Consider the following 57,671-nt stretch of genomic DNA (forward strand, 5'->3'; position numbering starts at 1 on the left):
CTTCGGGAGCGGCGGCGGGGCGCTACGCGGTGAAGCGCGGGAAGGCGCTGCGGCCGGCGTAGACGGCGGCCTCGCCGAGCTCTTCCTCGATGCGGAGGAGCTGGTTGTACTTGGCGACGCGCTCGGAGCGGGCGGGGGCGCCCGTCTTGATCTGACCGGCGTCGGTGGCGACGGCGAGGTCGGCGATCGTCGTGTCCTCTGTCTCGCCGGAGCGGTGCGAGAGCACGGCGGTCATGCCGTTGCGCTGGGCGAGGGAGACTGCATCCAGGGTCTCGGTCAGGGTGCCGATCTGGTTGACCTTGACCAGGATGCTGTTCGCGGCCTTGACCTCGATCCCCTTGGCGAGACGCTTCGGGTTGGTGACGAACAGGTCGTCGCCGACGAGCTGCAGCTTGCTGCCGAGCTCGGCGTTGAGGTGGGCCCAGCCCTCCCAGTCGTCCTCGGCCAGTGGGTCCTCGATGGAGACCAGCGGGTAGTTCGCCGCGAGCTCCGCGTAGTACGCGGACATCTCGGCCGCGCTGCGGTCCTGGCCCTCGAAGCGGTAGACGCCGTTCTCGAAGAACTCGGTGGATGCGACGTCGAGGCCGAGCGCGATGTCGCGGCCGACGGTGAAGCCCGCGTTCTGGATGGCCTCGGAGATGAGGTCGAGCGCCGCACGGTTGTGCTCCAGCTCCGGAGCGAAGCCGCCCTCGTCGCCGAGGCCGGTGTTGAGGCCCTTCTGCTTGAGCAGCGACTTGAGCGAGTGGTAGGTCTCGACACCCCAGCGCAGGGCCTCGGAGAACGTCTCAGCGCCGATCGGCAGGACCATGAACTCCTGGATGTCCACGCCGGTGTCCGCGTGCGCGCCACCGTTGATGATGTTCATCATCGGCACGGGCAGGGTGTGCGCGTTCGGGCCGCCCACGTAGCGGAACAGCGGAAGGTCGGCCGAGTCGGCGGCGGCCTTGGCGACGGCCAGCGAGACGCCGAGGATGGCGTTCGCGCCGAGACGCTTCTTGTTGTCGGTGCCGTCGAGCTCGATCATGGCGGAGTCGACGAGGCGCTGGTCTGCTGCCTCGAAGCCCTCGATGGCCGGGCCGATCTCGTCGAGCACGGCGTCGACGGCCTTCTGCACGCCCTTGCCGAGGTAGCGGTCCTTGTCGCCGTCGCGAAGCTCGTACGCCTCGAACGCGCCGGTCGACGCGCCGGACGGGACGGCGGCACGGCTGACCGTGCCGTCTTCGAGAAGCACCTCGACCTCGACGGTCGGGTTTCCGCGCGAGTCGAGAATCTCGCGAGCGCCTACAGCTTCGATCTGAGCCACAACAGTCTCCTTGTTTCACATGTGTGTGGGGGTGGTTAAATCAGCGGTGATCCGCTCGCCAGTCTACTGAGGTCGGGAGAACGCATCCGACCGGGGTGGATGCGCCAAGCCCCGGCCTGTGGATGCGCGGCTCAGTCCCGCACGCCGCCGCGCAGCGCGTCGAACAGCGCCTCCAGCCGCGCCCGGTGCTCCCGCAGCACCGTCGCCTCCGCCTCTCCCCCGATCAGTCGCCGCGCCGTGTCCACCAGCACCGTGCCGTATCCGGCGATGAAGAACGCCGCGAACAACCCGGCGTCGCCCGTGTACGCCTCGTCCGCGTCGAGTTCGTCGGCGAGAGTGCGCTGCAGTTCGGAGGAGATCTCGCGTGCGCGGGCGATCAGCGCCGGCGACCCCGCGACCGTGCGGAAGAACGGGATCGATCTGCCGTCCACCCCGGAGAGCGGGCTGCGCTCGTCGACCAGCCGGAGCGTCGCGTCCCGCAGCGACCCGAGCACGTCCGTGCCGTCCGCCCTGTCGCGCACGGCCGTCCTGAGCAGGTCCACGGCGTCGGCCGCCCTGTCGAGGAAGAGGTCTTCCTTTCGCGGGAAGTGATTGAACACCGTCACGCTCGACACGCCGGCTGCGCGAGCGACCTCGGCGACCGTCACGGCATCGAACCCGCGTTCGAGGAAGAGTCCGGACGCGATCTCCGCGATCCTGGCGCGCGTCTGCGGCCCGCCGCGCTCGCTGTTCCTGGGCATTCACCCTCACTCTCTTGTGTGACTAAGTTTAGTGACATAACCTAGTGGCATGTCCTCCACTCCGGCTCCTGTCATTATCCGCGAGGCGTCCCGCTCGCCCCGCTCGCCCCGCTCGCCCCGTTCGCTCCGCGAGGCGTGGCTCGCCCTCACCGGGCTGTCCGCCGTCTTCCTGTTCGAGATGCTCGACAACTCGATTCTCAACGTCGCGCTGCCGACCATCGGGCGCGAGCTCCACGCATCCACCACCGGGCTGCAGTGGGTGACGGGCGCGTACGCGGTCGTGTTCGGCGGGCTGATGCTGGCGTTCGGCGCCGTCTCCGACCGGTTCGGGAGACGACGCGTGATGCTCGTCGGCCTCGTCCTGCTCGGGCTGGCGAGCCTCGCCACCGCGTTCGTCACCACGCCGGAGCAGCTGATCGCCGTGCGCGTCGCGATGGGCGTCGCCGCCGCGATGACCACCCCGGGCTCGATGGCACTCGCGTTCCGTCTGTTCGCGGACGACGGGCTCCGCGTGCGCGCGATCACCCTGATCTCCACGGTGGGGCTCGTCGGGCTCGCGATCGGGCCGACGGTCGGCGGGCTCGTCCTCGCCATCGCGCCCTGGCAGGTGCTGCTGCTGGTCAATGTGCCGATCGCCGCCCTCGCGTTCCTGAGCATCCGGTTCGGGGTGGCGAAGGATGCCGCCGCCGACCTGCACCGCGACCCTCTGGACATCGCGGGCGCCGTCGTCGGCACGCTCACGATCGTGCTCGCCCTCGTCGCTCCGACACTGTTCGTCGATCTGGGCGCCGGGGCGTGGCAGCCGTGGACGGTGACCGCCGCCGCTGTCGTCGGCGCGATCCTGTTCGTGCTGCGCGAACGTTCCGCGGCGCACCCGCTGCTCGACCTGAAGCTGGTCGCGCATCCCCTGGTGTCGAGCGGGCTGGCGTTCAAGGCGGCGACCGGCATCGCGACCGCCGGCCTCGGCTACCTGGTGACGCTGCAGCTGCAGCTCGCCTGGGGCTGGCCGCCCGCCCTCGCCGCCATCGGGATGCTGCCGCAGGTCGTCGTGCTCATCGCCGGCGGCGCCGTCATCACGCCCCTCGTGCGGAGGATCGGCCTCGAGCGCGCAGGATGGATGGGCGCGGTCACGGTCGTCGCCGGCCTCGCGGTCTACGCCGCGCTGAGCCGGTACGGCTACGTCTGGGTGGCGGTCGCGCTCGTGCTTGTGGCCGCCGGGATGCGCGTGGTCGGCGTCGTCGCCGGAACCAACGTGATGCGCGGTCTGCCGGAGAACCGCACCACCATCGGCGCCGCCCTCACCGACACGTCCACCGAAGTGGCCTCCGGCGTGGGCATCGCGATCACCGGAACCATCCTGGCGTCCCTGTTCACCGGCACCATCGCCTCCGTGCACTGGACGGCGGCCCAGGCAGCGGAGTTCGGCGACGCAGTGACCATCGCGGGCGTGACGCTCACGGTGCTCGCCGGCGCGCTCGTCGGCTGGGGCATCGCCCGCTCCCGCCGCGGCGCCGAGCCGGCGCCTGCCAGGGTGGACGCCTAGGCCGCTCCCCTCACGACGGTGGGCCCGCAGTGCGTCATGGTCTCCGTCCAGACGGAGAACTCGCCCGACACGCCTGCGTCTCCGTACCGAAGGAGTTCCCGCGCCCAAACGCCGCCCTTCTCCGTCCGAACGGAGAACCCGCGTTCACGGCCGATGTCCGTCCGAACGGAGAACCCGCGTTCACGGCCGATGTCCGTCCGGACGGAGAAAGCGTCGCTCCGGCCCCTCGCTCTCCGTCCGAACGGAACGACACGCCGGGGCTCTGAGCGGAACTCCGTCGGAACGGAAGCGCAGCGGTCAGCGAGGCGGTCAGCCCAGCGGCTTGATCTCGAGCGAGGCCGCATCCGTCGTGTCGGCGGTCACGAAGGCGAACGACCGGAAGCCGGAGGCCTCCGCGCGGTCGAGCACAGCCTTCAGGTTCTTGGCCCTGCGGTCGAGGCGCACCCTGCGTCCGGAGGCGATCAGCTCCGACTTCACCGCGAGCAGCCTGTCCAGCGCCACGGCGGGGTCGTAGACCAGCACGATCGCATCGGCGGACGCGTCCGTCGGCACCTCGATGAGGTCCACGACCCGCTCGAAGCCGATCGAGAAACCGCAGGCGGGGACGTCGGTGCCGAGGAAGCGGCCGATCATCCCGTCGTAGCGACCGCCGCCGCCCACCGAGCTGCCGGAGCCGGGGTGGGCGATCTCGAAGATCGTGCCGGTGTAGTAGCCCATGCCGCGCACCAGGGTCGGGTCGAAGCGAAGCGTCACACCGGTCGGCAACGTATCGAGCGCGTGCGCCAGCGACTCCAGCGCGGCGATCGCGTCGGTGTCCACACCGTCTGGCAGGATGCCGGTGATCGCCTCGACGGTCAGCGCGACGCCGCCGTCGGCGAGGTGCGGCTCCAGGTTCTCCAGGATGCCGCCGAGCACGGCGGCCGAGTCTGCGCCGTCCGCGCTCAGCTCCTTCACCACGCCCTCCGCGCCGATCTTGTCGAGCTTGTCGATCGAGATCAGCACCTGCGGCCAGCGCGACTCCGCGAAACCGCAGAACTCGAGCAGCCCGTTCAGGATGCGCCTGTCGTTGATGCGGATCGTGCAGTTCTGCAGGCCAAGCGCATCCAGTGCGGCCGCCGTCGCCGTGATCAGCTCCACCTCGGCGAGCTGACCCGCCTCGCCGATGATGTCGATGTCGCACTGCACGAACTGGCGGTACCTGCCCTTCTGCGGGCGCTCAGCGCGCCACACCGGGGCGATCTGGATGGAGCGGAACACCGGAGGCAGCTCAGCGCGGTGGGTGGCGTAGAACCGGGCGAGCGGCACGGTCAGGTCGAAGCGCAGACCGAGGTCGGTGAGGCTGAGGACGTCTCCGGAGTCGATGGCCGCGCGCAGGTCGTCGGCGTCGAGGCCGCGCTTGAGCACGCTGAACGCCAGCTTCTCGTTGTCGCCGCCGAGCCCGGAGTGCAGGCGCGCGACGTCCTCGACCACCGGCGTCTCGATCTCGTCGAACCCGTGCGAGGCGAAACTGCGCCTGATCACCCCGAGCGCGTGCTCCCTGCGCGCCTTGTCTGCCGGGAGGAAGTCGCGCATACCGCGGGGCGGGGTGATCGGAGAAGCCATGCGAACGATTCTTCCATGCCGGCGCATCCGCCACAGCGCGCGAGTAGCGTGGCAGCGGTGAGCATCGAACCGTTCCGCATCCACCTGTCAGACGACACCATCGACGACCTGCTGGCACGGCTCTCCGCCACCCGCTACGTGCAGCCGATCGGCCGGGCGCCCTGGGAGGGCGGCGCGGGAGAGCCCGTGCTGCGCGACCTGGTCGACTCCTGGCTGCGGTTCGACTGGCGGGCACAGGAGGAACGGCTGAACTCCTACGACCAGTACCTCGCGGATGTGGGCGGTCACCGCATCCACTTCGTGCGGGTGCCTGCTGCCGGGTCGGCGGAGACGCGCATCCCGTTGCTGCTGCTGCACGGCTGGCCGAGCGCGTACACCGAGTACCTTCCGCTCGCCGAGCGGCTGGCCAACCCGGCAGGCTCAGGGTCGGATGCGCGGATCGCGTTCGACGTGATCGTGCCGTCGCTGCCCGGCTTCGTGTTCTCCGAGCTGCCCGACCGGCCGCTGACCAGGCAGGCCATCGCCGACGACCTGCACGAACTGATGACGACCGTGCTCGGCTACGACCGCTACGCGGCGTTCGGCGGCGACATCGGCGGAGGGGCGGCGACCTGGCTCGGCGTCGACCACGCCGACCGGGTGATCGGAGTGCAGCTCCTGCACGCCCCCTTCCCCGCGGACGACGAACCGCACAGCGAGGAGGAGCGCGCGTATCTCGCCGCGGTCAACGCGTACGACGCCTCGGACGGCGGCTACAGCGAGATCATGTGCACCAGACCGGACACCATCTCCGCGGCGCTCGGCGACTCTCCCGCCGGGCTGCTCTCCTGGATCGCTGACAAGTGGCACGACTGGGTCGACGGCGAGCTCGACACGGTGGTGCCACGGGATGCACTCCTCACCATCGCGACGCTGTACTGGGCCACAGGGAGCATCGGAACGTCGTTCCAGCAGTACTTCGACTACGACGCGAACCCTCCGCGGCCGCCGATCGTGGCGCCGGTGGGCGTGCTGCTCAGCAGGGAGCCGGTGATGGACGGATTCCCGCAGTCGCTCGCCGAACGCGCGGCGGCCGACCTCCGCGTGTTCGAGCGTGCACCCCGTGGCGGGCACTTCCTCGGGCTGGAGCAGCCCGACCTCGCCGCCGACCGCATCCGCGCGTTTTTCGCCTCGCTCGCCTGAGCCGCCGCGGCGTAAGATGAGGGCGTTGCCACCCTCATGGTCGTGCCCTGCGGCTTCGGTGGTGTCCCGATGGACCTGACATGAGTCGCATCCGTCCGACCACGGGTAGATGCTCGCTGTCAGACACAAGGCCGACAACGTGCCCGTCAGCCATCCAGGAGAGTCGCGCAACCGCGCCTCTCACCCGAATGGCGGGCTGACAACGCCTAGCGGGCGCGCTGCCGGTCGTCGGGACGGCCGTGACGCTGCCGCCCCGCTCGGCCCCCGCCCCGCCCGGACTCCGATTCAGCCGCTAGTCGCCCAGCCGGTGGTGGCGGCCGAGCGGAACCACCAGCGGCGTCGCCGTCACAGGGTCGGACGCGATCACCGACTCCACGCCGAACACGTCGCGCACCAGCTCCGCCGTGACCACGTCGCCTGGCGCACCGGCCGCGACGATCGCCCCCGCGCGCATCGCGATGAGGTGGTCGGCGTAGCGCGCGGCCAGGTTGAGGTCGTGCAGCACCATCACCACCGTCGTCCCGCGGGCGGCGTTGAGGTCGAGCAGCAGGTCGAGCACGTCGATCTGGTGGCTGATGTCGAGGAACGTCGTCGGCTCGTCGAGCAGCAGGATGTCCGTCTGCTGGGCGAGCGCCATCGCGATCCACACCCGCTGCCGCTGACCGCCGGACAGCTCGTCGATCGCGCGGTCGGCGAGGTCGGCCACGCCAGTCGACACCATCGCGGACGCGACCGCCTCGTCGTCCTCCGCCGTCCAGCGGCGGAACCAGCCCTGATGCGGGTAGCGGCCGCGCCCGACCAGGTCGGCCACCGTGATGCCGTCCGGCGCCGTGGGAGTCTGCGGCAGCAACCCGAGTTTCGTCGCCACCTGCTTGGTCGGCAGCGAGTGGATGTCCGCGCCGTCCAGCAGCACCGTGCCGGATTCGGGGGCGAGCAGCCTGGACAGCCCGCGCAGCAGCGTGGACTTGCCGCACGCGTTCGGGCCGACGATGGCCGTGACCGTGCCGGGCGGCACCTCCAGGTCGAGGCCGTCGACGACGACCCTGCCCTCGTAGGAGAGGGTCAGGTCGCGCGCGGCGAGTTCGTGGGTGGTGGTCATGGTCAGCCTCCCCGGCCGATTCGATTGGTCCTGGTCAGCAACCAGAGCAGGTAGGGCGCGCCGACGACGCCGGTGACGACTCCGACGGGGAACGCCACGTCAGGCACCGCGAACTGAGCAACGATGTCGGAGACGACGAGCACCAGCGCGCCCACCAGCGCGGACGGGACGAGCGCGAGCGAGCCGCGGCCGACCAGCCTCCTGGCGATCGGTGCGGAGAGGAACGCGACGAACGCGATCGGCCCCGCAACGGACACCGCGACCGCAGCGAGAGCGACGGCGACGAGCACCACGAGCAGACGGGTCCGCTCGACCTGCACACCCACCGCCGCCGCCGTGTCGTCGCCGAGGCCGAGCGCCGAGAGCGGCCTGCCGAGCAGCAGCGCGCACGGCACGAGCACCACGGCGCTCACCGCCAGCACGGTCAGCGCGACGGGGTCGACGCTGTTGATGCTCCCGGTCAGCCAGACGAGCGCCTGCTGCACGTCGGTGAGGGCCGCCGTCGTGAGCACGTACGACACGATCGCCCCTGCGATGGCGGCGAAGCCGATGCCGATCAGCACGAACCGGTAGCCGCTGATGCCGCCGCGCCAGGCCAGCAGGTAGATGACGATGGCGGCGACCAGCGTCCCCGCCACGACGACGCCGGACAGCGCCAGGCCGGTCAGCCCGAACCAGACCAGCGCGATCGCGCCGGTCGCGCTCGCGCTCGCCGTGATGCCGATGATGTCCGGGCTCGCCAGCGGGTTGCGCGCGATCGACTGGATGAGGGCGCCGGAGAGCCCCAGGCAGCCGCCGACCAGCACGGCCGCGAGCAGCCGCGGCAGCCGCAGTTCCAGGATCACGAACTGGGTGAGCCGATCCGCCCTGCCGACCAGCGCAGCGAGGATGTCGCCGGGCGCGACCGCCGCGGCGCCGAGACTCAGCGACACGGCGGAGACGAGCACGATGAGCACGGCGAGCACCACGGACACCCGGATCACCCGGGATGCGCGTGAACGTCGATCGGCGGTGGATGCGCGCGAAGCGGCGACCGCAGCGGCCCCCGCCGGTTCCTGTGCGGCCCCTGCCCGCGCATCCGTCGTCACAGGCTCACCAGCTTGCGACGGCGCACGAGCGCGATGAACACGGGAGCGCCGACCACCGCGGTGACGACGCCGACCTGCAGTTCGCCCGGCCAGGCCACCAGGCGGCCGATCACGTCGCAGGCGATCAGCATGGTCGGCGCGATCACGGCCGAGAACGCGAGGATCCAGCGATAGTCGGCGCCCACCACCCAGCGCGCGACGTGCGGGATGACGAGCCCGACGAACGCGATCGGGCCGACGGCGGCGGTCGCCGACCCGCAGAGCAGCACGATGGCGACGGCCGCGAACACCCTGGACACCCCGACCTTCTGGCCGAGCCCGCGCGCCACATCGTCGCCGAGCGCCAGCCCGTTGAGCGCCCTGCCGAGCGCGAGGGCGACGATCGCGCCGATCACGATGGTGGGGAGCACCTGCCAGAACACGCCGAGGTTGCGTCCGGCGAGTGAGCCGACCTGCCAGAACCGCAGCGAGTCGAGCGACACGCGGCTGGTCAGCAGCACGGCCGTGATGAGCGAGCCGAGCGCGGCAGAGACCGCTGCCCCCGCGAGCGCGAGCTTGATCGGCGTCGCGCCCTCGCGGCCGGCGGACGCCACCGCGTACACGATCACCGATGCGACGGCGGCTCCCGCGAACGCGAACCAGACGTACCCGCCCGCGGTGGTGATGCCGAACACCGCGATGGCGATCACCACGGCGAGAGACGCCCCGAAGTTCACGCCAAGGATGCCGGGGTCGGCGAGCGGGTTGCGGGACAGCCCCTGCATGACCGTGCCGGCGAGGCCGAGCGCGAGCCCGGCGCTCAGCCCGAGCAGGGTGCGCGGCAGGCGGCTGTCGACGACGATCAGCGATGCCTCGCTGCTCCTGTCGTAGTGGAACAGCGCGTGGAACACGGTCGCGGGATCGAGCGGGTTGGAGCCCAGCATCAGGCTCAGGATGCACACCACCAGCAGCGCGACGATCGCAATGCCGAACCCGTACGACAGCCGACGCCGACGGCGGCCAGTGGATGCGCTGCCTGCGCCACTGCGCTGGCCGCCCCTTCCGTGGCCGTCGTTCGCCGCCGCGCTCGTCGGCGGCACCGCACTGGTGGTCATCCGGCCCGCTACTTGACCTTGTCGGCCGCGGCCGCGAGCTCCGGCACGTAGCGGTCGAGCATCCACGGGATGCTCAGCACGCTGGGCGCGCTCGACGCCATGACGAACGCCTCGCCGACGATCGGTGCGAAGCGGCCCTCCTTGATGGTGGGCATCGCGGCGACCAGGGGGTCCGCCGTGAAGGTGTCGACGGCGGACTGCTTGTCGAAGTACATCACCAGGAGGTCGGTGTCGATCTTGGAGAGGTTCTCGTAGCTGACCTGGAAGAAGAAGCTGTCCGCATCCTTCTTGGCGTCGAGCGTGTCGATGCTGGGCGAGTTCTTCAGGCCGAGCTCATTGAGCAGGAGCACGCGGGAGTCCGTGGCCTTGTAGACGTTGATCATGCCCGGCTCGTTGGCGGCGGCGTAGACGAACGTCTTGTCTTTCAGCACGGGGTACTTCGCGGCGAGCGCAGCCACGTTGTCTTCTGTCTTCTTCTTGAGCGCGGTGGCCTCCGCGGAGAGCCCGAGAGCCTTGCCGACGATGTCCGTCTGGTCCTGCCAGCTCGTGCCCCACGGCACCTTCGGGTATGCGACGACCGGCGCGATCTTGCTGAGCTTGTCGTACTCGGCCTGGGTGAGGCCGGAGAGCGGAGCGAGGATGACGTCCGGCTTGGCCTTCACGTACTCCTCGAACGGCACCTCGCCGGTGTCGACGCCGGCGATGAGCTGCGGGGTCTTCGCCTTCAGCTCGGTGAGCTTGTCCGCCACCCAGGGCAGGACGCCGTCTGCGTTGCCGCCGTATGTCATCTTCGGCATGGCGACGGGCACGACGCCGAGCGCGAGGGCGACATCGGCCGCACCCCAGCCCCAGACCGCGACGCGCTCCGGCTTCTTGTCGATCGTCACCGGGCCGAGGGCGCTCTTGATCGTGACGGGGAACGCCCCGGATCCGCTGCTCGAACTGCTCTCGTCGCCAGGCGTACCGGCGCTGCAGCCGGTGAGGATGAGGGCGGCGGTCGCGACGATCGCCGACGCGATCACGGCGACGCGCGACCGGCGGCGCGAAACGGACTCGAACATGCTTCTCCTTCGAGACGGTGAGGGGGTTTAGGCAAGCCTAACCTAACCGTCTCCGCCCTGCCAATCCCGAGTCAGTCGGACGAGACGGACGGAAGCCCGATGATTCCGGCGTCGGAGGCGTCCGCCTCGTACTCGCGGATCTCCGACTGCAGGTCGCGCAGCGTCGAGCGCAGCGCCCGCTCCGCATCCAGTCCCTTGGCCTTCGCCGACGCGACGATCGCCAGCAGCAGCGGGCCGAGCTCGTCCTCCGAGCCCACCTGCACTCCCCCGGCCTCGTGCAGGTCGAGCAGCCCCACCTTCTCCGCACGGCCGAGCAGCTTGTCGGCGAGCGCCAGCGACGGCATGGCCTGCGGGATGCCGTCGAGCACGCTCGTCCGCGACGGCTTCTCGCGCTTCTTGAGGTCGTCCCAGAACTCGACGACGTCGTCGGCGGTCTCCGCCGTCCTGTCTCCGCCGAACACGTGCGGGTGGCGGCCGACCATCTTGGCGGTCATCTGCGCTGCCACATCCTGGATGTCGAAGTCCTCGCCGGGAGTGTGCGCCGCGATGTCGGCGTGGAACAGCACCTGATAGAGCACGTCTCCGAGCTCCTCGATCAGGTCGTCCCTGTTGCCGGTCTCGATCGCCTCGACCAGCTCGTAGGTCTCCTCGATGAGGTACTGCACCAGCGACTCGTGCGTCTGGTCCGCATCCCACGGGCACCCACCAGGGCCGCGCAGCCGTTCCATCACGGCCACCAGCTCGTCCAGCTTGGTCGGCTGCTCCGACGCGGGAGCGGATGAGAAGCTCAGCTCGGTCATCGTGGACGCCTTCCTCGATCGTGGGCAGCGCACCGGCCGCCCTTCCTCCATCCTCCCTCATCCTCCGCCGCCTGACGCCTGCCTCCCCGGTAGAGTGGGTGACTGGTGTGCCGGGAAGTCTGGTCGGCGGGTGACGCGAACGCGTCGCTCCCGCATCCGGCCGCGCGTTCGACGAGAAACTCGAAGCGTGAGATAGGCGAGACCGCATGAGCATCATCCGATCCGAGCGCACAGCCGCAGGACTCCTCCTCGGGGCGGCCGCGCTCGGCCTCCTCCTCGCGAACACGGCAGCGGGGCCCGCCCTGCTCGACCTGCAGCACACGTACGTCGGCGTCGGCGGGCTGCGGATGAGCGTCGGGCACTGGATCAGCGACGGCCTGCTCGCGATCTTCTTCTTCATCGTCGCCGTCGAGCTCAAGCACGAGCTGGTGGCCGGCGAGCTGAACAGCGTGAAGAAGGCCGTGCATCCCGCCATCGCGGCGGTGGCCGGGGTGGTCGTGCCCGCCCTGATCTACCTCGCGTTCACCGCCGGCAGCGGGATGGAGCAGGGCTGGCCCATCCCGACCGCCACCGACATCGCCTTCGCGCTCGGCGTGCTCGCAGTGTTCGGCCGCGGGCTGCCCAACCGGCTGCGCGTGTTCCTGCTGGCGCTCGCGGTGCTGGACGACCTGATTGCGATCCTCATCATCGCGGTCTTCTTCACCACGGACCCCAACCTCGGCGAACTCGCGCTCGCCGGAGTCGCCGTCGCCGCCTTCGGGCTGCTGAGCCGACTGTCGAAGGGCAGGATGCGCGTGCCGATCGGTGTGCTGATGGTCCTGGTCGCCTGCCTGGCCTGGTGGCTGGTCTGGGACTCCGGGGTGCACGCGACGATCGCCGGCGTGGCCCTCGGGCTCGTGATGGCCCGCCGCCCGGCCGGACGGGTCACGCACGCGTTGGAGCCGTGGTCGAACGGCGTCATCCTGCCGCTGTTCGCGTTCTCGGCGGCGCTGGTCGCCATCCCGCAGGTGTCGCCTGCTCAGCTGCAGCCGGCATTCTGGGGCATTCTGGTTGCCCTGCCGGTCGGCAAGGTGATCGGCATCACACTCGGCGGCTGGCTCGGGTCGTTCACCCGCAGCAAGGCGGAACGCGGGAAGATCTCGCTGTTCGGCCTGGTGACCATCGGCATCCTGGGTGGCATCGGCTTCACCGTGTCGCTTCTGATGAACGAGCTGGCGTTCGCGACGAATGAGCTCGTGCGCGCCGAGGGGACGCTCGCCGTCCTCCTCGGCTCCGCCGTCTCGATCGTCGGCGCCGGCGTCTGCGTCACCCTCCTCGCGCGCCGCTATCGCGCGCAGCACCCGCACCCGCGCCCGTGACCGCCTGCTAGGACGCGGCCTCTGCGACGGGCTCCGGCACCGGGAACAGCGCGCCGAGCAGCGTCGAGACCCAGTCGATCAGGTCGGCGTCGTCGAGCGGCTCGCCGTTGATGCGCGGCATCGGCACCGTGACCACCTTGGGAGCAGCGTGGTACTTCGAGCCTGGGTACATGCGCTGCAACCGCACCTGGAGCGAGTCCGGCAGGATGGCAGGCGCCAGACGCAGGTTCGAGCCCATCGCCACCACCTCGCCGAGTCCGGCCCGCTGGGCGGCCCTGCGCAGCCGGGACACCGCGATGAGGTTGCTGACCGCGAGCGGCGGCTCGCCGTAGCGGTCGGTCAGCTCCTCGATCACGAGGTCGATCTGGTCGTCCTTCGCGGCGGGCGAGCTCGCCGTCGACAGCTTCTGATACGCCTCCAGGCGCAGCCTCTCGCTGTCCACGTAGTCCTCGGGGATGTGCGCGTCCACCGGGAGCTCCAGCCGCAGCTCCGTCTGCCCCTCGGCGACCTCGCCGCGGAAGGTGCTCACCGCCTCGCCGATCATCCGCAGATAGAGGTCGAAGCCGACGCCCGCGATGTGCCCGGACTGCTCGCCGCCGAGCAGGTTGCCCGCTCCGCGGATCTCCAGGTCCTTCAGCGCCACCTGCATCCCGCTGCCGAGGTCGTTGTTGGCCGCGATGGTCGACAGCCGGTCGTGCGCCGTCTCGCTGAGCGGCTTGTTCTCGTCCCAGAGGAAGTACGCGTAAGCCCGCTCACGGCCACGACCGACGCGCCCGCGCAGCTGGTGCAACTGGCTCAGGCCGTACTTGTCCGCCCTGTCGATGATGATCGTGTTCGCGTTGGCGATGTCGAGCCCGGTCTCGATGATCGTTGTCGACACCAGCACATCGAACTTCCGCTCCCAGAAGTCCACGACCACCTGCTCCAGCGCGCGCTCGTTCATCTTGCCGTGGGCGACGGCGATGCGCGCCTCCGGCACCAGCTCGGCCAGCTTCGCCGCCTGGCTGGTGATGCTGCCGACGCGGTTGTGCACGAAGAACACCTGGCCCTCGCGCAGCAGCTCGCGCCGGATGGCCGCCGCCACCTGCTTGTCGGAGTACGGCCCGACGAACGTCAGGATCGGGTGTCTGTCCTCCGGCGGGGTGGCGAGCGTCGACATCTCCCTGATGCCCGTCACCGCCATCTCCAGCGTGCGCGGGATGGGCGTGGCGCTCATCGCGAGGATGTCGACGTTGGTCTTCAGCTTCTTCAGCGCGTCCTTGTGCTCGACGCCGAACCGCTGCTCCTCGTCGATGATGACGAGGCCGAGGTCTTTGAGCGTGATGTTGTCGGCGAGGAGCCTGTGGGTGCCGATGACCACATCCACGGTGCCGTCGGCCATGCCGTCGATCGTCTCCTTCGCCTCCTTGTCGGTCTGGAACCGGCTGAGCGCCCTCAGGTGGATGGGGAACCCCGCGAAGCGCTCCTGGAACGTCTCGAAGTGCTGCTTCACCAGCAGCGTCGTCGGCACGAGCATGACCACCTGCTTGCCGTCCTGCACTGCCTTGAAGGCCGCGCGGACGGCGATCTCGGTCTTGCCGAAGCCGACGTCGCCGGAGATGAGCCTGTCCATCGGGATCGGCCGCTCCATGTCGGCCTTCACTTCGTCGATGGTCTGCAGCTGGTCGTGCGTCTCCGCGAACGGGAACGCCTCCTCCAGCTCGCGCTGCCACGGCGTGTCCGGCCCGAACGCGTGACCCTTGCTCGCCATGCGCGCCGAGTAGAGCTTGACCAGCTCCACCGCGATGTCGCGCACCGCTTTGCGTGCACGTCCCTTCGCCGCCGACCAGTCGCTGCCGCCCATCTTGCTGAGCGCAGGGGCCTCCCCGCCCACATACCTGGTCAGCAGGTCGAGCTGGTCGGTGGGCACGAAGAGCTTGTCGCCGGGGTAGCCGCGCTTCGACGGCGCGTACTCGAGCACGAGGTACTCGCGCTTGGACTTGACCGCGTTGCGGCCGCCGCTCGACACTTCGCGCTGGGTCAGCTCCACGAACTTGCCGATGCCGTGGGTCTGGTGCACCACGAAGTCTCCCGGCTTCAGCGCCAGCGGGTCGACGACGTTCTTGCGCCTGGTGGCGAGCTTCTTGACCTGGCGGGAGTCGTAGCCGACCGTGCGCCCGTAGAACTCGCTCTCGCTGATCAGCGCCAGCTTGGTCTCACCGAGCTCGAACCCGTGCTCGACCGTCGCACGCAGCAGGTAGGCGATGCCAGGCTCCGGCTCCGCCGGGTACTCCTCGACCAGGCGTGCAGGAAGCTCGGCCTCGGAGAGGACGTCTGCCGCGCGCTCCACGAGTCCTGCGCCCTCCGCGACGATGGCGACGCTCCAGCCGTCCTTCAACCGGGATGCGACGTGCTCGATCGCCCCGGTGACGTTGCCCTGGAAACTGGGCACGGCCTCCGCGGCGATGCGGAGCTGCAGGTGCTCCTCGATCTCGCGCTCCTCCGGCAGCACCTCGTCGGCCTGGAAGCCGCTCATCGTCCACCACGGGTGATTCGGCGCTTTCTCGCCCGGCTTGCTGAACGTCACGGAGTCGCGCAGCTTCTGCAGGGTGAGGAAGTCGCCGGCCGCGAGGTCGATGGGGGCCGCGGCGCCGACCGTCGCCGCGCTCCACGCGGCGGACAGGAACTCGCGGTTCGTCTCGGCCAGGCTCACGGCACGGCTCGCGACGCGCTCCGGAGAGAGCACGGCGACGGCGGCGCCGTCCGGAAGGTAATGGGTGAGCGGCACGAGCCTGTCGACCAGCGCCGGGGCGAGCGACTCCATGCCCTCCACGGGGATCCCCTCGCCGATCTTGGCGAGCATCGCCGACATGCTCGGGAACTCGTGCTCCATCTCCCGCGCCCGCTGCCGCACAGACTCGCTGAGCAGCAGCTCGCGGCTCGGCGGAAGCGACACCGACGGGATGGGGTCGGGCAGCGACCGCTGATCGGCGACGGAGAACGCGCGGATCTGGTCCACCTCGTCGCCGAAGAAGTCGACGCGGTACGGGTGGTCCCCGTTCGGCGGGAACACGTCGAGGATGCCGCCGCGCACCGCGAACTCGCCGCGGCGGGTGACCATGTCGACGCGCGAGTACGCCAGGTCGACCAGCTGCATGGACAGGCCGGAGAGATCGAACCCTCTCCCGCCCGTTGCGAGCTCGACGGCGGCGTAGTCGGTGAGGTTGTCTGCGAGCGGCTGCAGGGCGGCCCGGACGGACGCGACCAGGATGATCGGTGTCGACCGGTCCCCCGCCTCCCAGTCGGCGAGGCGGCGCAGTGCGGTGAGGCGCTTGCCGACGATCTCCGCGCTGGGGCTGAGCCGCTCGTGCGGCAGCGTCTCCCAGGCGGGGAACTCGATGATCTCGGCGTTCGGGATGACGCAGCCGAGGGCGCCGCGGATCGACTCGGACTCGCGTCCCGTGGCGGTGATCACGAGGATGGCCTGGGAGGCGCCTGCCGCGGCTCTGCGCTGCAGCAGTCCGGCGATCAGCGGGGCGCGCAGGCCGTCGGTGAGCGAGAAGTCGGCGTCACGGGCCGCGGAGGCCAGGGCGTCATCGAACGTGGAGGCGCGCGAAAGCGCTGCGATCAAGCCCTGCAGTATCACTCGCGTTAGTCTACGGACTCCCACCGACACTCGCAGGCGGGATGGCCGGATCGCGCCGCCGAGGGCGGTGGGGGGGGTCAGAGCCACCCGTCGAGCGCCCGCATGAAGCCCGCGTAGTCGTCGCGGTGCACGGTGTGCCCTGCCCCAGGCACCGTCCGCACCACGAAGCCGGCCTCGCCCAGCCGCTCCGCTGCCCGCGGGCTCACGAGCTGCGAACGTCCAGCGAGGACCACCAGCGACGGCACCTGCATGGTCACCGGCGCGCGCAGCGAGCCGCGCCCGACCAGCACCGGCACGACGCCGTGGTCGAACGCCCGCATCGTCTCGAGCTCGATGGCGACGTCGAGCGGGTCCCAGCGCGGATTGCGCTTGGCGATGCGCTCCGCGTTCGCACTCGCGATGGCGCGGAAGAAGGCGGGAGCGAGCTTGCGCTGCCACCATGGCACGTTCGGCCCGAACGCCGGGTCGACATAGACGACACGTTGCGGTTGCAGTTCCTCGACGGCGAGGCTGACGGCGAGGCCGCCCAGCGAGTGGCCGATCACCAGCTCCGGATGCGCCGGGACGGTCTCGACCACATCCCGTGCCAGCAGCTCTGCGGTGTACTCGATCGCGCGCGGGCTCCTGCCGTGCCCGCGGAGGTCGACCGCGATCACGTGGTAGCCGAGCTCGGCGAGGCCCGGGCCGACCCTGCGCCAGTTGCGCGAGTCCGACATCGCCCCGTGCACGAGGATCGCGTAGCGGTCGCCTGTGCCCCACTCGCGCGTGAAGAGTTTCATGCCGGAACCATACGAGCCCAGCCTGCGGATGGCATCGGGATGCGCTGGACGCCCGTCCAGTGGATGCTGGACGTCAGCCGTGCGCGGTCTCAGCGAGCGGTGTGGAAGCGCAGCTGAGCAGCGGTGATGCCGTCCGACGCGATCTGCTCGACCGCATCCGCCGCATCGGAGACGAGGATCGGGAGGGTCTTCCGCTCTGTACTGCTGAAGCCCTTGAGCACGTGATCGGCCGCTGCCTGCGCACCGGGGGGCCGCCCGACGCCGACGCGCACACGGGTGAAGTCGCCCGTGCCGATCGCGGAGATCACGTCGCGGACGCCGTTGTGCCCTCCGTGACCTCCGCCGAACTTGAGCTTGAGGGTGTCGAACGGGATGTCGAGCTCGTCCTGGACGACGATGAGCTGCGATGGTTCGAGCGAGTAGAAGCGCAGCAACTGCGCGACCGGCCCGCCTGAGACGTTCATGAACGTGTTCGGCTTGGCCAGGATGTACCGCGGTCCACCGGGGGCGATGCGCCCCTCGGCGACCGTGGCGTTCGTCTTGTGGGTCTTGAAGGTGAGACGGCCGCGCTCCGCGAGCTCGTCGAGCACCATCTGCCCCACGTTGTGACGCGTGGCGGCGTAGCCGGGCCCGGGGTTGCCGAGCCCGACTACGAGCCAGGGTGAATCCATCGAGCTGGTTACTCGGCGTCCGACTCGGCGGCAGCGGCAGCCGACGCGGCGGAAGCAGCCTCGGCGACAGCGGCGTCGGCCTCTTCGTCCGCACGCGAGGAAGCGGGGACGATGACGTTGAGGATGAGCAGCTCCGGGTCTTCTGCGAGTGCGGCGCCGGCCGGGAGGACGAAGTCCTTGGCGTGGAACTGGGTGCCCTCCTCGGCGTCGGTGACGTCGAGCACGATGCGCTCGGGGATGTGGGTCGCTTCGACCTCGAGGCGCAGGGTCGGGACGTCGAGCATCGCGATGGTGCCGGGGTAGGTCTCGCCCTCGACGTGCACGGGGACCTCGACGGAGACCTTCTCGCCGCTGCGGATCACGATGAGGTCGAGGTGCTCGATGATCTGCAGCACCGGGTCCTTCTGGACGTCCTTGACGAGGACGAGCTGGCTCTTGCCTGCGATGTCGAGGTCGAGGACCGCGTTCGCCTTGCGGAGCAGGAGGCCGACCTGGTGGGCGGGAACCGTCACGTGGATGGGGTCGGTGCCGTGACCGTAGACGACGGCGGGGATCTTGCCTGCTGCGCGGATCTTGCGCGCTGCGCCCTTGCCGAAGCTCTCGCGTGCCTCGGTAACGACCTTGTTGGACTCGTCAGCCATGATTGTCTCCTTGCCGGGCGCTCCCGGCTGTCGGGCGAGCGTTGCTCGCAGTGTCTGGTTGTGTTCGACTCGAACGCATCGTTCTGATGAAAGACGTGTGAGGAAAGACTGCGAAGCCCTGCTCCACCGCGTCGATTACGGACTGCGCGCGTGACCGCGTGCATCCCTCGCCGAAGTTCAATCAGCAAGTCTAACCGATCGCGACGGCGCTGGCGGCACACGGGCTTCGCATGCGATATTGATGCTTTATCCGAACGAGGGGGATGTGGATGCGCGCGACAGGACTCAGCATGGCGGCAGCCGCTGCCGCCCTCGTCCTCGCCTCGCTCACCGGATGCACCCACTCCTCCGACACCGCGAAGACCTCCGCCCCTGCCTCACCGACCCGGCCGGCCCCGCAGAAGACCGCGAGCGCCGTTCCCGTCGACCCGGCGAACGTGTCGGCCTGGCTCGTGACCTGGGCAGGGATGGGGCCGCTCACCATCGGAGGAGACGTCACGGCCCAGACGGCTGCGATTCCCGGATTCGCGAAGACCATCGACGAGGACGGCTGCGTCGGCTACGAACTCGAGCCGAAGCAGACCGGCGCCACCCCGAACGGCGCACAGCCGACGGTGACCACCGTCGCACGCGACGGCAGCGCGACGACCGCGGTGCGCATCCGTGTGGCAGACGCCTCAGGTCTCGACCAGGCCGTGTCTCCGACGCCGAAGACCAGTGCGGGGATCGGCCTCGGTTCGACCCTGGATGCGCTGCAGAAGGCGTACCCGGACCTCGAACGCAGCAACAGCGTCTCCGGAGGGCAGCGGGCGTACGCCCTCGGTGACGGGAACGGCCGCTTCGTCGACTTCGTGGTCAACGGCGACGATGTCGTCACGGCCATCGTGGTCGGCGGAGACGATCGGGTCTCCTCCGACCTCTGCGACTGACTCCCCCTCCACCGCGGCTTGGTAGGCTGATGGAGTCTGCTCGACGCACGCCAACAGCGAGGGTCGGAGCGCGAACGATGGTCTCCGGTCCGGATCTGGACGTTTCGGCCCGCACGCGATCTCGCGTCCCCACTTCATCTCTACGCAGGCGGATCGTCCGCCGCATCCGAAGGAGCGTTCTGTGTCCAACGAAGCAACAGCCAACATCGGGGTCGTCGGCCTCGCGGTGATGGGCTCGAATCTGGCCCGCAACCTGGCGTCGCGCGAGGGGAACACGGTCGCCGTGTTCAACCGCACGTACGCCCGCACCGACGAGCTGATCTCCGCGCATCCCGAGGCCGGGTTCGTGGCGTCCGAGGGCATCGACGAGTTCGTCGCGTCGCTGGCGAAGCCGCGCACGGCGATCATCATGGTCCAGGCCGGGAAGGGCACGGACGCCGTGATCGACCAGCTCGTCGAGCGGTTCGAGCCAGGCGACATCATCGTCGACGGCGGCAACGCGAACTTCCAGGACACCATCGAGCGGGAGAAGCGGATCTCCCCCACCGGCATCCACTTCGTCGGCACCGGCATCTCCGGCGGCGAGGAGGGCGCGTTGAAGGGCCCGTCGATCATGCCGGGCGGCTCCGAGGAGTCGTACAAGACGCTCGGGCCGATCCTCGCCTCCATCGCCGCCGTCGCCGAGGGCGAGCCGTGCGTGACCCACGTCGGCACCGACGGCGCCGGCCACTTCGTGAAGATGATCCACAACGGCATCGAGTACGCCGACATGCAGCTCATCGCCGAGGCGTACGACCTGCTGCGCACGGTCGGCGGCCTGGAGCCCGCCGCGATCGCCGACGTGTTCTCCGAGTGGAACACGGGCTACCTCGAGTCCTACCTGATCGAGATCACCGCCGAGGTGCTGCGCCAGGTGGATGCGGAGACAGGCAAGCCGTTCGTCGACATCGTCCTCGACCAGGCCGGCAGCAAGGGCACCGGCGTCTGGACCGTGCAGAACGCCCTCGACCTCGGCGTGCCCGTCGGCGGGATCGCCGAGGCCGTGTTCGCCCGCGCCGTGTCGTCCAAGCCCGCCCAGCGCGAGGCCGTGCAGGCGGTCGTGAAAAGCCGCCCGGACGTGCAGCAGGTGGACTCCTCGTTCGCCGACGACGTCTCCAAGGCGCTGTACGCCTCCAAGGTCGTCGCGTACGCGCAGGGCTTCGACGCGATCATCGCCGGTGCGGAGAAGTACGGCTGGAACATCAACAAGGACAAGATCGCGAAGATCTGGCGCGGCGGCTGCATCATCCGCGCCCAGTTCCTCAACCGCATCGCGGACGCATACGACGAGAACCCGGACATCGCCACCCTGCTGGAGGCGCCGTACTTCGCCGACGCCGTCGCGGAGGGCGAAGCCGCCTGGCGCCGCGTCGTGGCGACCGCCGCGCTCTCCGGCGTCCCGATCCCCGGCTTCGGCGCCGCGCTGTCGTACTACGACTCGCTCGCCGTGAAGCGCCTCCCCGCCGCGCTCGTCCAGGGCCAGCGCGACTTCTTCGGAGCGCACACCTACAAGCGCGTCGACAAGGACGGCACCTTCCACACCCTCTGGTCCGGCGACCGCACCGAGATCGAGACCGAGGGCTCCAGCCACTGACCCCCAGGCAATCGGGCCGGGACTTGTGTACGGGTGCGTCCGGCGTGTCGCGTGCATAACTCCCGGCTCGATTGCTGGGAGGCGGGAGGGACGAGCGAGGCGAGGTTGCGGATGGGGAGCAATCGGCTGAGACTCAGAGGGTGAGTTTTGACGAGCATCCGGAGCTGGTGGGATACGAGCCGGGCGACGAGCGACCGCTGCGCGGGCGTCGCACGATGATCGCCACGCGCATCGTGGTGATCGTCGGCCTCGTGGCGCTCGTGCTGCCTGGCGTGCTCGTGACGATCAGCATCGCGTCGACCACGGCGACGCAGACCTGCTCGGTGTACGTGACCCGCTACGCACCGGATGCGCAGGGCTCGTCGGCGCGCTTCGAACTGTTCGCGCCCGCAGGGCCGGGCTGGCAGTGCTACGCACTCAACACCGAGGGTGACGCCACGTTCGTGGCGCCCCTCGGCCTGATCCCGTCGACCCCGCACGCGCTCCCCTAGGAAACGCTCGCGGAGGGCGGAGAACTACTGCTACGCCGCCCCGTCGAACATCGAGGTGACGGAGCCGTCTGTGAAGACCTGCTGGATCGCGTTAGCGAGCAGCGGGGCGATCGGCAGGATGGTCAGCTTGTCCCAGCGCTTGTGCTCGGGCAGAGGAAGCGTGTCGGTGACGACGACCGAGTCGATCGCGTCGCTCTGCAGCAGCTCGACGGCCGGGTCGCTGAACACGGCGTGCGTCGCGGCGACGACGACGCCGATCGCGCCGTTCGCCTTCAGCGCCTCCGCCGCCTTGACGATGGTGCGGCCGGTGTCGATCAGGTCGTCGACCAGCAGGCAGACGCGGCCGTTGACCTCGCCGACGATCTCGTGCACCGAGACCTGGTTGGGCACCAGCGGGTCGCGGCGCTTGTGGATGATCGCGAGCGGCACGCCGAGCTTGTCACTCCAGATGTCGGCGACGCGCACGCGGCCCATGTCCGGCGAGACGACGGTCGTGACCGCCGGGTCGAGCTCGCGCTTCATGTGCTCCAGCAGCACCGGCATGGCAAAGAGGTGGTCGACGGGACCGTCGAAGAAGCCCTGGATCTGCGCGGCGTGCAGGTCGACCGACATGATGCGGTCGGCTCCCGCCGCCTTGAACAGGTCGGCGACGAGGCGGGCGGAGATCGGCTCGCGGCCGCGGCCCTTCTTGTCCTGGCGGGCGTACGGGTAGAACGGGGCGACGACGGTGATGCGCTTCGCAGAGGCCCGCTTCAGCGCATCCACCATGATGAGCTGCTCCATGAGCCACTCGTTGATCGGCGAGGTGTGCGACTGGATGACGAACGCATCCGATCCGCGGACGCTCTCATCGAAGCGCGCGTAGATCTCGCCGTTGGCGAAGGTGCGCGCATCCGTGGGGATGAGGTCGCTGCCCAGGCACTCTGCGATCTCTTCTGCCAGTCGGGGATGCGCCCGCCCAGAAATCAGAACAAGTCGCTTCTGGCCGGTGGTGGTGATCCCTGACACTTACTCTCCGCTCTCTTCCGCAGCTGTGGCGGCGTCGGTGCCCGGCCGCTTCTGCGCGACCCAACCTTCGATGTTGCGTTGCGGAGCGACCGTGAGGGCGAGCGCTCCCGCAGGGACGTCCTTGCGGACGATGGTTCCCGCTCCCGTGTACGCTCCGTCACCCATCCTAACCGGCGCGACGAACACGGTGTTCGTGCTGGCACGAACGTGCGACCCGATCTCGGTGCGGTGCTTGTTCACTCCGTCGTAGTTGGCGGTGATGACGCCGGCGCCGAGGTTCGACTTCTCGCCGACCTGCGCATCCCCCACGTAGTTGAAGTGCGCGAGCTTGGTGCCGGCGCCGATCACCGCGTTCTTGGTCTCGACGAAGGTGCCGATCTTGCCGTCAGCGCCGAGGATGGTGCCAGGCCGGAGGTAGGCGAACGGACCGACGGTGGCGCCTGCGCCGATCACGGCGAGCGTGCCGTCCGTGCGCTTGACCGTCGCGTTCTCGCCGACCTCGCAGTCGAGGAGCGTCGTGTCAGGGCCGATCACAGCGCCGGTCTCGACCACGGTCGCGCCGCGCAGCTGCGTGCCGGGGAGGAGGGTGACATCCGGCGCGAGCCTCGTCTTCACGTCGATCCACGTGGTCGCCGGGTCCTGGATGGTCACCCCGGCGAGCTGCCAGGTGCGCACGATCAGGGCGTTCAGCTTGGCGGCGGCCTCGCTGAGCTGGGCGCGGTCGTTGATGCCCTCGACCAGCCACGACTCGGAGACGGGCAGCGCATCCACGTCGAAGCCCGCGGTGCGCAGCAGGCCGATCACGTCGGTGAGGTACTTTTCGCCCTGCGCGTTGTCGGTGGTGAGCGCCGCGAGCTGGTCGCGGAGCTGCGACAGCCCGAACAGGTAGATGCCCGCGTTGATCTCGCCGATCTCGCGCTCGGCGTCCGTTGCGTCCTTGTGCTCCACGATGCGGTCGAGGTGGCCGCTCTCCGTGCGCACGATGCGGCCGTAGCCCGTGGCGTCCGCGGGGAACGACGACAGGATGGTCGCGGCCGCTCCCCCTGCACGGTGCTTCTCGATCAGCTCGCGCAGCGTGCCTGCGTCGAGCAGCGGAACGTCGCCGTTGACCACGAGCACGTCCCCACTGAAGTCGGCGGGCAGCGCCGCGACGGCCAGCTCGACGGCGCGGCCGGTGCCCGGCACCTCGTCCTGGTCCACGATCACGCTCTCCGGCAGGTCGACCGAAATGACTTCGACCAGCCGGTCGCGCTCGTGCCGGACGACGGAGACGACGTGGGCGGCGTCGAGCTGCTTGGCCGTGGCGAGCACGTGCCCGACGATCGGCATTCCGGCAAGCGGATGCAGCAGCTTCGGGGTGGCGGACTTCATCCGCGTTCCCTGTCCAGCCGCGAGCACGACGATGGCGAGGTTCTGGTCGGTCATATCACTCCAGGGATCGGGCGAGCGGTGCTGCTCCGCCTCCAGGATTCGAACCTAGACCTAACAGCTCCAAAGGCTGTCGTGCTGCCATTACACCAAGGCGGACCGCATCCGGTGCCGTGCGATGCGGCGCCGGGCGCACAACACAGTTTGCCAGACCATCGAGTGGACGCCAGACGAAATAGCATGGGGGGATGCCTGACGCACGGACGCCCGACGCACGCGACGAAGTCGACCGCATCGTGGACTCCTGGCTGCGCGAACGTCCAGACCTCGACTTCTCCCCCCTGCAGGTGCTCTCCCGCGTCGCCAGGCTCTCCCGCCACCTGGACAGGGCGCGCCGCACGGCGTTCGACCGCTCCGACCTCGAATCGTGGGAGTTCGACGTCCTCGCCGCCCTCCGCCGCGCAGGCTCGCCGTACCAGCTCAGCCCGAAGTCGCTCCTGCAGCAGACCCTCGTCTCCAGCGGAACGATGACCAACCGCATCGACAGACTGGTCGCCCGCGGCCTGGTGGAGCGCCGCACCGACCCGAACGACGGCCGCGGCATCCTGGTGCAGATGACAGCGCAGGGGCTCACCCGCGTGGATGCGGCGATCACCCGGCTGGTGGATGCGGAATCCGACCTGCTCTCCGGACTCTCCGCGAGCGAGCAGGAGCGGCTGGCGTCGCTGCTGCGGAAGCTCTCGCTCGGGTTCGACGAGGAGTCCTGAGCAGACGTCCTAGGCAGACGCATCGCCCGCTCTCAGGAGACTGTTATGCCCCTCTCATAAACTCGGGGGCGATGAGACTCTCCCGCCTGAAACGCCTGCCCTCCAGGGTAAAGCGCGCCGCCCGTTTCGAGATCCACGCGCACTGGCGCCGGCAGCCGATCGTGATCGGGTCCGTCTTCTACGAGTCCTTCTCCGGCAACGGAATGCTCGACAACCCCGAGGCCGTCTTCCGCGAGCTGCTCGCCGCCCCCGACCTGGCCCATCTCACGCACATCTGGGCACTGTCCGACCTCACCCAGTACAAGGCCGCCGTCGACGAGTTCGCCGGGAATCCGCGGGTCAGCTTCGTCAAGTACGGCTCCGCCGCTTACTACCGCGCGCTCGCCACCAGCCAGTACCTGGTCAACAACGCCACCTTCCCTCCCGACTTCGGCAAGCGCGAAGGCCAGGTGTATCTGAACACCTGGCACGGCACACCGCTCAAGCGCATGGGCTACGACATCGAGGACGGCGCTCTCGCCACCGCGAACATCGTGCGCAACTTCGTGCAGGCCGACTACCTGCTCGCCGCCAACCCGTTCATGGCGGAGCAGATGTACCAGACCGGGTACAAGCTCACCGGGATCTACCGCGGGACGCTGGTGGAGGAGGGCTACCCGCGGATCGACAGGCAGTTCCTGGACGACGCTGGGCGCGCATCCACCCGTGGCCAGCTGGTCGAGGCCGGCGTGCCGCTCGGCGACAGGAAGATCGTGCTGTTCGCTCCCACCTGGAAGGGCGCGTCGTTCGGGCGGCCCACCGACGACATCGACGAGATCCTCGAGCACATCGCCGCGATCGAGGAGCGCATCGACACGAGCAGGTACGCCGTGCTGCTGAAGACGCACCAGAGCGTGCACAAGCTCGCCAGGCACCGGCCGGAGCTCAAACGCCTGCTCGTCCCGAACGAGCTCCCCACCAACGCCGTGCTCGGCGTGACGGACGCGCTCATCACCGACTACTCGAGCATCTACTTCGACTTCCTGCAGACCGGCAGGCCGATCCTGTTCTTCACCCCGGACATCGCCGACTACGCAGGCACCCGCGGCCTCTACTTCGACCAGGACGAGTGGCCTGGCCCCGCCAGGATGTCGGCGCGCGAGATCGGCGACGACCTCGCCTCGATCGCCGAGAACGGGGATGCGGTACCGGAGGAGTGGCGTGACCGTTACCTCGCCGCGCAGCGCAGGTTCACCCCGTACGAGGACGGCCAGGCATCGAAGCGCGTCGTCGACATCGTGTTCCGCGGCGTCAGGGAGGGCTACCGGCTGCGCACGGACCTCGCCGACGACGGGCGCACCAAGCTGCTGCTGTACCTCGGCGGGATGCGCCCGAACGGCATCACCACGTCGGCCCTGAACCTGCTCAACAACCTCGACCACGACCGCTTCGACGTGTCGGCGTTCTTCGCGCAGAGCAGATCGAAGGCCACCATCGGCAAGCAGAAGCAGATCCACCCCGCCGTGCGCCAGTTCCCGCGGGTCGGCGGCATGAACGGCGCCAAGCTGCGACACCTGGCCAGGCACCTCGACTTCCGCCGCGGGCGGATCGCGGAGCACGCCAACATCCCGTCGCAGAACAGGCTGTGGAACGACGAGTGGTCGCGCTGCTTCGGTGAGAGCACCTTCGACTACGTGGTCGACTTCTCCGGCTACGGGCCGTTCTGGGCGACCCTGCTGCTGCACTCCCCCGAGGCCGAGCGCTCGATCTGGCTGCACAACGACCTGGCCTCCGATGCGCACCGCGAGGTCGGCGGCGAGAAGAAGATGCTGCACAGCCTCACCCAGCTCTTCACGCTCTACGAGCAGTACGACCACCTCGTGTCGGTGTCGCCGACGCTGTCGGACATCAACCGCGACGGGCTCGCCGAGTACGCGCGGCCGGAGAAGTTCACCGCCGCGCTCAACACGGTCGACGCCGAGCACATCCTGGAGAACGCGCAGGCCGACCTGCACGAGCTGACGTTCGACGAGGAGACGGGCACGAACCCGCCGTGGGCGAACGCGCTGCAGTCGCAGGACGACGTGACCACGTTCGTCAATGTCGGCAGGCTGTCGCCGGAGAAGAACCAGGCGCGGCTGATCCGGGCGTTCGCTGAGGTGCACGCCGCGCATCCGGCCACCCGGCTCGTCATCGTCGGCGCAGGGCCGTTGTTCGACGACCTGTCGGCGCTCATCGAGAGCCTGGGGCTCAGCGATGCGGTGTTCCTCACCGGGATGCAGCGCAATCCGCACGCGATCATGGCGGCGGCGGACTGCTTCGTGCTGTCGAGCGACTACGAGGGCCAGCCGATGGTGATCCTGGAGGCGCTCGTGCTCGGGCTGCCGATCGTCACGGTGGAGTTCGCGTCGGCCAAGAACGCGCTGCCGGCCGGCAGCGGACTGGTGGTGCCGCAGACCGACGCCGGTGTCGCGGACGGCCTCCGCGCGTTCATCGCCGGAGACGTTCCGGCGAGCGCGTTCGACTACGCGGCGTACAACCGGAAGGCCGTCTCGCAGTTCTACGCCGCGATCGGCGCCGAATAACGCACAGGCGGCGCGCGAGTCAGGCGCGGGCGACGAGCGCCGGGATCGCGGCGCGGGCCGCGGGCGGCAGCTCGCCGTAGAGCGCGCCGCGGGCGTCGCCGAGGCGCGCGTCCACGAAGGCCTCACCCACCGCATCCGGTGCGTGCCGCAGCAGCAGCGACGCCTGCAGTGCGAGCGCCAGGGACGCGACGAGCGGACGGACGGCGGCCTGCGCATCCAGAGGGTCGGTGCGCGCCAGCGCGGCGACCGTCGCGCGCACGGCGTCGTGGTGCGCGTCGAACCCCGGATGCACGCCGCGGGCAGCAGCGAGCTCCCCGTCGAACGCCTCCAGCGTCTCCGGTTCGCGCTGGAGCGCGCGCAGCACATCCAGCGCGATCACGTTGCCGGACCCCTCCCAGATGGCCATCACCGGCTGCTCCCGGTAGCGGCGCGCGAGCGGGAACGCCTCGGTGTACCCGTTGCCGCCGAGGCACTCCATCGCCTCGTACGCGTGCCCAGGGCCGCGCTTGCAGACCCAGTACTTGGTCACCGCCGTCGCGAGGCGGCGGAATGCGCGCTCGGCATCGGTCGCGTCGTCGTCGTGGGCGCGTGCGAGCCGGAGCGCGACCGCGGTCGCCGCCTCCGACTCCAGTGCGAGGTCGGCGATCACGGCGGTCATGGCGGGCTGGTCGATCAGGCGCGCGCCGAACGCCGAGCGGTGCCTGACGTGCCAGACGGCCTCTGCGACGGACTGCCGCATCCCGGCCGCGCTGCCCAGGATGCAGTCCAGGCGGGTGCGGTTCACCATCTCCAGGATGGTGCGGACGCCGCGCCCCTCCTCGCCGAGCAGGTGGCCGACCGTGCCGTCGAACTCGATCTCGCTGGAGGCGTTGGAGCGGTTGCCGAGCTTGTCCTTGAGCCGCTGGATGGCGAAGACGTTGCGGCTGCCGTCGTCCAGCACCCTGGGCACGAGGAAACAGCTCAGGCCGGATGCGGTCTGCGCCAGCACGAGGAACGCATCCGACATCGGCGCTGAGCAGAACCACTTGTGGCCGGTGAGCAGGTGGCGGCCGTCGCCGTCCGGCACGGCCATCGTGGTGTTGGCGCGGACGTCGGAGCCGCCCTGCTTCTCCGTCATCGCCATCCCGAACAGGGCAGATCTCTTGCCGGCGCCGAGCGCAGAGTCGTACTCACGGCTGAGCAGGCGCGGCAGCCAGGTGGCGGCGAGGTCCGGCGACGCCGACGCCACGATGGCGGGCACGGCGGCGTGCGTCATCGACACCGGGCAGGCGTGCCCTGCCTCCCCCTGCGCGAACAGCATGAAGGCGGCGGCGCGAGCGACGTTCGCGCCCGGACACGGCTCGGCGAACGCCGAGGTGTGCGCCCCCGCCGCGACGGCCTCACCGAGCACGCGGTGGTACGACGGGTCGTACTCCACCTCGTCGATGCGGTTGCCCCAGCGGTCGAACGCGCGCAGCTCCGGTTCGTGCACGTTCGCCAGCTCGGCGTCGCGCTGGAACCCGGCGCTGCCGACGAGCCGCCCGACCGCTGCGAGGTCGGCTCTCGCCCATCCGGCGTCGTGCCGGTCGACACCTTCGGCGAGCGGGATGTTCGCTGCGAACTCGTCCAGGTCGACCCGCGGAGGCGGCTGGTTGGTGACGGCGTGCGTTGCCATGCGGTGAGCATACCCGCGGGGGTCGGCTACTTCTCGAGCTGCTCCGACAGTTCCAGCCAGCGGGTCTCCAGCGTGGTGATCTCGTCCTCCAGCGCGCGCAGCTCGCCCGAGATGACGCCGATGCCCTCGTAGTCGGACTGGTCGTGCTGGGCGAGGCGCTCGTGCGTCGCCGCCACCTGGTCGGCGAGCTTGCCGAGGCGGCGGTCGATGGAGGAGACCTCCTTCTCCGCTGCGCGCAGGGCGGCGCCGGACAGCGCGGGGACAGCGGATGCGGCTGCACCGGCCGACGGCGCTCCCGCCGCAGCCGTCGCGGCCGGTCCCCCGGTCGCGAGCTGGCCCTTCCGCAGCCGCAGGTACTCGTCCACACCGCCTGGCAGGTGCCGGAGCGACGCATCCATCACCGCGTACTGCTGATCGGTGACGCGCTCGATCAGGTACCGGTCGTGCGAGACGACGATGAGCGTGCCAGGCCAGGAGTCGAGCAGATCCTCCATCGCGGCGAGCATGTCGGTGTCGAGGTCGTTGGTGGGCTCGTCGAGGATGAGCACGTTGGGCTCGTCCAGCAGGATCAGCAGGAGCTGCAGCCGGCGCTTCTGGCCGCCGGACAGGTCTTTGACGGGCGTGGACAGCTGCGCGTTGGTGAAGCCGAGACGTTCGAGCAGCTGACCGGGCGTCATCTCCTTGCCGCCTGCGACATAGGTGGTGCGCTTGCCGGCGATGACCTCGCTGACCCTGTCCTCCATCACGTCGTCCAGCTCGGAGAGCTGCTGCGTGAGCGTGGCGATCTGGACGGTCTTGCCGCGCTTGACCCTTCCGGAGGTCGGCTGCACCGTTCCGGCGATGAGGCCGAGCAGCGTGGACTTGCCTGCACCGTTCACCCCGAGGATGCCCGTGCGCTCGCCGGGGGCGATGCGCCACTCGATGTCGCGCAGGACGGTCTTCGGCGGGTAGATCACGGTGGTGTCAAGGAGGTCGACCACGTCTTTGCCGAGGCGGGCGGTGGCCATCTGGCTGAGCTCGACCGCGTTGCGCACGGGTGGTTCGTCCGCGATCAGCTCGGCGGCCGCATCCATCCGGAACTTGGGCTTCGAGGTGCGGGCAGGAGCCCCGCGGCGCAGCCAGGCGAGCTCCTTGCGCATCAGGTTCTGGCGCTTGTTCTCGACCACAGCCGCCATCCGGTCGCGCTCGACGCGCTGCAGGATGTACGCGGCGTATCCGCCCTCGAACGGCTCGATCAGCCGGTCGTGCACCTCCCACGTCGCCGTGGACACCTCGTCGAGGAACCAGCGGTCGTGGGTCACGACGACGAGGCCGCCCGAGGTGGCCGGCCAGCGGGTCTTCAGGTGCGCAGCAAGCCAGGCGACGCCCTCGATGTCGAGGTGGTTGGTCGGCTCGTCGAGGAACAGGATGTCGTGGTCGTGCACCAGCAGCGCGGCCAGCGCCACCCGGCGGCGCTGCCCTCCGGAGAGCTCGGCGACGGTCGCCTCCCAGCGGATGTCGGAGACCAGCCCGGCGAGCACGTCCCTGACGCGGGCGTCCCCGGCCCAGACGTGCTCCTCCTGGTCGCCGACGATGGCCTGGCCGACCGTGAGCGTCTGGTCGAGTTCGTCGCCCTGGTCGAGCATCCCGACCGTCACGTCGCGGCGGCGGGTGACCCGTCCGGCATCCGGCTGGATGCGCCCGGCGAGCAGCGAGAGCAGGGTGGACTTGCCGTCGCCGTTGCGGCCGACGATGCCGATGCGGTCGCCCTCGTTGATGCCGATCGTGACGCTGTCGAAGATCACGCGTGTCGGGTATTCGAGGTGCAGCGACTCAGCGCCGAGGAGGTGTGCCATAAGGACTTCCAGCCTACCGGCCGGGCGTTCGCCCCCAGGACGGGTGATCCCGGTCGCTCCGCCATTGTGCGAAGATCGCTGGGACCGGTCCGCCCGTACTCACTTACCCGCACACGGCGCACGACCGGTCGGGATGGGGAACGACGTGACAGAGGACGCCTCGAGCCCGGATGCGAAGCCGCTGTTCGGTCGCGACAGGGAACGCGAGACGATGCTGCTGGTCGCCCACCGCGCGCTCGGCAAGGGCGGCGCGCTGCTGGTCACCGGCGAGGCCGGTCTCGGCAAGACGGCGCTCCTGGCCGACGTGGCGGAGCGGCTGGATGGCTGGACCGTGCTGCGGGTGCACGCAGACTCGTTCGAGTCCGACCTCAGCTACTCGACGGTGGAGACCCTGGTGCGCGGGCTCAACGCGGTCAGCGGCACGCGCATCCGGCCGCCGGAGCAGTCGGACGACCCGCTGACCGTCGGCCGCCTGCTGCTCGACGCTGTCGACGGTGTCGGGCGGCCCGTCTGCCTGATCGTCGACGACGCGCAGTGGGTGGACGAGGCGTCGGCGCGGGCGCTGCGGTTCGTGGTGCGCCGGCTGTCCGACCAGGGCTTCCTGTTCACCGCTGCATCGCGTCCGCTGCCGGGCAGCGTTGTGTCGCTGTTCGAGGACGTCGCCTCCTCCACGGTCAACCACGCGCGCATCGAACTCGCGCCTCTGGCCGTCGCCGACACGCAGGAGCTCGCCAGGCACATCCTGGGCCACGCCGTGTCTCGACGCACCGCCACCAGACTCACCGAGGCCACCCAGGGCTCGCCGCTGCTGCTCAGCGTGCTCCTCGGCCAGCTCCGCGAGACGTTCGCCTCTGCGCTGCATCCCGCTGGCTGGGACCTCCCCGCGGCCGCCATCACCCCGCTCTCCACGGCGGTCGCCTCGGCGCTCGAGGGCGCAGACCCGTCCGTGCGCCAGGCGGCGGAGATCATCGCCGTGCTGCGCGACCCTCTGCCGCTCCCGGTCTTCGGCACCATCGCCGCGCGCCTCGACACCCGGGTGGATGCGGCAGGCGCGGTGGCCCGCGGGCTGGTGCTGTCCTCCGAACGCGACGGCGTCGTCTGGGTCGAGCCTGCGCACGCCATCCTCGCCGATGCGCTCTCCGGCGAGCTGAGCATGGAGCGCCGCGTCGCCATCCACCGGGTCGCGGCCGAGGTGCTCACCGGGCACCGCGCCCTCCGTCACAGGGTCGAGGCCGCCGACATCGCCGACCCGACCCTGGTCGCCGAACTCCTCGAAGCCAGCCGCACGGCCGCTGACCGCAACCAGGCAGACCAGGCGATGAGCTACGCCCGCTCTGCCGTCCACCTCGCCGCTCCCGGCGCCGAGCACGACCGCGCCCTGCTGGAGATCGGGCTGCTCGCGCTGCGGACCAGGATGCACGAACGCATCTTCGACCTGGCGCCCGCCATCGAGGCCATGCCGCCGTCGGAGGCGCGCGACCTGATCCTGCTCGAACTGCGGACGCTCACCGGCGACATCCCCGGTGCTCTCGCGATCGCGCTCGCGTTCGAGGCCAGCCGGGCCAGCACTCCGGACGAGCGGGCGATCCGCGCGCACGTCGCTGAGGCGATGCCGAAGGTGCTGATGGCGACACGTGATTTCCCCGGCGTCTTCGACCACCTGGAGACCGGCCGACGCCTCATCGCGGAGGCGCCGGACGACCCGTCCGAGGTCGCGGACCCCGCACTGCGCTGGCTGGCACAGCCGCGCGATTACCTGCTGAGGCTGCTCGGCTGGGCCCTCACCGCCGCCGGGCACGCGCGTCCAGGCCTGGTCGGCTCGCTTGTCGCCGAACTCGATGAGCTCCTGGTCGACGCCGCCTCCCCGTCCGCTGTCGACGCCTTCGTCTCCCGTGCCCGCGTCTTCGTGCTCGGCGGAGACGTCGGCCGCGCCCGTGACGACCTCGCCAGCGCCAACGAGCTGCTGAAACGCTTCCCGTCGAGCTGGACGGCCGGTTTCGCCCGCACGATCTACGCGCACGTCCTCTTCTTGGTCGGAGAGTGGGACGAGTCGGTCACCCTGGCCGACGCCGCCGTGGCGCTCGCCCTCGACGAGACCGACCTTTCCGGCTGGCCGATCGCGCTCTGGGCCTCCACCCTGGTGCGCGCCGGCCGCGGCGAAGCGGCGGCCGTGGACGAGCGACTCAGGTCGGCGGCGCAGGCGAAGCTCGGCATCGCGGGCTCGTACGACAGCGACCTGCCGTTCATCGCCCGGGCCGAGCTCGCTCGCGCCCTCGGCGACCGGGAGGCGCAGCTCGCCGTCACCGAAGAGGCGGAGGCGGTGGCGAACCGCGCATCCACGCTCGGCTGGCTCACCTACCGGGTGGATGCGCTGGCGGCACTCGGCCGCGCTGAGGAGGCACGCGCCGCGCTCGCGCGCTGCCAGGCGCCGGGGATGTGGCGGCCGTACTACGGGTCGCTCGGCTGGCTGGAAGGCCGTGTGCTGGAGGCAGAAGGCAAGCAGCAGGAGGCCCTGGAGGCTCACCTCGCGTCGCTCGACGATCCGTCGGCCGCGCGCTTCCCGTTCCCGCAGGCGATCGCAGCTGCGGAGGCCGGGCGGCTGCTCGCCGCACTCGGCACGGACCAGCCGCGCGCGACGGCGCTGCTCGAACACGCTGCGGCAACGTTCAGGCGGGTCGGCGCGTCCAGCTACCTGGCGCGCTGCGCCAGGCAGCTGGAAGAGCTGACGGCCGGCGGGGGTGCTGCGGACGACACCTCCTCCGACCCGTTCGCGCCGTTGACCACCAGGGAGCGGCAGGTCGCGTACGCGCTCGCGGCAGGCATGACGAACAAGGAGATCGCGGAGCGGCTGTACGTGTCGGTGACCACAGTCAACTTCCACGTCCGGAACATCCTCGCGAAACTGGAACTGTCCTCGCGGCGAGACCTCAGAAAGCTCAGTCTCGCGTCCAGGAGCGTGCGCGCGAACCACTCGCGGCACCGCCCCGTCAGCACGTGACCCGTCAATACTTGACGGTTTTCCCTTCACGGTTATGAGCCGGCCTGACGGCCTCGGTATTTTGGGATCACACCCCGGGATGCCCGACCGCATGGGGCGCTTGGATACGATCCAGCAACGAATCGTCTCAACACCCGACTTGCGCCTGTGTCATGGGCATCCTGGGGTAGAAATGCCTTCGGTTCGCGCGATTCTCAGAGACTTCTTGCCGACATACCGACATGCTGGGATCCGCATCCTGAATCGAGAGGCGGTCGGATGAACCTGCTGCAAGCGCTGATCCTCGGCATCGTCGAAGGCATCACCGAGTTCCTTCCCGTGTCGAGCACGGGCCACCTGACCATCGTCGAGAAGCTTCTCGGACTGAAGATCGACGACCAGGGTGTGACAGCTTTCACCGCGATCATCCAGGTCGGCGCCATCCTGGCAGCGATCATCTACTTCTGGAAAGACATCGTGCGCATCGTGGTCGCCTGGGCGCGCGGCCTGTTCAACCGGGATGCGCGGGGCCACGACTACCGGATGGGCTGGTACGTGATCATCGGCTCCATCCCCATCGCGATCGTCGGCCTGGTCGCCAAAGACCTCATCTCCGGCGGCCTGCGCAACCTGTGGGTGGTGGTCGCTGCGCTGATCCTGTGGAGCATCGTGATGTGGGCCGCTGAGCGGGTCGGACGCCAGAACCGCGGCGAAGAGTCCACCAACGTCATGGATGCGGTCGCCATCGGCGTCTTCCAGGTGATCGCCCTCATCCCCGGCGTCTCCCGCTCCGGCGCGACCATCAGCGCCGGCCTGTTCCGCGGCCTCGACCGGGTGGCGGCCACGCGCCTGTCGTTCTTCCTCGCCATCCCTGCGCTGGTCGCGGCCGGCGGCTATGAGGGCATCACTCAGGCGAGCGCGATCAGCTCCAGCGTCGGCTGGCTCCCGACCATCGTCGCCACCATCGTGAGCCTCATCGTCGCCTACGTGAGCATCGCCTGGCTGCTGCGGCTTGTGACGAAGCACCCGATCACCGTGTTCATCTGGTACCGCGTCGGGCTCGCGGTGCTGGTGGCCGTGCTGCTGCTGACCGGCGTGATCACAGCGACATGATCGTCGGCTGACGTGATCGTGGGCTCAGACGTGATCGTTGGCTCAGACGCGCACGTCGGCTAGTCCGGCAGAATCCGTGCCCCGTGCACCGGGCCCGTCGCCCGCACCGCCGTGAGCCGCGCCGCGCTGAGCGCGATCTGCAGGTCCAGTGCGCTGTCCAGGTCCGCCGTCAGGAACGCGACGGTCGGGCCGGAGCCGGAGACGATCCCCGCCAGTGCGCCGTTCATCTCGCCGAGTTCCAGCACGGCGCCGATCTCGGGCGCCAGGTGGATGGCCGGGGCCTGCAGGTCGTTCGTCAGCGACTCGGCGAGCATCGCGGGGTCCCCCGCCCGCAGCGCCTGCAGCACGGCGGTGTCGACCGTCGGCGTGAACTGCGCGGGCGCGATGTCGCGGGAGTGGCGCTCGCGGTGCCTGTCGAGCTCGCTGTAGACGGCCGGGGTGCTCAGCTGACTGTCCGGCAGAGCGAGCACCCAGTGGAACTGGCCGGTGGCGAGCGCCGGGCTCAGCCGGTCGCCTCTGCCGGTGCCGATCGCCGTTCCGCCGACCAGGGCGAACGGCACGTCGGCGCCGAGCCTGGCGGCGATGGAGTGCAGATCCTCCTTGCTCGCCTCCGTGCCCCACAGGGCGTCGCAGGCAACGAGCGTCGCCGCTGCGTCCGCCGAACCGCCGCCCATCCCGCCCGCGATCGGGACGTGCTTGTCGATCTCGAGCCGCACGCCCCCGGAGTATCCGGTCTTCCTCGCCAGCAGCTTCGCCGCTTTGATGGCCAGATTGGTGCTGTCCGTCGGCAGTCCGGAGGTGTCGATCGAGCCGCCGAAGCTGACAGAGAACTCGTCGTCGGGATACGCGCGCACATCCTCGTAGAGAGAGACAGCCTGGTATGCCGTCGCGACGTCGTGGTACCCGTCGTCCATCACCGCCCCGACGCGCATGAACACGTTGATCTTGCCGGGGGCTCGCACGTGAACTGCGTCAATGGCCGGAGTGGTCATACTCCCAACCTACAGGCGGATGAGCCAGGCGCTAGACCCTCGCCGTGGCGAGCCTGACGAAGTCGGCGATGCCGAGCTGTTCGCCCCGCAGCGTCGGTGCCAGCCCGGCCGTCTCCAGCGCGGCGGATGCGGTGGCCGAGTCGCCGTAGACCGGCGCGAGCGCCTGCCGCAGCATCTTCCTGCGCTGCTGGAACGCCGCATCCACCAGCTCGAAGGTGCGGGCGCGCAGCGTCTCGTCTCCTGGCTCCTCCGCGTGGCGCTCGAAGGCGACGAGCACGGAGTCGACGTTCGGCACCGGCCAGAACACCTGGCGGCTGACGGTGCCCGCCGTGCGCCAGCTGCCGTACCAGGCGGCCTTCACGCTGGGGGCGCCGTAGACCTTCGATCCGGGCTCCGCCGCGACGCGGAAGCCGACCTCGGCCTGCACCATCACCACGCCGCTCCTGATGCCGGGGAAGTGCTCGAGGAAGTGCAGCAGCACGGGCACGGAGACGTTGTACGGCAGGTTGGCGACGAGCCTGGTCGGCGACTGCGGCAGCTCGGTGACGTGCAGCGCATCCGTGTGCACGACGGTGAGCCGGTCCGCGACCTGCTCCGCCATCGTGCGGACGGTCGTCGGGAGTTGCTCGGCGAGTCTGCCGTCGATCTCCACGGCCACGACGGATGCGTCCGCCTCCAGCAGCCCGAGGGTCAGCGAGCCGAGCCCGGGCCCGACCTCGACCACCACATCCCCTGGCTGCACCTTCGCGACGCGCACGATGCGGCGGACGGTGTTGCCGTCGATGACGAAGTTCTGGCCGAGCTTCTTCGTCGGCGTGACGTCGAGCAGGTCGGCCAGGTCGCGGATCTCGGCCGGACCGAGGAGGCGAAGGGCGGTCACGCGATGATCCCGATGGGCGTCGTCGGCGGCGATGCGACCGGCTCGGCGTCCCAGCGGCCGTAGACCAGCTCGGTGTTGGAGCAGATCTGCGCTGCCAGGGTGGAGGCGTCCGTGCCGATCGTCTCCGCCATCGCGCGCAGCGTGTGCGGGATGAGGTACGGCGCGTTCGGCCTTCCGCGGAACGGGGTCGGGGTGAGGAACGGCGCGTCCGTCTCGACCATGATCAGCGAGCGCGGAGCGACCCGCAGGGCCTCGCGAAGGTTCTCGGCGTTCTTGAACGTGACGTTGCCCGCGAACGACATGTACCAGCCGTTGTCCGCGCAGAGCTGCGCGAACTCGGCGTCGCCGGAGAAGCAGTGGAACACGGTGCGCTCCGGGGCGCCGACGCGTTTGAGGGTCGCGATGACGTCGGCGTGCGCATCCCTGTCGTGGATCTGCATGGCGATGTCGTTCTGCTTGGCGATCTCGATATGCGCCTCGAACGAGCGGAACTGCGCGTCACGGCGCGGCCCGGCCTCGGTGCGGTAGAAGTCCAGGCCCGTCTCGCCGACGGCGCGCACCCGGGGTCGGGCGGCGAGCTCGGCGATCACCGCGAGCGCGTCGTCGAGTTCACCGCGCTCCGCGTAGTCCGGCGCGTCGTTCGGGTGCAGGGCGACGGCGGCGAGCATCCGGGGCTCGATGGCGGCCATGTCGGCCGACCAGCGCGAGGTCTCCACGTCGTTGCCGACCTGGACGACGCCGCGGACGCCGACGCTGGATGCGCGGTCGAGCTGCTCCCGGTAGTCCATCGGCTCGTCGCCGTCCGCGATCTCCAGGTGGGTGTGGTTGTCGTAGACGGGGACGACAAGCGCCTCCGGAAGCGGCGGGTACTCCAGGTCACGCCCGTCGGTGACGTGACGCTGCCGGATGAACGCCGGGTCGGTCATGCGCCAGGCACCGCGTCCGCGTCGATCCGGGGGAACAGCGCCTCAAGACCGTTGACGGTGGTGCCGGCGGGAAGCTGGCCCCACTCGCCCGCCGTGCGCAGCGGCTGCTCGTCGAGTCCGCCGAGCTCGTCCTCCGCGCCGAGCGCCACCCACAGCTTGAGGGTGGCCTTCGGGATGACGGGAGACAGCAGCACGGCGAGCGCGCGCAGTCCCTCCGCGGCGGTGTAGAGCACGGTGGCGAGGCGCTCGCGCTGCGTCTCGTCCTTGGCGAGCGACCACGGCTCCTGGGCGGTGATGTACCCGTTGAGCTCGTCGACGATCGTCCAGACGGCGGTGAGCGCGTCGTGGATCGCCAGCTTCTCGATGGCGGCGTCAGCGGCGGAGGCGGCGTCGGCGACCGTCTTCTGCACGGCGAAGTCGGCGTCCTCGTAGCGGCCGGCGGGCGGCACGACGCCCTCGAAGTAGCGCGAGACCATCGCGACGACCCTGGATGCGAGGTTCCCGAACCCGTTGGCGAGCTCGGCCTGATAGCGGGCGGACAGGTCTTCCCAGCTGAACGAGCCGTCCTGGCCGAAGCTGATGGCGCGCATGAAGTAGTAGCGGAACGCATCCGACCCGAACGTGTCGGTGATCTGGGTGGGCGCGATGCCGGTCAGCTTGGACTTGGACATCTTCTCGCCGCCGACCAGCAGCCAACCGTGGCCGTACACCTGGTGCGGAACGTCGAGTCCCGCAGCGAGGAGCATGGCCGGCCAGATCACCGCGTGGAAGCGCAGGATGTCTTTGCCGACGATGTGCGTCGCCGGCCAGCGCCTGGCGAAGTTCTCGTCGTCCTGGCCGTAGCCGACGGCGGTGGCGTAGTTGAGGAGGGCGTCGAACCACACGTAGACCACGTGCGACTCGTCCCACGGCACCTTGATGCCCCAGTCGAAGCTCGAGCGGGAGATCGACAGGTCGCTGAGTCCCTGGCGCACGAACGAGACGACCTCGTTGCGGGCCGACTCCGGCTGCACGAACTCCGGGCGCTCCTCGTAGAGCGCGAGGAGCTGGTCGGCGAACTGGCTCATCCGGAAGAAGTAGTTCTTCTCCTGCAGCAGCTCCAGCGGCTTCGAGTGGATGGCGCAGACCTTCTGGCCTTCGTACTCCCCCGTGCCGTCGACGATCTCGCTCTGCGGCTTGAACTCCTCGCAGCCGACGCAGTACAGCGCTTCGTACTCCCCGGCGTAGATGAAGCCGTCGTCGTAGAGCTTCTGCAGGAACTTCTGCACGTTCTTCTCGTGCCGCTCGTCCGTGGTGCGGATGAAGTCGTCGTTCGCGATGTCGATCGTCTTCAGCAGGGGAAGCCACTCGTTCGTCACGAGACGGTCGGCCCACTCCTGCGGGGTGGTGCCGTTGGCGGTCGCGGTGCGCAGGATCTTCTGGCCGTGCTCGTCCGTGCCGGTCAGCAGCCAGGTGTCGTCACCGGCCTGCCTGTGCCAGCGCGCGAGGACGTCAGCGGCGACCTCCGTGTATGCGTGCCCGATGTGCGGGACATCATTCACGTAGAAGATCGGCGTGGTGATGTAGAACGAAGAGCCGTCGGACATGGTGACCATCCTACGGGCGCGCGGGGGCGCATCCTGGCGTATTACCGGCTGGGGTCACTTCCGGTCGAGTGCCGCCTGGTAGAGGTCGCGTTTGCCGAGCCCCGTCGCCTCTGCGACCTCGCCTGCCGCGTCTTTGAGCCGCACACCGCCTGCGACCAGGGCGAGCACCTGTGTTACGCCGGTCTCCAGATCGACCGTCCGCGCCTCCGCTCCGGCGACGACGACCGCGATCTCGCCGCGCACACCCTCCGCAGCCCAGGCCGCGAGCTCTGCCGCTGTGCCGCGCTTGACCTCCTCGAACAGCTTCGTCAGCTCCCGGCACACCACCACGCGCCTGTCGTCGCCGAGCACCGTCGCGAGGTCGGCGATGGACGCGGCGAGCCGGTTGGGCGACTCGAAGAACACCATCGTGCGCGGCTCGGAGGCGAGCGCGCGGAACGTGCTCAGCCGCTCCCCCTGCTTGCGCGGCAGGAAGCCCTCGAAGGTGAACCGGTCGGTGGGAAGCCCAGACACGGCGAGCGCCGTCACCACCGCGCTCGGGCCGGGGATGACCGTGACGCCGACGCCGGCGGCCGCCGCGGCCTCGACGAGGTGGAAGCCGGGGTCGGAGACGGTCGGCATCCCCGCATCCGACAGCACCACCACATCCTGTTCGCGCGCCAGCTCCACCAGTTCGGCAGACCTGTCGCGCTCGTTGTGGTCGTGCAGCGCGATCAGGCGAGGACGGTTCTCGATGCCGAGCCCCGCGAGCAGTCGCTGGGTCACCCTGGTGTCCTCCGCCGCGACCACGGCAGCCGAGCCCAGCACCTCGATCAGGCGCAGAGACGCGTCTTTGAGGTTGCCGATGGGAGTGGCCGCGAGGATGATCATGCTCCGAGTCTGTCACCCATAGACGCACCCTCTAGCATGATCTGGTGACTTCGACACCCGCCATCGGCAGCCCGATCGCGCCCCTCCCGGTGGAGCAGACGGGAACCAGGCTCGACGACTGGTGGGCACGGATGCTCCGCACCCCGCTGCGGATGAAGCTCTGGTATTGGGGCGCTCCCGTCGCCGTCACGCTGCTCGCCGCCGTGCTGCGGCTCTGGAACCTGGGGTTCCCGCACGCGCTGGTCTTCGACGAGACCTTCTACGTGAAGGACGCGTACTCGCTGATGCACCTCGGCTACGAGGGCAGCTGGCCGGACAAGGCAGATCAGCAGTTCAACGCGGGCAACACGGACATCTTCACGTCCGATCCGTCGTTCGTCGCGCATCCGCCGCTCGGCAAGTGGATGATCGCGCTCGGCCTCGCGGCGTTCGGCGCAGGCGACTCCTTCGGCTGGCGGATCTCGACCGCCGTCGTCGGCATCCTGGCCGTGCTGGTCGTCTTCCTGATCGCGCGGAAGCTGTTCGGGTCGACCATCCTCGCCACCGTCGCAGGGTTCCTGCTGGCGATCGACGGCCACGCGATCGTGATGAGCAGAGTCGCCCTGCTCGACAACTCGGTGGTGTTCCTCGCTCTGCTGGCGTTCTGGTGCATCCTGCTCGACAGACAGTGGCACGCCACCCGGCTGGCGGAGAAGGTGCACGCGTCGTGGGCAGCCGGGCGCGACCCCGCCTGGGGGCCCGTGCTGTGGTGGCGACCGTGGCTGCTCGCCGCCGGCGTGCTCGCCGGGCTGTGCGCAGGGGTGAAGTGGAGCGGCTTCTACTTCCTGGCGTTCTTCGCCGTGTACACCGTGGTGGTCGACATCGTCGCCAGGCGCCGCGTCGGGCTGCCGTTCTTCATCAGCGGGGCCATCCTCAAGCAGGCGCCGGCCACATTCGTCCTCATGGTGCCGATCGCGCTGGTCAGCTACGTCGCCACCTGGACGGGCTGGCTCGTCACCAGCGGCGGCTACTACCGGCACTGGGCGGAGACGACGCACATGCAGTGGACGGGCGGGCTGTCATGGGTGCCGCTCTGGCTGCAGAACCTCTGGCACTACCAGACCGAGATGTACGGCTACAGCATCAACCTGCACGTCTCGCACCCGTACCAGGCCAACCCGCTGACCTGGCTGTTCATGATCCGGCCGACCAGCATGTACTACGTCGGATCGAATCTCGGCGAGAACGGATGCACGGCGAACGCGTGCTCGTCCGCGATCACCTCCCTGGGCAACCCGCTGATCTGGTGGGCGGCGGCAGCGGCGGCGTTCTACCTGGTCTACCGGGTGATCCGCTACCGCGAGTGGCAGGTGGGACTCATCCTCACCGGCCTCGCCGCCGGGTACCTGCCGTGGCTGCTCTACATCAACCGCACGATCTTCGAGTTCTACGCGATCGCGTTCGAGCCGTACCTGATCCTCGGGCTGACCGCGGTCATCGGGATCGTGCTCGGGAGGCGGAGCGATCCGTCGCACCGGCGCAAGCGCGGAATCATCTGGGTCGGTCTGTTCCTCGTGGTCGCGTCGGCGGTGAGCGTGTTCTTCTGGCCGATCTGGACCGCGCAGCAGATCCCGTTCTGGTACTGGCAGATCCACATGTGGCTGCCCAGCTGGGTCTGACCTGACCGCTGACCGGCCTCTCTGAGTTCTCAGGATCGCGGGCCTGTCCGCGGTCGGTGGCCGGTGGTAGACCGTGGGTATGGATGCCAACCAGCCGATCGACCTCGTCCCCCTCCCCGGCAGCGAACGACCGGAGACCCCCGGCGTCACCGCCCACGCCGCCATCGACCCTGCAGCGACGGTCGAGGCGACGCTCGTGCTGCGGCGGCAGACCGAGCTGCCGGACGACGCCCTGACCACACCGGTCAGCCGCGCAGACTTCGCGAAGACGTACGGCGCATCCACTGCCGACGTCGACCTGGTCACGTCGACGCTGAAGGGGCTCGGCCTCACCGTGCTCGACGCGAACGCCGCGGAGCGCAGGGTGCGCGTCTCCGGACCATCCGCGCTGGTGGGCAGGGTCTTCGGCACCGACCTCGACCAGGCGACGGCACGGGATGCTGCCGACCGCGAGTTCACGCACCGCAGCCGCACGGGTGGGCTGAGCATCCCCGCGGCGCTCGACGGCGTGGTGACCGCTGTGCTCGGCCTCGACGACCGGCCGCAGGCCCGTGCGCTGTTCCGGGTGGCGCGCCCGAGGGCGGTGAGCACCAGCTACACACCGCTGGAGCTCGGCGCGATCTACCGCTTCCCGGCCGGGACGGACGGCAGCGGGCAGACCATCGCGATCATCGAGCTCGGCGGAGGCTACGAGCAGAGCGACCTCGACACATACTTCAGCGGTCTCGGAATCACCGGTCCGACCGTCACGGCGGTCGGCGTCGACGGTGCGGCCAACCAGCCGGGGGCGGACCCCAACGGGGCTGACGGCGAGGTGATGCTCGACATCGAGGTGGCGGGCGCACTCGCGCCCGCCGCGCACATCGTCGTGTACTTCGCGCCCAACACCGACGCCGGCTTCGTGGATGCGGTCACCACCGCCGCCCACGCCGACCCGACCCCCGCGGCGATCAGCATCAGCTGGGGCCAGTCGGAGGACGCCTGGACGGCGCAGGCGCGCACCGCATTCGACCAGGCGCTCGTCGACGCCGCAGCGCTCGGCGTGACGGTGACGGCCGCCGCGGGCGACGACGGGAGCAGCGACAGGGTGACGGACGGCAAGGCGCACGTCGACTTCCCCGCGTCGTCTCCGCACGCCCTGGCCTGCGGGGGCACACGGCTCAGCGCGGACGCATCCACCGGGGTCGTGCAGTCGGAGACGGTGTGGAACAACGGCACGGGCGGTGGAGCGACCGGCGGCGGCGTGAGTGCGGCCTTCGCGCAGCCGACCTGGCAGAAGAACGTCGGCGTCCCCCTCGGCGCAGGCGGCGTGGATGCGGGTGGCAGCGCCAACGGCCCGAGCGGCCGCGGCGTGCCGGACGTCTCGGCGGTCGCCGACCCGCAGACCGGCTACCGCGTGCTCGTCGACGGAAAGGAACTGGTGATCGGGGGCACGAGCGCTGTCGCGCCGCTCTGGGCTGCCCTGGTGGCGCGCATCGTGCAGTCGACGGGAAAACCCCTGGGGCTCGCGCAGCCTGCGCTGTACGACTCGGTGACGAAGGGGCAGGTCGCCGCGGGATTCAGGGACATCACGAGTGGTGACAACGGCGCGTTCGCGGCGACGGCGGGGTGGGACGCGTGCACGGGTCTCGGCGTGCCGGACGGGACGGCGCTGCTCGCGGCGCTGTGACGTGGCGCGCGTGACGGGCGGCGCTGTGACAGGGTGCGCCTGACGGGGCGCGCGCAAGACACCCCTAATGGGACATAGGCGAACTGACCGACCGGACAGTACGCTCTGCCCGTGACCCGAAACCGGCGCCCCAGGCGCGCACTCAGAACCCTCTTCGTCGGCGGTGTGGCGGCAGCGCTCACCGTCGCCGGACTCGCCCTCGTCCCGACTGCCGCGACGGCGGCCTCCGGCTACACCGTCAGCGGGACGGTGAACTACGACGTCGCGGGCGGGGGAACGACCACGGCGGAATCGTCGTCCGTTCTCCTCCTGCCCTTGACCGGCAGCACTCCGCGTCAGTCACTGCTGGCGAACGCCACGAACGGAACGTGGAGCGTGTCCGGTGTGACGCCCGGCCGCTATCGCGTCCAGTTCCGGGCGACGCAGGACGGAAAGAACGCAGGAACCTGGGTCGGCGGCACGTTCGAGGACGATGCGCAGGTCGTCACCGTGACGAACGCCAACGTCTCCGGACTCACCGCGACACAGCCCATCGCCGGCTCGATCAGCGGAACGGTCGCGGGCACGACGGGCCTGGCGAACGGGTTCCGCGCCTATCGCCTCAACCCGACGACCGGGCTCTTCGAGCAGTTCAACGAGGTCGCGCCGACGATCACGCCGAGCGGCGCATACACGCTCGGCGGGCTCGCAGCAGGGGAATACGTCGTGCGCTTCGCCGACTCGACCGCCGCCACCCCCGCATACGCGACCAGCTACTACGACGACTCCGACACGCTCTGGGACTCCAAGCCGATCACGGTCGCCGCCGGCCAGCAGATCACCGGCATCGACGGCAGCGTGGGCACCTGGTCCTGGTACGGCGGACGCATCGCCGGCGCAGACCGCTTCGACACCTCGGTGCAGGTCGCTCTCGGCTCGTACGGCCCCGGCCAGGCGAAGGTCGTGTACGTCGCGAACGGCGTGAACTTCCCCGACGCGCTCGGAGCGAGCGCCGCGGCCGCCCGCGCGGGCGGCCCACTGCTGATGACCAGGCAGGACTTCGTACCGGCCAGCGTCATCAACGCCATCAAGACCCTGGCACCGCCGAAGATCGTGGTCGTCGGCGGACTCGCCGCGGTCGGAGCCTCCGCGTTCGCGCAGCTCCAGAAGCTCGCGCCCAGCGTCACCAGGGTCTCCGGAGACGATCGCTTCGCCACCTCACGAGCGGTCGCGACCGCGGCCTTCCCCGCTGGTCGCGTGACCAGCGTCTTCATCGCGACAGGCAACGCGTTCCCTGACGCGCTCGTGGCCGGTTCGGCCGCCGGATACCAGAACAGCCCGCTCGTGCTGGTGAACGGCTGGTCGGGATCGCTCGATGCGGCGACCAAGCAGCTCATCACGACGCTCGCACCGGAGCGCATCTACATCGCCGGCGGTGTGAACACGGTGTCGACCGGCATCCAGCGCGACCTCGAGAAGCTCGGCGTCCCGACCGTCCTCCGCCTCGCAGGAGGCGACAGGTTCGGAACGGCCCAGGCCGTGAACAAGGAGATCTTCCCGTTCGCGGACACCGCGTTCGTCGCCAGCGCGCTCGGCTTCCCCGACGCGCTGTCGATCTCCGCCATCGCCGGTGTCAGCGGAGCGCCGCTGCTGCTCGCGGTTCCCGAGTGCATCCCGTACGGCGAGGTCACCGACTCGACTATCCAGGGCGTCTCCACATACTGGGCGGTCGGCGGAAAGAGCGTCCTGAGCCTCGACATCGAGCACCAGATCACCTACTGCGCGCCTGGACTGTACGGTTCCAGCGCCGACCTCGGCTCCGCGGCGGCGCAGACGCCGAAGGACTCGAAGCAGATCACGCTCGACCCGGCGAAGCTGAACGCCGCGATCTCGGCAGGGCGGACGAAGCCGTAGCCCGAGTTCGGCCACAATAGGAGGAATGCAGAGTCCGACGGCCGCCACCCGCACCCCACCTCGGTGGATTCCCGGAGTGGCGGCCGCCGCACTTGCGGCGCTCGTCGCCTGGGGCATCCACTGGCTGGTGCCCGCCGTGCCGCTGCTGACCGCCGCGGTCGTGCTCGGGATCGTCGTCGGTCAACTGCCGTTCGCGCGGCCCGCCGTGACGGGCGCGCTGGCACCGGGGCTGTCGGTGTCCGCCAAGCGGTTCATGCGCCTCGGCGTCGTGCTGCTCGGCCTCAAACTGAGCCTCGGCGACATCGCCGACCTGGGCTGGCTGACCATCCTGACCACGGTCGGCATCGTGCTCGTCACGTTCGTCGGAACGATGTGGCTGGGGCGGCTGTTCCGGCTGCCTGGTCACCAGCCGCTGCTGATCGCGACGGGGTTCTCGATCTGCGGCGCTTCTGCGATCGGCGCGATGAGCGGCGTCGTCAAGTCGAAGGACGAGGAGACGGCGACGCCGGTCGCGCTGGTGACCCTGTGCGGAACGCTCGCGATCTTCGTGCTGCCCGTGCTGTGGCATCCACTTGGCCTGAGCTCGCTGCAGTTCGGGCACTGGGTCGGCGCCGGCGTGCACGACGTCGGGCAGGTCGTCGCGACCGCCCAGCTCGCCGGTCCGGCCGCCCTGGCGGTCGCCGTCGTGGTGAAGCTGACGCGGGTGCTGATGCTCGCCCCGATGGTCGCCGTTGCCTCTGTCGTCGAGCGGCGCCGTCACGTCGAGGGCGACCCTGCTGCCAAGCGCCCACCGATCGTGCCGCTGTTCGTCGCCGGGTTCATCGCCGCGGTGCTGGTGGCGTCGTTCATCCCGCTGCCGGATGCGGTCCTGTCCGGGGCGGACACCCTCCAGACCGTGCTGCTCGCGATGGCGCTGTTCGGCCTCGGCACCGCCGTTCGCCTCCGCACCCTCCTCGGCACCGGCTGGCGGGCGCTCGCGGTCGGGCTGCTCTCCTGGGTCATCATCGCGGGCCTCGCCCTCGCCGCCGTCCACCTCTCCTGACCGCCCGGCCCCGCCCCGCCCTGCCCCGCCCCGCCCCGCCCCGATGGCTTCTAGTGCGAGGAGGTCAGCTTGAGGCCGATGATGCAGGCGACGAGGCCGAGGATGAGGAGCACGCGCACGAGCGAGAAGCCCTCTCCGCCGAACAGCATCGCGTAGAGCACAGTGAGGGCCGCGCCGATCCCGACCCAGACCGCATACGCCGTCCCGGTGGAGATGTCGCGCATGGCGAAGGCCAGTCCCCCCATGGATGCGATGAGCGCCACCCCGAAGATCACCGACGGCCAGAGCTTGGTGAAACCGGCGGAGAGCCCGAGCGCTGTGGCCCAGACGGCTTCGAGGACGCCGGACACGATCAACACGATCCACGACATGATTCACTCCCGTGGCCAGTCTTGTCGCGCTCCGGGTACTGATCCGTCGTCCGGGATCGCGAATCACGCGATCTAATACAAGTGTATCACAAGGGCATTCCGCGGCCCGTTGCGGTCTGTTACGCCGCGGCCCCGCGCACCCCTCTCCCGCTCCGGTAGCTTGGCTGCATGGCAGATCGCGAATACGGCTTCCGCACGCGTGCGATTCACGCGGGCAACATCCCCGATCCGGTGACAGGCGCCCGCGCCCTCCCGATCTACCAGACCAGTGCGTTCGTCTTCGACGACACCGCAGATGCGGCCGCCCGCTTCGCCCTGCAGAAGTACGGCAACATCTACTCGCGCCTCGCCAACCCGACCGTCGCGTCGTTCGAGGAGCGCGTCGCCAGCCTGGAGGGCGGTCTCGGAGCCGTCGCGACGGCTAGCGGGCTGAGCGCGCAGTACATCACCTTCGCATCCCTCGCAGGCGCCGGCGACCACATCGTCGCCTCCGCCAACCTCTACGGAGGGTCGATCACCCAGCTCGACGTCACGCTGCGCCGCTTCGGCGTCGAGACCACGTTCGTCCAGAGCGCGGATCCTGCCGACTACGCCGCGGCGATCACCGACAAGACCAAGCTGCTGTTCGCGGAGACCATCGCGAACCCGTCCGGCGAGATCGCCGACATCGAGGGCCTCGCCGAGGTGGCGCACGCCGCGGGCATCCCACTCGTCATCGACTCGACCATCGCGACGCCGTACCTCAACCGGCCGATCGAGTGGGGCGCAGACATCGTCATCCACTCGGCCACCAAGTTCCTCGGCGGACACGGCACGACGCTCGGCGGCGTGGTCGTGGAGAGCGGCCGGTTCGACTGGCACAGCGACAAGTTCCCGCTGTTCGGGCAGCCGGTACCGTCGTACGGCGGGCTGGAGTGGTCGGGCAACTTCGCCGAGTACGCCTTCCTCACCAGGCTCCGCGCCGAGCAGCTGCGCGACATCGGCCCGTCGCTCGCCCCGCACTCCGCGTTCCTGCTCGCACAGGGCGTCGAAACCCTGCCGTACCGCATCCAGGCGCACGTCGACAACGCGCGCGCCGTGGCCGAATGGCTGGATGCCGACCCGCGCGTCGAGTCCGTGTTCTGGGCCGGCCTCCCCGCCCACCCGCACCACGACCGCGCTCAGAAGTACCTGCCGAAGGGCGCCGGCAGCGTGTTCAGCTTCGTCGTGAAGGGCGGACGCGCTGTCGGCCAGAAGTTCATCGAGTCGGTCAACCTGGCAAGCCACCTCGCCAACATCGGTGACGCGAAGACGCTCGTGATCCACCCGGCGTCGACCACGCACGCGCAGCTCACCGAACAGCAGCTCATCGATGCCGGCGTCCTGCCGGGCGTCGTGCGCATCAGCGTCGGCATCGAAGACGTGGACGACATCATCTACGATCTGGATCAGGCCCTCACCATCGCCGTGAAGGAGACGAACGCATGACGATCGCAGACGCATCCACCGCATCCACTGGTGCCGCCGCCGGTGCTGCGTCCCCCGGGACGGAGCAGGTGCAGCTGGTCAACGGGCTGAGCTGCGCCGTTCCGTCCGGCTCGCCGCTGGCGAAGCTGCTCAAGTCGCAGCGCACCTGGGAGGGCCCTGACGCCAAGGAGCGTCTGCGCATCCTGCGCGCGGCGAAGTCGGTCGCTATCGTCGGTGCCTCCCCCAACCCTGCGCGGTCGAGCTACTTCGTCGGAACCTATCTGCAGCAGTCGACCGACTACCGCGTGTACTTCGTGAACCCGAACGCCGACACCATCCTCGGCGAGAAGGCATACCCCGACCTCGCGTCGCTGCCCGAGGTGCCGGACATCGTGGATGTGTTCCGCAAGCCGAGCGACCTGCCAGCGGTCATCGACGAGGTCGTCGCCGTCGGCTCGCCCACCGTCTGGGTGCAGCTGGGCATCTGGAACCAGGAAGCGGCCGAGTACGGCGAGTCCAAGGGCCTCACCGTGGTGATGGACCGCTGCATCAAGATCGAGCACGCCCGCTTCCACGGCGGCCTCCACCTCCTCGGCTTCGACACCGGCCAGATCACCGCCCGCAAAACCCTCCGCTGACCATCCTCTGACCCTCCTCCCGCCCCGACGGGGTCAGGCCCGGGCGACGACGTGGAAGACGTGCCAGTGCTTGGGGCCCTCGAAGGACATGCCGCGGCGGTCCTCCTCTGCGAGCTGCAGGACGTCGAGGCCGGTGAGCATCCCCTCGACGCCGGCGCGGTCGTGGAAGTTCATCCGGGGGCGGCCGAACCACTCGTCGTGCGGACCGAAGAACTCGCCCGCGAACACCGCACCGGGGCGCAGCGCATCCCGGATGTCGGCCCACAGGTACGGGAAATGGGCGGCGTCGCAGAACGGCAGGGCGAACCCGGCGTAGACGAAGTCGCTCGCCGGCAACCCGCCGAGCGTCTCGAACCCTGCCTGGCGCACGTCGACCAGGTCGGCGAGGTCCGGCCCGAGCTCGGCGGCGACCCGCTCCTCGACGCCGGGGTCCGCATCCACCGCCAGCACGCGCCAGCCATGCTCCGCCAGGTATCTGGTCTCGATGCCGTCGCCGCAACCGAGGTCGATCGCGTCGCCTGGCGCATCCCCCTGCCAGGCGTCGAGGCCGCTGAGGAAGGTGCCGCGTACTCCCCTGCCGCCCTGTGCCGTGTAGAACTCCGACCAGTCGAACGCCATGATCCTCCTCGCCGAGACGGGTGTTCGCCCTGAGCCTACGCGCGCGTGGGGCTGGACGTCGCCTGCTGTCGCTACTATCGGCAAGTGGAGTTTCGGCCGTCGTCCCCTCGGATCGCGATTCTCGGCCCCGTGCTGGTCGAGGACAGGTCCGGCGCACTCGCCGAACCCTCCGGGGTGCTCGGCAAGAGCCTGATCGTCGCGCTCGTGCTCGCACGCGGCTCCCTGTCGGTGCCGTCGCTGGTCTCCGACCTCTGGGATGACACCCCTCCCCGGCAGGAGCGCGCCGCCCTGCAGACGCTCGTTTCGCGCGTGCGCACCGTCACGGCGGACGGGCTGCTGGAATCCACCCCGAGCGGGTACGCGCTGGGCGTCGACGACGCCGCGACCGATCTCGGGCTCGCCAGACGTCACCTGGAGCTCGCGCGCGCGGCGGACAAGAACCAGGATGCGGCCACCATCGCCGTAGAGACCCGCGCTGCCCTCGCACTCTGGCGCGGCGAGCCGGGCGTCGAACTCGGCGCGACCCCGCTCGCCGACGAGCTCGGCCGCACCGCCGCCGCCCTGCACGACGAACTGCTCCTGCTGCGCGCCCGCGCCTCCCGCCTGCTCGGCGACGCCGAGGCCGCCCTCGGCGACCTGAGACGCCTGGCCGATGCCAGCCCGCTCGACGAGGCCGTGCAGCTCGAACGGATGCGCGCCCTCGACGCCGCGGGCAGACGCACCGACGCGCTCCGCGTCTTCGCCGAGGTGAAGGAGGCGATGCTCGACCGGCTCGGCACCAGGCCCGGACCAGAGCTCGTCGCGTTCAACGCATCCATGCTCGTCGACGACGACACACCCCAGCCGCCGGTCGCCGGAGCGCGCGTGCGCATCGGACTCCGCGCAGCGCCCAACGCCCTGATCGGCCGCGAATACGACCTGGATGCGCTCGAAGACCTCATCGCCACCTCGCGGCTGACCACCATCCTCGGCGCAGGCGGGCTCGGCAAGACGCGACTGGCGCAGGAGATCGGTCACCGCGCGGCGCTCACGCCCTCCGTCGTCTTCGTCGAGCTCGCGAGCGTGCGCGACGGCGACGACGTGACGCTCGCCCTGGCCTCCACCCTGGGCATCCGAGAAGCCGCTGCGACCCGGCCGGGCGATCCAGGCGCGCGCGTCGACCTGCGCTCGCGCATCCTGGGGGTGCTCGGCGAACGCGAGACGCTGCTGATCGTCGACAACTGCGAGCACATCGTGGATGCGGCGGCGGCCTGGATCGGCGACATCCTGGAGTCCGTCGCGACCGTGCGGGTGCTCGCGACGAGCAGGGCGCCGCTGGCCATCGGCGCGGAGCACGTGTATCCGCTCGACTCGCTGTCCAGCAGGGCACGGGATGCGGAGAGCCGCTCCGCGCATCCGGTCGGCGGTGGCAGCAGCGCTGGCTCCGGCGGTGGCAGCAGCGCTGGCACCGGCACCGGCACCGGCACCGGCAACGGCAACGCAATCGGCTCCGACGCCGACCGCGGCCCCGCGGTCGACCTGTTCGTGGAGCGCGCCCGCGCCGCCCGCCCCGGCGTCGTCCTCCCCCTCGACACCATCGCCGACCTGTGCGAACGGCTCGACGGTCTCCCCCTCGCCATCGAGCTCGCCGCCGCGCGCACCAGGTCGATGTCTGTCGACGAGATCGCGCGTCGTCTCGGCAACCGGTTCGCTCTGCTGACCGGGGGCGAGCGCACGGCGCCGGAGCGCCACCGCACCCTGCTCGCCGTCATCGACTGGAGCTGGAACCTGCTCGGCACCTCGGAGCGCATGCTGCTCCGGCGGTTGTCGCGGTTCCCCGACGGGTTCAGCGCCGACGCCGCCGACGTCGTCTCCGGCGACGGCGCCGCCACCGTGCTGGACGACCTCGAGGCACTGGTGAACCAATCGCTCGTGACCGTCACGGAGGATGAGACAACGGGCATCCTGCGCTACCGGCTGCTGGAGACCGTCCGCGAGTTCGGCGAGCTCGCCCTGGCCGAGGCCGGGGAGACCGAGCTGGTGCAGACGCGGATGGCGGACTGGGCGCGCACCTTCTCCCGGGATGCGCTCGGCCGGATGAACGGGCGAGAACAGGTCGCCCAGTTCCGCAGGGTGACCGCCGAACAGGACAACCTGGTCGCCATCCTCCGCACCGCGCTCGATGCGCAGGACGGAACCACGGTGGTCGCGGTGTTCGCCACACTCGGCTACTACTGGTCGCTGCGCAGCGCGCACACGGAGGTCATCGCCTTCGCGCCCGGCGTCCTCGCCGCCCTGCGCGACTGGGAACCGGAGGGCGAAGAGGAACGGATCGACGCCGTCGCGGTGTACGCGATGATCGGCGGCACCTTCCTCTTCCTCGACCAGCGCACGTCGCTGCGCGCGATCACGCGCCTGAAGCGCGCCCGCGGACGCGGCCCTCTGCCGGACAGCCGCCTGGACGCCCTCGCCAGCGCCGTCGCGCTCGGCGGGCGGACGGGCCCGAGCATCGCGCTGATGGAACGCTACCGGGAGTCGACCGACCACGGGCTCGCGGCGATGGGGAACCTGCTGCTCGCCCAGCTCGCCGAGAACGCGGGCGAACTGGAGGACGCCATGACGGGCGCTCAGCGCGCCTGGGACAAGGCGCGCATCGCTGAGGACACCTGGAGCACCGCATCCGCTGCCCAGTCGCTCGCGCAGGTGCACAGCGAGCTCGCGCATCCCGTGGAGGCGATCAGGTGGGCCGAGCGCGCCCAGAGCGGTTTCGGCGAGTTGCAAGCCGTCGGCGACGTGCGTCAGATCGACTGGATCATCGCCATCAACTCGGTGGCCCTCGGCGACCTCGACCGGGCACGCGACCTGCTGGAACGCTACCTGCGCGACCAGGACGACACCGGGTTCGACTACGTGGACTATCTGGGCGTGGCATACGCAGGCCTGGCGGAGGTCGCACTCGCGGAGGGCGACGACGCTGAGGCGGTCCGCCTGTTCCGCGAAGCCGTCGGCATCTTCGGGCGTACGGACGCGCTCACCAACCCGTGGCTCGTCATCCTCGCCGGCGCGGCGGTGCTCTCGCTGCAGCGCATCAGCCTGCGGGCGCCGGAGATCGTGGGAGCGGACGCGGTCGCAGAGCTGGCGCGCGAGCTGCGCCGCCGGATGCTCGTGAACCACATGCTGCAGTCGTCATACGTCGACAAGCCGGTCGTCGGCAGCGGCATGATGGGCCTCGCCGGGTGGATGCTCGCCCCGCACACCGCGGACGGCCGCGACGCCGCCTGGGTCGACTCCGGGCTCCGGCTCTACGCGCTGGCCACCCGGCTGAACGCCCGGCAGGACCTGCCCAGCCTGCACCGCGACCTGCTCCGCGCCGAGATCGTCGGCGCGTGGGGCGCCGACCGGCTGGATGCGGCCCTCGCGTCGGCCGCCGGCCTCCCGCGCGACGCGGCGGGGGCCGAGGCGTTCGCGCTGGTGCGCGCGCTGCGGTTCGGCGGCGCCTGAGCGGTGCGCGCTGGTGCGCGCTGTGCGGTCTTGCCGATGGCTCTTCCGTCCGCACGGAGCGTGCGGCTACGACGGGTCGGCGCGCACACCCTGCGAGGCGGCCCCGGCCGCATCCACCGGCGCGGCATCGCCCTCGACCACGTGGCGGACGCTGATGGCCTCGACGATCGGCCACACCGCAGAGTGCGGCAGGTCGGGGATGACGACGCGGTGCCTGCCCGCCGCGGTCGTCGCGATGAGGGTGGCGAGCCCCGCCCTGCGCTGGAAGAAGCTGCGGCGGATGGTCCAGCCGATGATTCCTTCTGTCGCGAGCACAGCCCGCTTGCGGTTCAGCGAACCGCTCCTGGCGATCAGCCAGCCGCGCAGCAACGCGTGGCCGAGACCGCGCCAGCGGTCGGCGGCGAGCATGGCGGACGCGGGAACGATCACCACGAACGCCCACCAGACCATCGGCGAGACGATGCCGGACAGCTGCAGCACCAGCGCCGCGGCCGCGAGCACCCCGGCGAACGACGCCGCCCTGGTGTAGCGCCTGCGATGGGCGCGCGTGCCGTGCGTGATCAGCTCGACGTCCAGCGGTTCGCTGCCGCCGAGCACCACGGAGGCGATTCGCACGGCCTCCTCGCGCGGTCCTGGCGGGGCGAGCAGGGCGACGCCGCCGCGCTGTCGGCCGAGACCGGTCATGATCGCGTGCGCGGACGCCGCTCCCGCCAGCCGCAGCGACAGCGGCTCGGAGAGCTGCGCGCCGCGGAGGCGGGTCTCGTCGAGCGTGATCTGCCTGGCGCGCAGCAGCCCGTGGCTGATGTGCAGGGTGTGCGGTCCAGCCCGGTGGATGCTGAACCCTCCGTAGGACAGCGCGTACCGCACCATCGCAACGGCCGACGCGAGGACCACGAGGACGATGGAGCCCCACAGCGCGGTCACCAGCAGCGGCAGATGGGTGACCCAGCCGATCCCCTGCTGCACCACCGCCAGCCGGGTGAGAACACCGCCCTCGAAGAAGTTGAGCTGCACCACGAAGAAGACGACCGCGACGATCGACGCGACCCCGCTCAGGGTGAGCGGCGCATACCGCACCCAGCGCGGCGACCACCTGCTCAGGTTGGCCGGCTGCTCAGCGCCGGTGGAAGCATCCGGGGGCGCGAGCCGCAGCAGCTCACTGCGCAGGGCGGGCAGATCCCGCAGAGCGACGGCGTTGAGCGCGAGCTCCTCCTGCCCGTGGGATGCGCCCGTGCCGACCTTGACGATCGCCAGCCCGAACACCCGGTGCAGCAGAGTCGCATCCACATCCACGCTCCGGATGCGGTCCCGCGGCGCGGACAGCGTGCGCCGGTTGAGCACCCCGCTGCGCACCTGCACGTGCGTCGGCGTGATGCGGTAGGTGGTGGTGAAGAAGCGCAGGACGCCGAAGACGATGCCGAGCCCGGAGAGGACGTACGCCCACCACGGCTCGCCGCCCGCAGCGCCCGCAACGAGAGCGATCAGCAGCACGGGCAGGTAGCGGATCAGCTCCCGCAGCGGATGCACGAGGAGCATCAGCGGGTTGAGGCGGCGCCACGGCTCGGTGGAGGGGTCGTGGACGTCGCCGGTCTCGACGGCGGGTTCGGCCGCGGGCGGCTCCGCGCTCATGTCGCGTCGCCCTCCGAGTGCTGGGCGACCTCCGCGAGGATCGCGACGACCTCGCGGGCGACCGCGTCGTCGAGGGCGTGGATGGTGAGGGCGCCGGCCGAGGATGCGGTGGTGATCGTCACCGAGGTGAGCCCCATCATCCGCATCAGGAAGCCGCGGCGGGAGTCAACGGTCTGGAGCCGGGCGATCGGCGCCACCCTGGTCTCCTGCGTGAACCAGCCGGAGCGGACGAAGATGGCGTCCTCCGTGATCTCCCAGCGGTGCACCCGGTAGCGCCAGCGCGGCATCACCGCGACGTGCACGATGGCCGCCACGACGGTGAGACCCAGCCCCGCGAGATGCAGGGGCTGGGTCCAGGCGTCGGCCAGCAGCATCCAGACCAGTTGCAGCGCGGCGAAGAACGTCCAGCCGACCGCCGCATCCCACGCCCAGAACCGGACAGCGCGTGTGCTCGGCCGGCCGGACGGCTCCCTGACCAGCGCGGCGATGCTTCCGGCGACGGTGCTCATGAGGTGTCCTTCTCTGAGGGTTGGATGCGACGGGATGCGGCGGGTGCGGCGGGAAGCGCCTGCCTGATGGCTGCGCCGCCTACAGCTCCGGGATGTTACGCCTTCCGCATGTATGCGCGCACGGTGAGCGGGGCGAACACCGCGACGATCACCGCGGCGCCGAGGAGGGCGAGCCAGCCGTCCGCGCCGAAGGTTCCGTGGTTGGCGAGGTCCCGGACAGCGGTCACCAGGTGGGACACCGGGTTGATGTTGACGAACCAGCGCAGCCAGTCCGGCAGCGAGTCGACAGGCACATAGGCGTTCGACAGGAACGTCAGCGGGAAGAGCACCATGAACGAGATGCCCTGCACCGAGCTGGCGGTGCGTGCGATCACTCCGAAGAACGCGAAGATCCAGCTGATCGCCCACGATGAGACGATCACGAGCAGACCGGCGAGGATGACGAAGCCGATGCCGCCCGCCGGACGGTATCCCATGATGAAGCCGACCACGAAGGTGATCGTCGTCGCAATGGCGTAGCGGAGGGTGTCGGCGAGCAGCGCTCCCGCCAACGGAGCGATCCGGGCGATCGGCAGGGACTTGAACCTGTCGAACACTCCCTTGTCCATGTCCTCGCGAAGCTGCACCCCTGTCACGACAGAGGTGGTGATGACGGTCTGCACCAGGATGCCCGGGATGAGGTTGGGCAGATAGGTCTGCACGCTTCCGGCGACAGCGCCACCGAACAGGTACGCGAACATGACCGTGAAGATGATCGGCTGCAGCGTCACGTCGAACAACTGCTCCGGCGTGCGCTTGATCTTCAGCAGACCGCGGTATGCCATCGTGAACGAGTTCGCGAGGCTCTGCGTGAGGCTGACGTGGTTCTTCAGTTTCCGCTCTGACGGCGGGGTGATGACGGTGAGGGCGCTCATGCGTCGACCCTTTCTGATTCTGCGGCGTCTGCTGCGTCGGACTTCTCGTCTTCGACGCCGTGGCCGGTGAGGGTGAGGAAGACCTCGTCGAGGGTCGGCTTCTGGACCGACATCTCGGTGAGGTGGATGCCGGCTTCGCGGAACGTCACGAACAGGTCGGTGACCGCATCCGGGTTGCGCATGGGTGCGGTGATTCGCGACCCTTCAGGCGAAACGACCGCGTCGACACCGAGCACAGCGCCGATCGCACGGCGTGCGTCCTCCATGTCGGACGGGTCGGCAAGGCGGAGCTGCAGCGACGATTCACCGACGGACGCCTTGAGTTCGTCGGCGGTCCCCTCGGCGACGACTCGGCCGGTGTCGATCACGGCGATCCGGTCGGCGAGCTGGTCGGCCTCGTCCAGGTACTGCGTGGTGAGCAGCACGGTGGACCCGGTGGCGACCAGGCGGCGGATGGTGTCCCACATCTGGGCGCGGGTGCGCGGGTCGAGGCCGGTGGTCGGCTCGTCGAGGAAGATCAGCGGCGGCTGCGCGATCAGGCTGGCGGCGAGGTCGAGGCGGCGGCGCATCCCGCCGGAGAACTTGGCGATGGGGCGCTTGGCCGCATCGGTCAGCCCGAACTCTTCGAGCAGTTCTGCGGACTTGCGCTTCGCTTCCGCGCGGCTCAGGCCGAGGAGACGGGAGAAGATGACGAGGTTCTCCGTGGCGGAGAGCCGCTCGTCGACGGACGCGAACTGCGCAGTCACGCCGATGAGCTGGCGGACGACCTGCTGCTCTCGCGCGACGTCGTGGCCGAAGATCGTGGCGGTACCCGCGTCCGGCTTGAGCAGGGTCGCGAGCATGGAGATGGTGGTGGTCTTGCCGGCGCCGTTGGGGCCGAGCACACCGTAGACGGTTCCGGCGCGGACACTGAGGTCGACGCCGTCGACCGCGCGGTTGTCGCCGAAGACCTTGACGAGCCCGTGGGCTTCGACCGCCCATTCTGAGCTGGTGGTCATGGTGATCCTTCCTGATGGATGGGATTCGAGTTGATGCTGACGATGTTCCACGGGCGCGCTTACACAGCGCTTACGTGGCGCTTACAGGGGTGCGCGAAGCGTGTAAGCGGCGGGATGCGCGGGGACGCGGGGATGCGCGGGGATGCGCGGGAATGCGCGGGAATGCGCGGAAATGCGCGGAACAGCGGGTCTCAGCCCGCAGCAGCCAGCAGCGCTGCCCTGTCGATCCCCGCGATCGCGATGGCGCGAGGGACCGTGCCGAATTCGATGGTGAGGATGCCGGCCAGCAGGTCGGACTCGGCGGTGCGCCTGTCGCGTCCGCGGGCTGCGCCGTCGCGCCCGCGGGCGGCGACTTTGTGCGCCCTGACCAGCGCATCCCTGGCTGTGGTGCCCCAGCGGGGGCGAGCGGTGCGCGGCGTCGCGGTCAGGCGTTCCTCCTGAACGGGTTCGACGCCGGCCGCCCGCAGGCTCGCCTCGCGTTCGGCGCGCAGCGCTGCCTCGATGCCCGCGTGATCCAGCCCGGAGGCGGCGAGGGCGCGCTGTGCTCTCGTGCCGTCCGACACGGACAGGGCGAGCAGCAGGTGCTCTGCCTCCACGAGGGATGCCCCGCGGAGGCGGGCCTCCTCG

Annotated in this window: 45 protein-coding genes, 1 tRNA gene and 1 riboswitch (1 of these 47 running past the window's edge); of the genes, 17 read left to right on the forward strand and 29 right to left on the reverse strand. The window is 70.0% G+C overall.

The genetic code is table 11. The features are described from left to right. Positions 1-22: 22 nt before the first annotated feature. On the reverse strand, positions 23-1,303 hold the full coding sequence (gene eno, locus ACIRCZ_RS06950) for a phosphopyruvate hydratase (RefSeq protein ID WP_055895501.1): 1,281 nt from the start codon (positions 1,301-1,303) through the stop codon (positions 23-25). A 131-nt stretch (positions 1,304-1,434) separates the two neighbouring features. Beyond that, positions 1,435-2,043 carry a TetR/AcrR family transcriptional regulator gene (locus ACIRCZ_RS06955; protein WP_402851049.1) on the reverse strand — a complete coding sequence of 203 codons (609 nt, stop codon included), beginning with the start codon at positions 2,041-2,043 and terminating at the stop codon, positions 1,435-1,437. Between the two features lie 49 nt (positions 2,044-2,092). On the opposite strand from ACIRCZ_RS06955, the gene ACIRCZ_RS06960 reads away from it, so the two are divergent. Then, positions 2,093-3,586, forward strand: coding sequence for an MFS transporter (locus tag ACIRCZ_RS06960; RefSeq protein ID WP_402851052.1), 1,494 nt, complete (start codon positions 2,093-2,095; stop codon positions 3,584-3,586). A 309-nt stretch (positions 3,587-3,895) separates the two neighbouring features. Here the strand turns inward: ACIRCZ_RS06960 and hisS are convergent, their stop codons facing one another. Further along, positions 3,896-5,188 (reverse strand): histidine--tRNA ligase, encoded by a 1,293-nt coding sequence (gene hisS / locus ACIRCZ_RS06965; protein ID WP_402851055.1) that lies wholly within the window; start codon positions 5,186-5,188, stop codon positions 3,896-3,898. Between the two features lie 57 nt (positions 5,189-5,245). Between hisS and ACIRCZ_RS06970 the strand changes: the two genes are divergently transcribed. After that, entirely contained in the window at positions 5,246-6,370 is a 1,125-nt protein-coding gene (locus tag ACIRCZ_RS06970; RefSeq protein WP_402851058.1) for an epoxide hydrolase family protein, read from the forward strand. Between the two features lie 292 nt (positions 6,371-6,662). On the opposite strand, the gene ACIRCZ_RS06975 is transcribed toward ACIRCZ_RS06970, so the two are convergent. The 5 genes from ACIRCZ_RS06975 to ACIRCZ_RS06995 all read right to left on the reverse strand — a co-directional run bounded on the left by ACIRCZ_RS06975 (position 6,663) and on the right by ACIRCZ_RS06995 (position 11,512). Then, positions 6,663-7,469: an ABC transporter ATP-binding protein gene (locus ACIRCZ_RS06975; protein WP_402851061.1), complete on the reverse strand. Its 807-nt coding sequence runs from the start codon at positions 7,467-7,469 to the stop codon at positions 6,663-6,665. 2 nt (positions 7,470-7,471) lie between these two features. Beyond that, positions 7,472-8,557, reverse strand: coding sequence for a FecCD family ABC transporter permease (locus ACIRCZ_RS06980; protein ID WP_402851064.1), 1,086 nt, complete (start codon positions 8,555-8,557; stop codon positions 7,472-7,474). Then, a complete protein-coding gene (locus ACIRCZ_RS06985) occupies positions 8,554-9,651 on the reverse strand; it encodes a FecCD family ABC transporter permease (RefSeq protein ID WP_402851067.1) in 1,098 nt (365 codons plus the stop codon). The genes ACIRCZ_RS06980 and ACIRCZ_RS06985 overlap by 4 nt, the downstream gene beginning before the upstream one ends. A gap of 8 nt (positions 9,652-9,659) precedes the next feature. Continuing rightward, on the reverse strand, positions 9,660-10,712 hold the full coding sequence (locus tag ACIRCZ_RS06990; RefSeq protein WP_402851070.1) for an iron-siderophore ABC transporter substrate-binding protein: 1,053 nt from the start codon (positions 10,710-10,712) through the stop codon (positions 9,660-9,662). A gap of 71 nt (positions 10,713-10,783) precedes the next feature. After that, positions 10,784-11,512 carry a MazG family protein gene (locus tag ACIRCZ_RS06995; RefSeq protein WP_402851072.1) on the reverse strand — a complete coding sequence of 243 codons (729 nt, stop codon included), beginning with the start codon at positions 11,510-11,512 and terminating at the stop codon, positions 10,784-10,786. Positions 11,513-11,718: 206 nt separating this feature from the next. Here ACIRCZ_RS06995 and nhaA point away from each other — a divergent pair, with 206 nt between their 5' ends. Next, entirely contained in the window at positions 11,719-12,870 is a 1,152-nt protein-coding gene (gene nhaA, locus ACIRCZ_RS07000) for a Na+/H+ antiporter NhaA (protein WP_402851075.1), read from the forward strand. A 7-nt stretch (positions 12,871-12,877) separates the two neighbouring features. Here nhaA and mfd read toward each other — a convergent pair whose 3' ends face one another. The 4 genes from mfd to ACIRCZ_RS07020 form a co-directional block, all read right to left on the reverse strand. Next, a complete protein-coding gene (mfd, locus tag ACIRCZ_RS07005) occupies positions 12,878-16,495 on the reverse strand; it encodes a transcription-repair coupling factor (RefSeq protein WP_402851078.1) in 3,618 nt (1,205 codons plus the stop codon). A gap of 77 nt (positions 16,496-16,572) precedes the next feature. Then, positions 16,573-17,274: an alpha/beta fold hydrolase gene (locus tag ACIRCZ_RS07010; protein ID WP_055895481.1), complete on the reverse strand. Its 702-nt coding sequence runs from the start codon at positions 17,272-17,274 to the stop codon at positions 16,573-16,575. Positions 17,275-17,363: 89 nt separating this feature from the next. Further along, the gene (pth, locus tag ACIRCZ_RS07015) at positions 17,364-17,945 is read right to left on the reverse strand and encodes an aminoacyl-tRNA hydrolase (protein WP_055895480.1); all 582 of its coding nucleotides are present in this window, start codon (positions 17,943-17,945) and stop codon (positions 17,364-17,366) included. A gap of 8 nt (positions 17,946-17,953) precedes the next feature. After that, complete coding sequence (locus ACIRCZ_RS07020; protein WP_055895479.1) at positions 17,954-18,586, reverse strand: 50S ribosomal protein L25/general stress protein Ctc; 633 nt, start codon at positions 18,584-18,586, stop codon at positions 17,954-17,956. A 269-nt stretch (positions 18,587-18,855) separates the two neighbouring features. Between ACIRCZ_RS07020 and ACIRCZ_RS07025 the strand changes: the two genes are divergently transcribed. The 3 genes from ACIRCZ_RS07025 (at position 18,856) to ACIRCZ_RS07035 (ending at position 21,639) form a co-directional block, all read left to right on the forward strand. Beyond that, on the forward strand, positions 18,856-19,515 hold the full coding sequence (locus ACIRCZ_RS07025; protein WP_402851084.1) for a hypothetical protein: 660 nt from the start codon (positions 18,856-18,858) through the stop codon (positions 19,513-19,515). Between the two features lie 181 nt (positions 19,516-19,696). Then, a complete protein-coding gene (gene gndA / locus ACIRCZ_RS07030; RefSeq protein ID WP_082581428.1) occupies positions 19,697-21,148 on the forward strand; it encodes an NADP-dependent phosphogluconate dehydrogenase in 1,452 nt (483 codons plus the stop codon). A gap of 140 nt (positions 21,149-21,288) precedes the next feature. Then, on the forward strand, positions 21,289-21,639 hold the full coding sequence (locus ACIRCZ_RS07035; protein WP_055895475.1) for a hypothetical protein: 351 nt from the start codon (positions 21,289-21,291) through the stop codon (positions 21,637-21,639). 30 nt (positions 21,640-21,669) lie between these two features. On the opposite strand, the gene ACIRCZ_RS07040 is transcribed toward ACIRCZ_RS07035, so the two are convergent. The 3 genes from ACIRCZ_RS07040 to ACIRCZ_RS07050 all read right to left on the reverse strand — a co-directional run bounded on the left by ACIRCZ_RS07040 (position 21,670) and on the right by ACIRCZ_RS07050 (position 24,174). Further along, entirely contained in the window at positions 21,670-22,647 is a 978-nt protein-coding gene (locus tag ACIRCZ_RS07040) for a ribose-phosphate diphosphokinase (RefSeq protein WP_055895473.1), read from the reverse strand. After that, positions 22,648-24,072, reverse strand: coding sequence for a bifunctional UDP-N-acetylglucosamine diphosphorylase/glucosamine-1-phosphate N-acetyltransferase GlmU (gene glmU, locus ACIRCZ_RS07045; protein WP_402851089.1), 1,425 nt, complete (start codon positions 24,070-24,072; stop codon positions 22,648-22,650). 30 nt (positions 24,073-24,102) lie between these two features. Beyond that, positions 24,103-24,174, reverse strand: a tRNA-Gln gene (locus ACIRCZ_RS07050). An 89-nt stretch (positions 24,175-24,263) separates the two neighbouring features. Here ACIRCZ_RS07050 and ACIRCZ_RS07055 point away from each other — a divergent pair. Both ACIRCZ_RS07055 and ACIRCZ_RS07060 read left to right on the forward strand, forming a co-directional pair. Continuing rightward, positions 24,264-24,782 carry a MarR family winged helix-turn-helix transcriptional regulator gene (locus ACIRCZ_RS07055; RefSeq protein WP_055895468.1) on the forward strand — a complete coding sequence of 173 codons (519 nt, stop codon included), beginning with the start codon at positions 24,264-24,266 and terminating at the stop codon, positions 24,780-24,782. A 71-nt stretch (positions 24,783-24,853) separates the two neighbouring features. After that, positions 24,854-27,346, forward strand: a complete 2,493-nt coding sequence (locus tag ACIRCZ_RS07060) for a CDP-glycerol glycerophosphotransferase family protein (RefSeq protein ID WP_402851093.1) — start codon at positions 24,854-24,856, stop codon at positions 27,344-27,346. A 19-nt stretch (positions 27,347-27,365) separates the two neighbouring features. On the opposite strand, the gene ACIRCZ_RS07065 is transcribed toward ACIRCZ_RS07060, so the two are convergent. Both ACIRCZ_RS07065 and ACIRCZ_RS07070 read right to left on the reverse strand, forming a co-directional pair. Further along, a complete protein-coding gene (locus ACIRCZ_RS07065; RefSeq protein ID WP_402851096.1) occupies positions 27,366-29,000 on the reverse strand; it encodes an acyl-CoA dehydrogenase family protein in 1,635 nt (544 codons plus the stop codon). 26 nt (positions 29,001-29,026) lie between these two features. Continuing rightward, entirely contained in the window at positions 29,027-30,835 is a 1,809-nt protein-coding gene (locus tag ACIRCZ_RS07070; RefSeq protein WP_402851099.1) for an ABC-F family ATP-binding cassette domain-containing protein, read from the reverse strand. A gap of 145 nt (positions 30,836-30,980) precedes the next feature. Here ACIRCZ_RS07070 and ACIRCZ_RS07075 point away from each other — a divergent pair, with 145 nt between their 5' ends. Both ACIRCZ_RS07075 and ACIRCZ_RS07080 read left to right on the forward strand, forming a co-directional pair. Continuing rightward, positions 30,981-33,833, forward strand: a complete 2,853-nt coding sequence (locus ACIRCZ_RS07075; RefSeq protein WP_402851102.1) for a LuxR C-terminal-related transcriptional regulator — start codon at positions 30,981-30,983, stop codon at positions 33,831-33,833. Positions 33,834-34,091: 258 nt separating this feature from the next. Further along, positions 34,092-34,925 (forward strand): undecaprenyl-diphosphate phosphatase, encoded by an 834-nt coding sequence (locus ACIRCZ_RS07080; RefSeq protein ID WP_055895460.1) that lies wholly within the window; start codon positions 34,092-34,094, stop codon positions 34,923-34,925. Between the two features lie 59 nt (positions 34,926-34,984). Here the strand turns inward: ACIRCZ_RS07080 and ACIRCZ_RS07085 are convergent, their stop codons facing one another. Genes ACIRCZ_RS07085 through rsmI form a run of 5 tightly spaced genes read right to left on the reverse strand, consistent with a single transcriptional unit; the run spans position 34,985 to position 40,179 of the window. Further along, positions 34,985-35,917: a 4-(cytidine 5'-diphospho)-2-C-methyl-D-erythritol kinase gene (locus ACIRCZ_RS07085; protein WP_055895458.1), complete on the reverse strand. Its 933-nt coding sequence runs from the start codon at positions 35,915-35,917 to the stop codon at positions 34,985-34,987. 31 nt (positions 35,918-35,948) lie between these two features. Continuing rightward, positions 35,949-36,797, reverse strand: coding sequence for a 16S rRNA (adenine(1518)-N(6)/adenine(1519)-N(6))-dimethyltransferase RsmA (gene rsmA, locus ACIRCZ_RS07090; RefSeq protein WP_402851107.1), 849 nt, complete (start codon positions 36,795-36,797; stop codon positions 35,949-35,951). Next, entirely contained in the window at positions 36,794-37,723 is a 930-nt protein-coding gene (locus tag ACIRCZ_RS07095; RefSeq protein ID WP_402851110.1) for a TatD family hydrolase, read from the reverse strand. The genes rsmA and ACIRCZ_RS07095 overlap by 4 nt, the downstream gene beginning before the upstream one ends. Continuing rightward, complete coding sequence (gene metG / locus ACIRCZ_RS07100; RefSeq protein WP_055896476.1) at positions 37,720-39,309, reverse strand: methionine--tRNA ligase; 1,590 nt, start codon at positions 39,307-39,309, stop codon at positions 37,720-37,722. Before metG ends, ACIRCZ_RS07095 begins: the two co-directional genes overlap by 4 nt. Before the next feature lie 54 nt (positions 39,310-39,363). Continuing rightward, positions 39,364-40,179, reverse strand: a complete 816-nt coding sequence (rsmI, locus tag ACIRCZ_RS07105) for a 16S rRNA (cytidine(1402)-2'-O)-methyltransferase (protein WP_402851114.1) — start codon at positions 40,177-40,179, stop codon at positions 39,364-39,366. Between the two features lie 44 nt (positions 40,180-40,223). On the opposite strand from rsmI, the gene ACIRCZ_RS07110 reads away from it, so the two are divergent. From ACIRCZ_RS07110 to ACIRCZ_RS07125, 4 genes are all read left to right on the forward strand, one after another. Continuing rightward, entirely contained in the window at positions 40,224-41,837 is a 1,614-nt protein-coding gene (locus ACIRCZ_RS07110; RefSeq protein ID WP_402851117.1) for a dolichyl-phosphate-mannose--protein mannosyltransferase, read from the forward strand. A 79-nt stretch (positions 41,838-41,916) separates the two neighbouring features. Beyond that, positions 41,917-43,506 carry a protease pro-enzyme activation domain-containing protein gene (locus ACIRCZ_RS07115; protein ID WP_402851120.1) on the forward strand — a complete coding sequence of 530 codons (1,590 nt, stop codon included), beginning with the start codon at positions 41,917-41,919 and terminating at the stop codon, positions 43,504-43,506. Between the two features lie 111 nt (positions 43,507-43,617). After that, a complete protein-coding gene (locus tag ACIRCZ_RS07120; protein ID WP_402851123.1) occupies positions 43,618-45,399 on the forward strand; it encodes a cell wall-binding repeat-containing protein in 1,782 nt (593 codons plus the stop codon). 25 nt (positions 45,400-45,424) lie between these two features. Further along, positions 45,425-46,441: a YeiH family protein gene (locus ACIRCZ_RS07125; protein ID WP_055895445.1), complete on the forward strand. Its 1,017-nt coding sequence runs from the start codon at positions 45,425-45,427 to the stop codon at positions 46,439-46,441. Between the two features lie 50 nt (positions 46,442-46,491). On the opposite strand, the gene ACIRCZ_RS07130 is transcribed toward ACIRCZ_RS07125, so the two are convergent. Beyond that, positions 46,492-46,812 carry a multidrug efflux SMR transporter gene (locus ACIRCZ_RS07130; RefSeq protein WP_055895444.1) on the reverse strand — a complete coding sequence of 107 codons (321 nt, stop codon included), beginning with the start codon at positions 46,810-46,812 and terminating at the stop codon, positions 46,492-46,494. Between the two features lie 10 nt (positions 46,813-46,822). Further along, positions 46,823-46,888: riboswitch (guanidine-III (ykkC-III) riboswitch) on the reverse strand. A 92-nt stretch (positions 46,889-46,980) separates the two neighbouring features. Here ACIRCZ_RS07130 and ACIRCZ_RS07135 point away from each other — a divergent pair. Together ACIRCZ_RS07135 and ACIRCZ_RS07140 are read left to right on the forward strand one after the other, a co-directional pair. After that, complete coding sequence (locus ACIRCZ_RS07135; protein ID WP_402851127.1) at positions 46,981-48,279, forward strand: O-acetylhomoserine aminocarboxypropyltransferase/cysteine synthase family protein; 1,299 nt, start codon at positions 46,981-46,983, stop codon at positions 48,277-48,279. 86 nt (positions 48,280-48,365) lie between these two features. Then, on the forward strand, positions 48,366-48,896 hold the full coding sequence (locus ACIRCZ_RS07140) for a CoA-binding protein (RefSeq protein WP_055896473.1): 531 nt from the start codon (positions 48,366-48,368) through the stop codon (positions 48,894-48,896). A gap of 33 nt (positions 48,897-48,929) precedes the next feature. On the opposite strand, the gene ACIRCZ_RS07145 is transcribed toward ACIRCZ_RS07140, so the two are convergent. Next, positions 48,930-49,514, reverse strand: a complete 585-nt coding sequence (locus tag ACIRCZ_RS07145) for a trans-aconitate 2-methyltransferase (protein ID WP_055895442.1) — start codon at positions 49,512-49,514, stop codon at positions 48,930-48,932. An 84-nt stretch (positions 49,515-49,598) separates the two neighbouring features. On the opposite strand from ACIRCZ_RS07145, the gene ACIRCZ_RS07150 reads away from it, so the two are divergent. Then, positions 49,599-52,994: an AfsR/SARP family transcriptional regulator gene (locus tag ACIRCZ_RS07150; RefSeq protein ID WP_402851130.1), complete on the forward strand. Its 3,396-nt coding sequence runs from the start codon at positions 49,599-49,601 to the stop codon at positions 52,992-52,994. Positions 52,995-53,060: 66 nt separating this feature from the next. On the opposite strand, the gene ACIRCZ_RS07155 is transcribed toward ACIRCZ_RS07150, so the two are convergent. From ACIRCZ_RS07155 to ACIRCZ_RS07175, 5 genes are all read right to left on the reverse strand, one after another. Beyond that, positions 53,061-54,623: a PH domain-containing protein gene (locus ACIRCZ_RS07155; RefSeq protein ID WP_402851132.1), complete on the reverse strand. Its 1,563-nt coding sequence runs from the start codon at positions 54,621-54,623 to the stop codon at positions 53,061-53,063. After that, positions 54,620-55,132, reverse strand: coding sequence for a PH domain-containing protein (locus ACIRCZ_RS07160; RefSeq protein WP_402851135.1), 513 nt, complete (start codon positions 55,130-55,132; stop codon positions 54,620-54,622). The genes ACIRCZ_RS07155 and ACIRCZ_RS07160 overlap by 4 nt, the downstream gene beginning before the upstream one ends. 95 nt (positions 55,133-55,227) lie before the next feature. Next, positions 55,228-56,046 (reverse strand): ABC transporter permease, encoded by an 819-nt coding sequence (locus ACIRCZ_RS07165; RefSeq protein WP_055895436.1) that lies wholly within the window; start codon positions 56,044-56,046, stop codon positions 55,228-55,230. Next, the gene (locus tag ACIRCZ_RS07170; RefSeq protein ID WP_055895433.1) at positions 56,043-57,044 is read right to left on the reverse strand and encodes an ATP-binding cassette domain-containing protein; all 1,002 of its coding nucleotides are present in this window, start codon (positions 57,042-57,044) and stop codon (positions 56,043-56,045) included. Before ACIRCZ_RS07170 ends, ACIRCZ_RS07165 begins: the two co-directional genes overlap by 4 nt. A 191-nt stretch (positions 57,045-57,235) precedes the next feature. Further along, positions 57,236-57,671, reverse strand: the 3' portion of a protein-coding gene (locus ACIRCZ_RS07175; protein ID WP_402851141.1) for a Clp protease N-terminal domain-containing protein. It continues 128 nt past the right edge of the window; only the last 436 of its 564 coding nucleotides appear in the window; the start codon falls outside the window, past its right edge — the gene reads right to left on this strand; its stop codon occupies positions 57,236-57,238.

The sequence above is a fragment of the Leifsonia sp. NPDC102414 genome (genome assembly GCF_044765685.1).
In the GTDB taxonomy this organism is placed as follows: domain Bacteria; phylum Actinomycetota; class Actinomycetes; order Actinomycetales; family Microbacteriaceae; genus Leifsonia.

Coding starts and splice junctions, on each gene's coding strand:
- ACIRCZ_RS07025 (WP_402851084.1), top strand. CDS start 18,856: ATGCGCGCGACAGGACTCAGCATGGCGGCAGCCGCTGCCGCCCTCGTC.
- ACIRCZ_RS07130 (WP_055895444.1), bottom strand. CDS start 46,812: ATGTCGTGGATCGTGTTGATCGTGTCCGGCGTCCTCGAAGCCGTCTGG.
- ACIRCZ_RS07135 (WP_402851127.1), top strand. CDS start 46,981: ATGGCAGATCGCGAATACGGCTTCCGCACGCGTGCGATTCACGCGGGC.
- ACIRCZ_RS06960 (WP_402851052.1), top strand. CDS start 2,093: ATGTCCTCCACTCCGGCTCCTGTCATTATCCGCGAGGCGTCCCGCTCG.
- ACIRCZ_RS06990 (WP_402851070.1), bottom strand. CDS start 10,712: ATGTTCGAGTCCGTTTCGCGCCGCCGGTCGCGCGTCGCCGTGATCGCG.
- ACIRCZ_RS07170 (WP_055895433.1), bottom strand. CDS start 57,044: ATGACCACCAGCTCAGAATGGGCGGTCGAAGCCCACGGGCTCGTCAAG.
- glmU (WP_402851089.1), bottom strand. CDS start 24,072: ATGACCGACCAGAACCTCGCCATCGTCGTGCTCGCGGCTGGACAGGGA.
- ACIRCZ_RS07165 (WP_055895436.1), bottom strand. CDS start 56,046: ATGAGCGCCCTCACCGTCATCACCCCGCCGTCAGAGCGGAAACTGAAG.
- ACIRCZ_RS07055 (WP_055895468.1), top strand. CDS start 24,264: ATGCCTGACGCACGGACGCCCGACGCACGCGACGAAGTCGACCGCATC.
- ACIRCZ_RS07010 (WP_055895481.1), bottom strand. CDS start 17,274: ATGAAACTCTTCACGCGCGAGTGGGGCACAGGCGACCGCTACGCGATC.
- ACIRCZ_RS07115 (WP_402851120.1), top strand. CDS start 41,917: ATGGATGCCAACCAGCCGATCGACCTCGTCCCCCTCCCCGGCAGCGAA.
- ACIRCZ_RS06975 (WP_402851061.1), bottom strand. CDS start 7,469: ATGACCACCACCCACGAACTCGCCGCGCGCGACCTGACCCTCTCCTAC.
- ACIRCZ_RS07125 (WP_055895445.1), top strand. CDS start 45,425: ATGCAGAGTCCGACGGCCGCCACCCGCACCCCACCTCGGTGGATTCCC.
- ACIRCZ_RS07160 (WP_402851135.1), bottom strand. CDS start 55,132: ATGAGCACCGTCGCCGGAAGCATCGCCGCGCTGGTCAGGGAGCCGTCC.
- ACIRCZ_RS07020 (WP_055895479.1), bottom strand. CDS start 18,586: ATGGCTGACGAGTCCAACAAGGTCGTTACCGAGGCACGCGAGAGCTTC.
- ACIRCZ_RS07155 (WP_402851132.1), bottom strand. CDS start 54,623: ATGAGCGCGGAGCCGCCCGCGGCCGAACCCGCCGTCGAGACCGGCGAC.
- hisS (WP_402851055.1), bottom strand. CDS start 5,188: ATGGCTTCTCCGATCACCCCGCCCCGCGGTATGCGCGACTTCCTCCCG.
- ACIRCZ_RS06995 (WP_402851072.1), bottom strand. CDS start 11,512: ATGACCGAGCTGAGCTTCTCATCCGCTCCCGCGTCGGAGCAGCCGACC.
- ACIRCZ_RS07060 (WP_402851093.1), top strand. CDS start 24,854: ATGAGACTCTCCCGCCTGAAACGCCTGCCCTCCAGGGTAAAGCGCGCC.
- ACIRCZ_RS07095 (WP_402851110.1), bottom strand. CDS start 37,723: ATGACCGACCCGGCGTTCATCCGGCAGCGTCACGTCACCGACGGGCGT.
- rsmI (WP_402851114.1), bottom strand. CDS start 40,179: ATGATCATCCTCGCGGCCACTCCCATCGGCAACCTCAAAGACGCGTCT.
- ACIRCZ_RS07070 (WP_402851099.1), bottom strand. CDS start 30,835: ATGGCACACCTCCTCGGCGCTGAGTCGCTGCACCTCGAATACCCGACA.
- nhaA (WP_402851075.1), top strand. CDS start 11,719: ATGAGCATCATCCGATCCGAGCGCACAGCCGCAGGACTCCTCCTCGGG.
- metG (WP_055896476.1), bottom strand. CDS start 39,309: ATGTCCGACGGCTCTTCGTTCTACATCACCACGCCGATCTTCTACGTG.
- ACIRCZ_RS07085 (WP_055895458.1), bottom strand. CDS start 35,917: ATGACCACTCCGGCCATTGACGCAGTTCACGTGCGAGCCCCCGGCAAG.
- ACIRCZ_RS06985 (WP_402851067.1), bottom strand. CDS start 9,651: ATGACCACCAGTGCGGTGCCGCCGACGAGCGCGGCGGCGAACGACGGC.
- pth (WP_055895480.1), bottom strand. CDS start 17,945: ATGGATTCACCCTGGCTCGTAGTCGGGCTCGGCAACCCCGGGCCCGGC.
- ACIRCZ_RS07065 (WP_402851096.1), bottom strand. CDS start 29,000: ATGGCAACGCACGCCGTCACCAACCAGCCGCCTCCGCGGGTCGACCTG.
- ACIRCZ_RS06955 (WP_402851049.1), bottom strand. CDS start 2,043: ATGCCCAGGAACAGCGAGCGCGGCGGGCCGCAGACGCGCGCCAGGATC.
- ACIRCZ_RS07080 (WP_055895460.1), top strand. CDS start 34,092: ATGAACCTGCTGCAAGCGCTGATCCTCGGCATCGTCGAAGGCATCACC.
- ACIRCZ_RS07145 (WP_055895442.1), bottom strand. CDS start 49,514: ATGGCGTTCGACTGGTCGGAGTTCTACACGGCACAGGGCGGCAGGGGA.